This is a genomic window from Glutamicibacter sp. GQ173 (genome assembly GCF_059759215.1).
In genome coordinates this window covers 112,761-170,292 of record NZ_JCAXDT010000002.1, presented here as the reverse complement: position 1 = coordinate 170,292, position 57,532 = coordinate 112,761, and the positions used below count along the sequence as shown (strand labels likewise).

54 protein-coding genes and 1 tRNA gene (2 of these 55 only partly in view) are annotated in these 57,532 nt (G+C 58.2%); 16 read left to right on the top strand and 39 right to left on the bottom strand.

Features of this window, described 5'->3' with window-relative positions; genetic code table 11:
* From AC6CHO_RS04720 to AC6CHO_RS04675, 10 genes are all read right to left on the bottom strand, one after another.
* Positions 1–709, bottom strand: the beginning of a protein-coding gene (locus tag AC6CHO_RS04720) for a helix-turn-helix transcriptional regulator (RefSeq protein WP_498213944.1). The gene continues 1,289 nt to the left of window position 1, outside the view; the window shows 709 of its 1,998 coding nt (coding positions 1–709); its start codon is at positions 707–709; the stop codon falls past the left edge of the window.
* A gap of 93 nt (positions 710–802) precedes the next feature.
* A complete protein-coding gene (locus AC6CHO_RS04715) occupies positions 803–1,198 on the bottom strand; it encodes an FKBP-type peptidyl-prolyl cis-trans isomerase (RefSeq protein ID WP_146275123.1) in 396 nt (131 codons plus the stop codon).
* A gap of 33 nt (positions 1,199–1,231) precedes the next feature.
* The gene (locus AC6CHO_RS04710) at positions 1,232–2,170 is read right to left on the bottom strand and encodes an FKBP-type peptidyl-prolyl cis-trans isomerase (RefSeq protein WP_444663914.1); all 939 of its coding nucleotides are present in this window, start codon (positions 2,168–2,170) and stop codon (positions 1,232–1,234) included.
* A 118-nt stretch (positions 2,171–2,288) separates the two neighbouring features.
* Positions 2,289–3,662, bottom strand: a complete 1,374-nt coding sequence (pafA, locus tag AC6CHO_RS04705) for a Pup--protein ligase (protein WP_498213943.1) — start codon at positions 3,660–3,662, stop codon at positions 2,289–2,291.
* A 76-nt stretch (positions 3,663–3,738) separates the two neighbouring features.
* Positions 3,739–3,924 carry a ubiquitin-like protein Pup gene (locus AC6CHO_RS04700; protein WP_060701591.1) on the bottom strand — a complete coding sequence of 62 codons (186 nt, stop codon included), beginning with the start codon at positions 3,922–3,924 and terminating at the stop codon, positions 3,739–3,741.
* Positions 3,925–3,989: 65 nt separating this feature from the next.
* Positions 3,990–5,606 carry a depupylase/deamidase Dop gene (gene dop / locus AC6CHO_RS04695; RefSeq protein WP_498213942.1) on the bottom strand — a complete coding sequence of 539 codons (1,617 nt, stop codon included), beginning with the start codon at positions 5,604–5,606 and terminating at the stop codon, positions 3,990–3,992.
* Positions 5,603–7,303 carry a proteasome ATPase gene (arc, locus tag AC6CHO_RS04690; RefSeq protein WP_498213941.1) on the bottom strand — a complete coding sequence of 567 codons (1,701 nt, stop codon included), beginning with the start codon at positions 7,301–7,303 and terminating at the stop codon, positions 5,603–5,605. The genes dop and arc overlap by 4 nt, the downstream gene beginning before the upstream one ends.
* Before the next feature lie 159 nt (positions 7,304–7,462).
* On the bottom strand, positions 7,463–8,518 hold the full coding sequence (locus AC6CHO_RS04685; RefSeq protein ID WP_498213940.1) for a tRNA (adenine-N1)-methyltransferase: 1,056 nt from the start codon (positions 8,516–8,518) through the stop codon (positions 7,463–7,465).
* Between the two features lie 43 nt (positions 8,519–8,561).
* On the bottom strand, positions 8,562–9,689 hold the full coding sequence (locus tag AC6CHO_RS04680; protein ID WP_498213939.1) for a site-2 protease family protein: 1,128 nt from the start codon (positions 9,687–9,689) through the stop codon (positions 8,562–8,564).
* Positions 9,686–10,399, bottom strand: coding sequence for an HAD family hydrolase (locus AC6CHO_RS04675; RefSeq protein WP_257746307.1), 714 nt, complete (start codon positions 10,397–10,399; stop codon positions 9,686–9,688). Before AC6CHO_RS04675 ends, AC6CHO_RS04680 begins: the two co-directional genes overlap by 4 nt.
* A gap of 82 nt (positions 10,400–10,481) precedes the next feature.
* On the opposite strand from AC6CHO_RS04675, the gene AC6CHO_RS04670 reads away from it, so the two are divergent.
* On the top strand, positions 10,482–11,390 hold the full coding sequence (locus AC6CHO_RS04670) for a proteasome assembly chaperone family protein (protein WP_498213937.1): 909 nt from the start codon (positions 10,482–10,484) through the stop codon (positions 11,388–11,390).
* Between the two features lie 48 nt (positions 11,391–11,438).
* Here AC6CHO_RS04670 and mshC read toward each other — a convergent pair whose 3' ends face one another.
* The 3 genes from mshC to AC6CHO_RS04655 form a co-directional block, all read right to left on the bottom strand.
* The gene (gene mshC, locus AC6CHO_RS04665; RefSeq protein WP_498213935.1) at positions 11,439–12,701 is read right to left on the bottom strand and encodes a cysteine--1-D-myo-inosityl 2-amino-2-deoxy-alpha-D-glucopyranoside ligase; all 1,263 of its coding nucleotides are present in this window, start codon (positions 12,699–12,701) and stop codon (positions 11,439–11,441) included.
* Between the two features lie 128 nt (positions 12,702–12,829).
* Positions 12,830–13,654: an undecaprenyl-diphosphate phosphatase gene (locus tag AC6CHO_RS04660; RefSeq protein WP_498213934.1), complete on the bottom strand. Its 825-nt coding sequence runs from the start codon at positions 13,652–13,654 to the stop codon at positions 12,830–12,832.
* Between the two features lie 78 nt (positions 13,655–13,732).
* Positions 13,733–13,942, bottom strand: coding sequence for a hypothetical protein (locus AC6CHO_RS04655; RefSeq protein WP_060701582.1), 210 nt, complete (start codon positions 13,940–13,942; stop codon positions 13,733–13,735).
* A gap of 44 nt (positions 13,943–13,986) precedes the next feature.
* On the opposite strand from AC6CHO_RS04655, the gene AC6CHO_RS04650 reads away from it, so the two are divergent.
* Entirely contained in the window at positions 13,987–14,226 is a 240-nt protein-coding gene (locus AC6CHO_RS04650; protein ID WP_498213933.1) for a DUF5703 family protein, read from the top strand.
* 11 nt (positions 14,227–14,237) lie between these two features.
* Here AC6CHO_RS04650 and AC6CHO_RS04645 read toward each other — a convergent pair whose 3' ends face one another.
* The 5 genes from AC6CHO_RS04645 to AC6CHO_RS04625 form a co-directional block, all read right to left on the bottom strand.
* Positions 14,238–15,377 carry an acyl-CoA dehydrogenase family protein gene (locus tag AC6CHO_RS04645; RefSeq protein WP_498213932.1) on the bottom strand — a complete coding sequence of 380 codons (1,140 nt, stop codon included), beginning with the start codon at positions 15,375–15,377 and terminating at the stop codon, positions 14,238–14,240.
* A 41-nt stretch (positions 15,378–15,418) separates the two neighbouring features.
* A complete protein-coding gene (locus tag AC6CHO_RS04640; protein WP_060703382.1) occupies positions 15,419–16,729 on the bottom strand; it encodes a M20/M25/M40 family metallo-hydrolase in 1,311 nt (436 codons plus the stop codon).
* Between the two features lie 88 nt (positions 16,730–16,817).
* A complete protein-coding gene (locus AC6CHO_RS04635; RefSeq protein WP_498213931.1) occupies positions 16,818–17,792 on the bottom strand; it encodes a TAXI family TRAP transporter solute-binding subunit in 975 nt (324 codons plus the stop codon).
* Entirely contained in the window at positions 17,785–19,197 is a 1,413-nt protein-coding gene (locus AC6CHO_RS04630) for a sensor histidine kinase (RefSeq protein WP_498213930.1), read from the bottom strand. Before AC6CHO_RS04630 ends, AC6CHO_RS04635 begins: the two co-directional genes overlap by 8 nt.
* 17 nt (positions 19,198–19,214) lie before the next feature.
* On the bottom strand, positions 19,215–19,883 hold the full coding sequence (locus tag AC6CHO_RS04625) for a response regulator transcription factor (RefSeq protein WP_498213929.1): 669 nt from the start codon (positions 19,881–19,883) through the stop codon (positions 19,215–19,217).
* Positions 19,884–20,124: 241 nt separating this feature from the next.
* Between AC6CHO_RS04625 and AC6CHO_RS04620 the strand changes: the two genes are divergently transcribed.
* From AC6CHO_RS04620 to AC6CHO_RS04600, 5 genes are all read left to right on the top strand, one after another.
* On the top strand, positions 20,125–21,408 hold the full coding sequence (locus tag AC6CHO_RS04620) for an Nramp family divalent metal transporter (RefSeq protein WP_060701578.1): 1,284 nt from the start codon (positions 20,125–20,127) through the stop codon (positions 21,406–21,408).
* Positions 21,409–21,489: 81 nt separating this feature from the next.
* Positions 21,490–22,137: an NADPH-dependent F420 reductase gene (locus tag AC6CHO_RS04615; protein WP_498213928.1), complete on the top strand. Its 648-nt coding sequence runs from the start codon at positions 21,490–21,492 to the stop codon at positions 22,135–22,137.
* Positions 22,138–22,367: 230 nt separating this feature from the next.
* Positions 22,368–22,451: transfer RNA gene (locus tag AC6CHO_RS04610), tRNA-Leu, on the top strand.
* 100 nt (positions 22,452–22,551) lie between these two features.
* Positions 22,552–23,529, top strand: coding sequence for an alpha/beta fold hydrolase (locus AC6CHO_RS04605; protein WP_498213927.1), 978 nt, complete (start codon positions 22,552–22,554; stop codon positions 23,527–23,529).
* Between the two features lie 102 nt (positions 23,530–23,631).
* Positions 23,632–24,786, top strand: a complete 1,155-nt coding sequence (locus AC6CHO_RS04600; RefSeq protein WP_498213926.1) for a glycosyltransferase — start codon at positions 23,632–23,634, stop codon at positions 24,784–24,786.
* A gap of 52 nt (positions 24,787–24,838) precedes the next feature.
* Here the strand turns inward: AC6CHO_RS04600 and AC6CHO_RS04595 are convergent, their stop codons facing one another.
* From AC6CHO_RS04595 to AC6CHO_RS04585, 3 genes are read right to left on the bottom strand one after another with little or no spacing between them, the layout of a single operon-like run.
* Positions 24,839–25,699, bottom strand: coding sequence for a MaoC family dehydratase (locus AC6CHO_RS04595; protein ID WP_498213925.1), 861 nt, complete (start codon positions 25,697–25,699; stop codon positions 24,839–24,841).
* Positions 25,700–27,037 carry a 3-oxoacyl-ACP reductase gene (locus tag AC6CHO_RS04590; protein WP_498213924.1) on the bottom strand — a complete coding sequence of 446 codons (1,338 nt, stop codon included), beginning with the start codon at positions 27,035–27,037 and terminating at the stop codon, positions 25,700–25,702.
* On the bottom strand, positions 27,037–28,332 hold the full coding sequence (locus AC6CHO_RS04585; protein ID WP_498213922.1) for an acetyl-CoA C-acetyltransferase: 1,296 nt from the start codon (positions 28,330–28,332) through the stop codon (positions 27,037–27,039). The genes AC6CHO_RS04590 and AC6CHO_RS04585 overlap by 1 nt, the downstream gene beginning before the upstream one ends.
* A 72-nt stretch (positions 28,333–28,404) precedes the next feature.
* Between AC6CHO_RS04585 and AC6CHO_RS04580 the strand changes: the two genes are divergently transcribed.
* Both AC6CHO_RS04580 and AC6CHO_RS04575 read left to right on the top strand, forming a co-directional pair.
* On the top strand, positions 28,405–29,064 hold the full coding sequence (locus AC6CHO_RS04580; protein ID WP_498213921.1) for a TetR/AcrR family transcriptional regulator: 660 nt from the start codon (positions 28,405–28,407) through the stop codon (positions 29,062–29,064).
* A gap of 47 nt (positions 29,065–29,111) precedes the next feature.
* A complete protein-coding gene (locus tag AC6CHO_RS04575) occupies positions 29,112–31,127 on the top strand; it encodes an acyl-CoA dehydrogenase family protein (protein WP_498213920.1) in 2,016 nt (671 codons plus the stop codon).
* Between the two features lie 66 nt (positions 31,128–31,193).
* On the opposite strand, the gene AC6CHO_RS04570 is transcribed toward AC6CHO_RS04575, so the two are convergent.
* The 3 genes from AC6CHO_RS04570 to AC6CHO_RS04560 all read right to left on the bottom strand — a co-directional run bounded on the left by AC6CHO_RS04570 (position 31,194) and on the right by AC6CHO_RS04560 (position 33,727).
* Positions 31,194–31,634: a VOC family protein gene (locus tag AC6CHO_RS04570; RefSeq protein WP_498213919.1), complete on the bottom strand. Its 441-nt coding sequence runs from the start codon at positions 31,632–31,634 to the stop codon at positions 31,194–31,196.
* 142 nt (positions 31,635–31,776) lie between these two features.
* Positions 31,777–32,712 carry a dihydrodipicolinate synthase family protein gene (locus tag AC6CHO_RS04565; RefSeq protein ID WP_498213918.1) on the bottom strand — a complete coding sequence of 312 codons (936 nt, stop codon included), beginning with the start codon at positions 32,710–32,712 and terminating at the stop codon, positions 31,777–31,779.
* 49 nt (positions 32,713–32,761) lie between these two features.
* Entirely contained in the window at positions 32,762–33,727 is a 966-nt protein-coding gene (locus AC6CHO_RS04560) for a DMT family transporter (protein ID WP_498213917.1), read from the bottom strand.
* Between AC6CHO_RS04560 and AC6CHO_RS04555 the strand changes: the two genes are divergently transcribed.
* Entirely contained in the window at positions 33,726–35,138 is a 1,413-nt protein-coding gene (locus AC6CHO_RS04555) for an aminotransferase-like domain-containing protein (protein WP_444663969.1), read from the top strand. The genes AC6CHO_RS04560 and AC6CHO_RS04555 overlap by 2 nt on opposite strands.
* On the opposite strand, the gene AC6CHO_RS04550 is transcribed toward AC6CHO_RS04555, so the two are convergent.
* On the bottom strand, positions 35,135–35,698 hold the full coding sequence (locus AC6CHO_RS04550) for a hypothetical protein (protein ID WP_498213916.1): 564 nt from the start codon (positions 35,696–35,698) through the stop codon (positions 35,135–35,137). The two genes, AC6CHO_RS04555 and AC6CHO_RS04550, sit on opposite strands and share 4 nt — an antisense overlap.
* A gap of 310 nt (positions 35,699–36,008) precedes the next feature.
* Between AC6CHO_RS04550 and pepN the strand changes: the two genes are divergently transcribed.
* A complete protein-coding gene (gene pepN / locus AC6CHO_RS04545; protein WP_498213915.1) occupies positions 36,009–38,654 on the top strand; it encodes an aminopeptidase N in 2,646 nt (881 codons plus the stop codon).
* Between the two features lie 78 nt (positions 38,655–38,732).
* Here the strand turns inward: pepN and lplAB are convergent, their stop codons facing one another.
* The 5 genes from lplAB to AC6CHO_RS04520 all read right to left on the bottom strand — a co-directional run bounded on the left by lplAB (position 38,733) and on the right by AC6CHO_RS04520 (position 42,776).
* Positions 38,733–39,788 (bottom strand): lipoate-protein ligase LplAB, encoded by a 1,056-nt coding sequence (lplAB, locus tag AC6CHO_RS04540; RefSeq protein ID WP_498213914.1) that lies wholly within the window; start codon positions 39,786–39,788, stop codon positions 38,733–38,735.
* Between the two features lie 134 nt (positions 39,789–39,922).
* Positions 39,923–40,180, bottom strand: coding sequence for a type B 50S ribosomal protein L31 (locus AC6CHO_RS04535; RefSeq protein ID WP_047119068.1), 258 nt, complete (start codon positions 40,178–40,180; stop codon positions 39,923–39,925).
* A gap of 146 nt (positions 40,181–40,326) precedes the next feature.
* Positions 40,327–41,160, bottom strand: a complete 834-nt coding sequence (locus tag AC6CHO_RS04530; RefSeq protein WP_498213913.1) for a TrmH family RNA methyltransferase — start codon at positions 41,158–41,160, stop codon at positions 40,327–40,329.
* Between the two features lie 4 nt (positions 41,161–41,164).
* Positions 41,165–41,962, bottom strand: coding sequence for a sulfite exporter TauE/SafE family protein (locus AC6CHO_RS04525; RefSeq protein ID WP_498213911.1), 798 nt, complete (start codon positions 41,960–41,962; stop codon positions 41,165–41,167).
* A gap of 28 nt (positions 41,963–41,990) precedes the next feature.
* The gene (locus AC6CHO_RS04520) at positions 41,991–42,776 is read right to left on the bottom strand and encodes an ABC transporter ATP-binding protein (protein ID WP_498213910.1); all 786 of its coding nucleotides are present in this window, start codon (positions 42,774–42,776) and stop codon (positions 41,991–41,993) included.
* Positions 42,777–42,899: 123 nt separating this feature from the next.
* On the opposite strand from AC6CHO_RS04520, the gene serB reads away from it, so the two are divergent.
* Together serB and AC6CHO_RS04510 are read left to right on the top strand one after the other, a co-directional pair.
* Complete coding sequence (serB, locus tag AC6CHO_RS04515) at positions 42,900–43,820, top strand: phosphoserine phosphatase SerB (RefSeq protein ID WP_444663982.1); 921 nt, start codon at positions 42,900–42,902, stop codon at positions 43,818–43,820.
* 163 nt (positions 43,821–43,983) lie between these two features.
* Positions 43,984–45,726 (top strand): VanW family protein, encoded by a 1,743-nt coding sequence (locus tag AC6CHO_RS04510; RefSeq protein WP_498213909.1) that lies wholly within the window; start codon positions 43,984–43,986, stop codon positions 45,724–45,726.
* Between the two features lie 146 nt (positions 45,727–45,872).
* On the opposite strand, the gene AC6CHO_RS04505 is transcribed toward AC6CHO_RS04510, so the two are convergent.
* Positions 45,873–46,622 (bottom strand): SDR family oxidoreductase, encoded by a 750-nt coding sequence (locus AC6CHO_RS04505; RefSeq protein WP_498213908.1) that lies wholly within the window; start codon positions 46,620–46,622, stop codon positions 45,873–45,875.
* Positions 46,623–46,692: 70 nt separating this feature from the next.
* Entirely contained in the window at positions 46,693–47,409 is a 717-nt protein-coding gene (locus AC6CHO_RS04500; protein WP_498213907.1) for a beta-ketoacyl-ACP reductase, read from the bottom strand.
* A gap of 220 nt (positions 47,410–47,629) precedes the next feature.
* Here AC6CHO_RS04500 and AC6CHO_RS04495 point away from each other — a divergent pair, with 220 nt between their 5' ends.
* From AC6CHO_RS04495 to AC6CHO_RS04485, 3 genes are read left to right on the top strand one after another with little or no spacing between them, the layout of a single operon-like run.
* The gene (locus AC6CHO_RS04495; protein WP_498213906.1) at positions 47,630–48,028 is read left to right on the top strand and encodes a DUF3099 domain-containing protein; all 399 of its coding nucleotides are present in this window, start codon (positions 47,630–47,632) and stop codon (positions 48,026–48,028) included.
* Positions 48,028–48,273, top strand: a complete 246-nt coding sequence (locus AC6CHO_RS04490) for an acetone carboxylase (RefSeq protein WP_498213904.1) — start codon at positions 48,028–48,030, stop codon at positions 48,271–48,273. The genes AC6CHO_RS04495 and AC6CHO_RS04490 overlap by 1 nt, the downstream gene beginning before the upstream one ends.
* Positions 48,274–49,179: an SURF1 family cytochrome oxidase biogenesis protein gene (locus AC6CHO_RS04485; protein ID WP_498213903.1), complete on the top strand. Its 906-nt coding sequence runs from the start codon at positions 48,274–48,276 to the stop codon at positions 49,177–49,179. It abuts the gene before it with no gap.
* A 20-nt stretch (positions 49,180–49,199) separates the two neighbouring features.
* Here the strand turns inward: AC6CHO_RS04485 and AC6CHO_RS04480 are convergent, their stop codons facing one another.
* The 7 genes from AC6CHO_RS04480 to mptB (AC6CHO_RS04450) form a co-directional block, all read right to left on the bottom strand.
* Entirely contained in the window at positions 49,200–49,637 is a 438-nt protein-coding gene (locus AC6CHO_RS04480; protein ID WP_498213902.1) for a hypothetical protein, read from the bottom strand.
* A 67-nt stretch (positions 49,638–49,704) separates the two neighbouring features.
* Entirely contained in the window at positions 49,705–51,306 is a 1,602-nt protein-coding gene (locus tag AC6CHO_RS04475; RefSeq protein WP_444663994.1) for an ABC-F family ATP-binding cassette domain-containing protein, read from the bottom strand.
* A gap of 133 nt (positions 51,307–51,439) precedes the next feature.
* Entirely contained in the window at positions 51,440–52,537 is a 1,098-nt protein-coding gene (locus AC6CHO_RS04470) for a GTP pyrophosphokinase (protein ID WP_498213901.1), read from the bottom strand.
* Positions 52,538–52,620: 83 nt separating this feature from the next.
* Positions 52,621–53,400, bottom strand: a complete 780-nt coding sequence (locus AC6CHO_RS04465; protein ID WP_498213900.1) for a DUF2637 domain-containing protein — start codon at positions 53,398–53,400, stop codon at positions 52,621–52,623.
* A gap of 116 nt (positions 53,401–53,516) precedes the next feature.
* The gene (locus AC6CHO_RS04460; protein ID WP_498213899.1) at positions 53,517–54,635 is read right to left on the bottom strand and encodes a VanZ family protein; all 1,119 of its coding nucleotides are present in this window, start codon (positions 54,633–54,635) and stop codon (positions 53,517–53,519) included.
* Positions 54,636–54,695: 60 nt separating this feature from the next.
* On the bottom strand, positions 54,696–56,207 hold the full coding sequence (gene mptB, locus AC6CHO_RS04455; RefSeq protein ID WP_498213898.1) for a polyprenol phosphomannose-dependent alpha 1,6 mannosyltransferase MptB: 1,512 nt from the start codon (positions 56,205–56,207) through the stop codon (positions 54,696–54,698).
* A protein-coding gene (gene mptB, locus AC6CHO_RS04450) for a polyprenol phosphomannose-dependent alpha 1,6 mannosyltransferase MptB (RefSeq protein ID WP_498213897.1) crosses the window boundary here: on the bottom strand, positions 56,207–57,532 show its 3' portion. It continues 201 nt past the right edge of the window; only the last 1,326 of its 1,527 coding nucleotides appear in the window; its start codon lies off the right edge, out of view — the gene reads right to left on this strand; it ends in the stop codon at positions 56,207–56,209. The genes mptB (AC6CHO_RS04455) and mptB (AC6CHO_RS04450) overlap by 1 nt, the downstream gene beginning before the upstream one ends.

Sequence of the window (57,532 nt, the reverse complement as noted above, 5' to 3'; positions counted from 1 at the left end):
TCATTTCAAAGCCCTCGGGGCGCGGATGATAGACGCTCCCCGGCCCGTTGTGCCGGTGGTTGCTGAGCTTGCCCTGCACTCGCGAGAGCCGGAAGACCCTCGAGTCGCTGCGGGTGTGGTCGTAGCCTGTGAAATACCAGTTGCCGTAGCGCTGCCCAATCCCCCACACGTCAACGATGCGTTCCGTTTTTGAGCCTCGAGACGAGACATAAGTGAACTTCAGCGTCTTGCGGTTGAAAACTGCCAGCGCGCAGTCGCGGAAATTCGGCTCATCCATGGACAAGCGGGGCACCAGAGATCCTGCCAGCGGTGCCACCGGCGACACGGCATCGGCGTGGCCGGTAACCCGGGCGGCCGCGTTCAAGCCCAGCGACTGGAGCTTGGTGTCTTTCCATAGGCTCGCTGCCAGGGCAACGACACCGGCTTCAGACGGACTGAACGTGACCGGGGGCAGGAACCAGTCGGTCGTATCAATGCTGTAATAGGGAACGCCGTCGATCGTTTCCTTGTCCAGCTGCAGTCCGAAGTCATTGCGGATGTCGTCTTTGAGCCGGTCAAGGGCCTTTTCCCGAGTATCGGCCGAACCGTCAGGAACGAGATATTCCCCAATGCGTTCTGCATTGAACTTCCGGGATTTGGTCGCCAATGCATAGATCAGGCTGGTTAGGCGTTCTGCTTTGCTCGGACCACTGGATTGCTTTATGCTCACTTGTTTAGACTAACCAACTTTTACCTTTAAGCATGACTTTTAAGACAGCCAAGGCCCCGATTGTTATATCGGGGCCTTGACGCCATCAGCTATTTACTTGGTGCCGATGAGATCTACTACGAAGATCAATGCCTCATTTGGGGCGATGGCGCCGGGAGCGCCACGCTCGCCATAGGCAAGGTGGGAGGGGATCTCCAAGCGGCGGCGGCCACCGACCTTCATGCCCAGCAGTCCCTGGTCCCAGCCCTGGATGACCATGCCAACCCCAACTGGGAAGTCCAGGGTCTGTCCACGGTTCCAGGACGAGTCGAATTCTTCACCGGTCGACCAGGCAACACCAACATAGTGCGCCTGAACGGTGGTGCCTGGGGTTACTTCGGCGCCGGTGCCCTCAACCAGGTCGGTGATGACCAGCTCTTCTGGTGCGTCGGTGCCCGGGAAGTCAATCTCAGGCTTGGTGCGGTCGTAGTTGCGTTCTCCGAACGACATGGTCACGGCCTTTCTCAGTCGTGGTTTAGGTGTCTACTTGCTGTCGCCAGCAGTAACAGATTCCAATTCTACGTAGAAGACCAGGGTGCCGGTTGGCGATCCGCTCTGGGAAGAATTTCCATAGGCCTTATCGGCCGGAATGGTCAGCAGTACCTTGGAACCGGCCTTCAGGCCGGTCATGCCTTCGGTCCAGCCCTTGATGACCTGGTTGAGACTGAATTCTGTGGCCTCGTCCTTGTCGAAGTTGCCATCGAATTCTTTGCCATCTGCCCAGGTAACGCCGGAGTACTTGGCCTTGACCTTGGAGGTCGCGGTGGCGGCTTCGCCCTTGCCCTCTTCCAGAACGTCTACTGCAAGATCCTTGGGAGCTTCAGTGTCCTTCGGGATGGTGATGGTTGGCTTGCCATCGGTGACCTTGACAGTTGGAAGCTTGCCTTCCTTCTTCTGCTTGGCCACTTCATCCTTGCTCATGGTTCCGCTGGCAGCGGTGCTGTCTTCAACGTGCAGCACGATGATGCGCTCTGCTTTTGCGCCCTCTTCAGGTTCTGCAATGCTGCCATCAGCCTGCTGGGTGCCTTCGACGCTGGAGTAGGCGATCCAGTCTCCGACCTTTGACTCGACCAAGCGGTCGTAGAGTTCAGGCATCTGCTGCTTCATGCTGTCGTCGACAGTCATCGGGGTAGCTTGGCCGGTGAAGTTCTCGCCGGCGTTCAGCCCATCGATGGCTTTGTAGAGACCCGACTTAATCGAAATGGTATCGCCTGGGTTGATCTCAGCGCCGTCGCCCTGTTCCAAGGTGACTGCCTCGTCCTTGTCGGTGACAAAAGGAGTGTCGAAGGAAACTTCTGGAGCGGTCTTGTCATCTGACGCTGGCTTGACCGAGATCGAAGACAGATCCGAGGATGAACCTGATCCACAAGCTGCCAGGGCTAGAACCGAGGCGGTAGCGCACAATGCCAATACTTTTCGCACGTATCTACTTTCGTTGAAGTCAAAATTGAAAATTTACGCAGATACCCATCATCTGGGTATCAAACTCACTGCTACAACCCTAGGGAAGATAGCTGTGAAAAGTCTTTCCGCCCGCTGGTCAAGATCGCTGACTCATCAGGTCAATGAGCTTGTCAACCTCAGGGTCGCTGGTCGCGAACGGATCCTTGCATAGAACGATGCCACCGGGCTCGTCCTCATATTTCATATGAACCCAGTCTGCACTGTAGCGCCGGCCATGGGCACGCGCGGCACGAATGAATTTGCTCCTGATCGCGGCGCGTGTCGTCGCTGGCGGATTGTTGACAGCCTCGCGAATGTCGGCATCGCTGACCACGCTGGAAGCCAAGCCGCGTCGCTTGAGCACATGGAATAGCCCGCGGGCAGGATCGATATCGTGGTAGGTCAAGTTCAGCTGCGCCAAGCGTGGCGATGACAATGGCAAGGAGTTCTTCTGGGCATACCCGTGAATCAGCTTGTGCTTGATGGCCCAGTCGATGTCCTGGTCGATCAGCGAATAGTTGCCGCTTTCAATCGCAGTCAGTGTCCGTTCCCAAAGTTCAAGCACCCGCTCGACCTGATCGTGATGCGCTCCGTGACGGGCGACGAACTCTTTCACCGATTCAAGGAGAATCCATTGGATCTGCAGCGCGGTCGGTTCGTCGCCGCCCATCAGGCGCACGATTGTTTGGCCGTTGAAGTCGTGGGAAATCTGGCGAATTGAACGGATCGGGTTTTCCAGCCGCAGGTCATGGTAGATCTCGCCGGATTCGATCAGTCGCAGGACAAGATCGGTGGCGCCGATTTTTAGCAGCTGCGTGGTCTCGCTCATGGACGAGTCGCCCACGATGACGTGCAAGCGCCGGTGGTACTCTGCATCGGCGTGTGGCTCATCGCGCGTATTGATGATCGGGCGCGAGCGCGTCGTTGCCGAGGATACGCCTTCCCACATATGGTCCGCGCGCTGGGAAAAGACGAATTTCGTCTGGTCATCCTCGGCGATCAAGTGCCCGGCCCCGCACAACAGCTGCCTGGTGACCAGGAAGGGAATGAGCATGTCGGCAAGCCGCTTGAATTCGATCTTGCGAGGAATCAGATAGTTTTCATGGCAGCCATAGGAATTGCCCGCCGAGTCCACATTGTTTTTGAACATGTAGATCCGGCCCTCGTGACCTTCTTCAAGCAGCTGGTCCTCAGCCTGGTCCACAAGGTCGAGCATGAAGGCCTCGCCGGCACGGTCGTGGGCGATCAACTGCTTGAGCTGGTCGCATTCGGCCGTGGCATATTCGGGGTGGGAGCCGACATCCAAATACAGCCGCGATCCATTCTCCAGGAAGACATTGGAGCTTCTGCCCCAATTGACCACTGGTTTGAACAGATGCCGTGCAGCATCCTCTGGAGTCAGCCGGCGTCCGTCAGACGGGACATAAGTCAGTCCGAATTCGGTTTCTAGCCCGTAAATTCTGCGATCCACGCGTAGTTACTTCCCCTCGCCCGCGGCGTTGCCTAGTCTCATGCCAGTTGGTGGTTGCGTTATGCCCGCAGTGGTTTTACTGACCGCCCTTTTGGACGAATCCGCGGACGAATTCCTCGGCGTTGGACTCAAGGACCGAGTCGATCTCGTCGAGCAGGTCATCTACGCCAGCGGACTGCCCGGTGGTGTTGGCCTGCACCTGCTCGGTTTCAGCTGCCTGGTGCTCGGAGCTGCGGCGGGCTGAGAAGCTTTCCTGGGTCATCATATTCTCCTAAAATTTCTGAATCCCGGAATTAGGTCCCGAGACTCATACCTATTCTGCGCTGTTTACCTGCGCCTCGCCAATTCGTCGATGAATTCCGAAATCTCCAGTTCAGCATCGAACAAGTCGCCAACGCTCTGGCGGGTTCCATGCAAGGGTTCGGGCATGTGGAATCGGCTGATCTTTCGTGCGCCGGGAACAGCGAAAGACAGTGCGTCCCAGTTGGCGGCAACCACGTAGGGTGCGTAGCGTTGCAACGCCATTCCGCGCAGGTATGCGCGGGTGTCCTGGGGAGGAGTGGCAACCGCTTGATTGATTTCTTCCTGGCTGAACAATGTTTGGATCGCGCCGCGCGCAGCGAGCCGATAGTACAGCCCCTTGTCGGTGCGCAGGTCCGCCCATTGCAGGTCCATCATGGCAACGCGCGGGTCAGCCAGCGAGAGCTGATGCCTTTGGGTAAACCCGCTGATGAGCTTGTACTTGGCGATCCAATCAACTTGATCCGCTGCGTCCATCGGGTCTCTTTCGAGAACTTCGAGCATCTGTGCCCACCGGGTCAAAATCTCGGTGGTGTCCGGATCGTCAATGCCTCGTGCGGCACAATATTTTTCGCTGGCTTCCAGATACAGCCTCTGGATTTCTATGGCCGACAGTTCTAGCCCGCCGCGGAATTTCACTCGTGTCTTGAGACTAGGGTCGTGGCTGATTTGCTGCAAAGCCCGGACCGGGTCAGCTAATTCGAGAGCTGGTGCCATATTTGCCTCGATGAGCGAAAGCACCAGGCTGGTGGCTCCAACCCTGAGCAGGGTGGAAATCTGCCCCAGGTTGGCGTCGCCAATGATTACGTGCAAGCGACGGTACTTGTCCCAGTTGGCGTGCGGCTCATCGCGCGTGTTGATGATCGGGCGATTGATCGTCGTTTCCAATCCAACTTCAGCTTCAAAAAAATCAGCACGCTGCGAAATCTGGAATTCCGCTTTCTCGTTGAGCATGCCTTGGCCTACACGCCCAGAACCGCAGTAGATTTGGCGGCTGACAAAGAACGGGGTCAATCCGCTCACGATGGAGGAGAACTCAACGGAGCGCGGAACCAGATAGTTCTCGTGGGCGCCGTACGATACCGACTTGTTGTCAGTATTGTTTTTGTAGAGCAATAACTCGCCGCTGCCCAGCCGCTGCGCTGTTTGAGCGGCGCGGCGCATGACTTCGTCTCCTGCCTGGTCCCATAAAACGGCGGCGCGCGGCGTCAGCGATTCAGGGCTGGAGTATTCGGGGTGGGCATGGTCAACGTACAGGCGTGCACCATTTCCCAGCACCATGTTCATCACGACATCGGTAGCGTCCTTCTCCTGGTACAAGGTGGATCCCAGCCGCGCATCATTGCCATCCAGCGCAATGGACTCGGCAGTCCAGATGCCAGGCTCCTCTAGCCCTGGCTCCACGTCCGTTAGCTGGCTTGGGTGTGCTTGGTCCCGGTCCATTTCAAAACCGCGGGCATCCTGCAAGGGAGACTCGTCGGCGTAGTCCCAGCGCGCTGCGGTCGCAGTGGAACTTTGCTCGGCCACAAGTTGCGCGTAGGCATCAACGATTTGAGCCGAGAGGACCGTGGCGTTGGCATTGGGCATTTGTGGACGAATGATGCCGTACTCGGTTTCCAGCCCGACGAGGCGATGCGCGCTCATGAGGCGGCCTGGCGGTTGACCAAGGAGCGGATATTGCTGATGCGTTCGCCCTTGCGCCCTGAGATTCTGGCCCAGTCATCTGGATTGGTCGTATTGGGCATATCTTCGTGTTCCGCGAATTCCTCTCGTACTGCTCGAAGTAGATACTCCATCTTCAGGCCGCGCTCACCGGTGGTGATCAGTGCCTTGATCGCGTGCTTTTTGGCACGGTCCACGATGTTGTGGATGACGGCGCCAGAGGCGAAGTCCTTGAAGTAGAGGATTTCTGTTTGCCCGGTCACGTAGGTGACTTCCAAGAATTCGTTGATGCGCTCGGTGGAGTACATCTCGGAGACAGTGGAGTCGATCATCCGGCGAATCGTCGCTTCGCCATTGCCTGCGTCGGACGCCAATTCGGATTCGTGCAGCGGGAGGTCGGTTGTCAGGTATTTGCTGAAGATTTCGGTGGCTCCCAGTGCATCTGGCCGGCGAATCTTGATCTTCACATCAAGCCTGCCTGGACGCAGGATGGCGGGATCAATCATGTCCTCGCGGTTCGACGCGCCAATGACGATGACGTTATCCAGTCGTTCCACGCCATCAATTTCGGCCAGCAGCTGGGGAACGATGGTGGTTTCAACGTCGGAGGACACACCCGTTCCACGGGTGCGGAACAGGGCTTCCATCTCGTCGAAGAACACCACAACCGGATCGCCGTGCAAGGCTTTCTCGCGGGCCCGGGCGAAGATCAGGCGGATATGGCGTTCGGTTTCGCCGACGTATTTGTCCAGCAGCTCAGGTCCCTTGATATTCAGGAAGTAGCTACGCGTGCTGGTGCCTTCCTTGCGCTCAACCACACGCTGGGCCAAGGAATGGGCGACGGCCTTGGCAATCAGGGTCTTGCCGCAGCCCGGAGGGCCATAGAGCAAAATGCCCTTGGGCGCACTCAATCCATGCTCTCGGTACAAGTCCGGATGGGTGAAGGGAAGCTCAACCGAATCCTTGATGGCCTCGATCTGCGAGTTCAATCCGCCGATATCGGAGTAGGAGATTTCAGGGACTTCCTCAAGGACCAGCGATTGCATGTCGGTGAGCTGCACGCGGCTCACGGCCATGCCGCTTCGAGAATCAACGGTCAGCTGATCGCCGACTCGCAAGTGCGTCTTACGCAGGGGTTCCGCCAGCTCGATAACACGCTGGTCATCGGCGTGTGCCATGACCACGGCCAAGTTGTTCTCCAGCAGTTCCTTGACGGTGACCAGCTCGCCGGTTTCCTCAAACCCCAGGGCAGCCACCACAACCAGGGCTTCATTCAGCAATACTTGCTGTCCGATGAGGACGGAGTCGAAGTCCATGAGCGGGCTCACCGTTACGCGCATTTTGCGGCCCGAATAGATCACGTCGACAGCCTGTACGCCGGTGGACTCGATGCCTTGCCCGGCTGCCGGGTGCTGGCGCGGGTGCTTGGCCACGACGGTGCCGTAGCTAAATGGCGTGTCGCCGTCCTTTTCCAGGGCTGTTTTCAAATTGATGATTTGTTCGCGCGTGGTTTCAAGCAGCGCGACCAGCCGCTGGTTGTTTCCGCTGAGCCCGGCAAGTTGCTTATCGAGGTTGCGATTTTTATCGCGCAGCACATTGACTTGGCGTTCAGTCATCTGAAGCCGTTCGGCCAATTTCTCTGCCTCGTGATTTTCGTTCACGTTCCAACTCCCCCACATTCAACGTCGCTGGTCAGTGAGGATCCAGCGAGGTTTTGCCGGTGCTCAGCGCACCGCTTTAGTCCCATCCTAAGAACTTCAGGCCCCGAGTGCAGAACACCCGGGGCCTGAAGTCACATACTGAGACAATCTATCTCAGTATTCGGTCATCCAGAATGTTTAGCTCTCAGAGTCCGCATCGGTATTCTGCGCATCGCGCACGCGCACAGCCTGATGTGCATCGCGAGAGGCTCGGCGCAGCTTCTTATCCGAAATGCCCCGCTCCCCCAGAGCTTCTGCAGACCACTGCTGCTCATCGTGGTCACGAGTCCAAGCACTCAAGTCTTCAGTTGAGTAGGAGTGCTCCTTGATTCGCTTGGCCTTCGGGATGCCGTCGGCCGAATCGGCCAGCCGACGGCAGGTGATCAGGAACGCGGTGTGGGCAACCATGCGGTGGTCCGGGCGCACAGCCAAGCCGTCGACATGCCAACCACGCACCAGGGTTTCGAAGCATTCTGGTTCGGTGAACTGGCCCGAGGCGCGAATTGCCTCGACAACACGGGACATCTGGGTCACCGAGGAGACGTAGTTGGTCCACACCCCGCCCGGTGCCAGCACAGTGGCTACCGCATCGAGGCATTCCCAGGGGCTGAGCATATCCAACACCACGCGGTCGATACTTCCGGGCTCTTCGAGCTCCACGACCCGGTCCTGGAAATCGCCGATGGAGATTTGCCAGGACGGGTGTTCCCCGCCGAAGACCGTAGCGATATTGCCACGGGCAATATCGGCGAATTCTTCGCGGCGTTCGAACGAGTGCAGGAATCCTTCATCGCCGACGGCGCGCAGCAACGAAATGGACAGTGCGCCGGAGCCGACACCGGCTTCCACTACGCGGGCACCCGGGAAGATGTCACCGAACTGGACAATCTGGGCTGCGTCCTTCGGGTACACCACGGTGGCGCCACGTGGCATCGAGAGCACAAAGTCCTTGGCCAGCGGGCGAAGGGCCTGGTAGCGGAATCCATCGATGTTCTCGATGACAGAGCCCTCAGGAAGGCCAATGATCGCCTCATGCGGCAAGACGCCCTTGTGGGTGTGGAACTCCCCGCCGTTTTGCAGGGTGATGGTGTTGATCCGGCGCTTTTCGTCGGTCAATTGCACGCGGTCGCCTACGCGGAATGGTCCGCGGCGGGCTGCCGCACCGTGGGGTGCCGTGCTGTTGGCTTCGCTCACTAGTGTGATCCTTTTCTTAATGCTCTATGAATTCTTTGAAAGTCTACTTGCGTCGTCCGGTAACGGCGCTGATGATATCTCGCTGGTGCAGCAGGCCGACAACTTGTCCTTGCCCGTTGATCACTGCATATTCGACTGAGCTGACGCTGGCGAGGTAGTCGATCAGTGCACGCCCATCAGAATCTTCGGCCACAATGGCACCTTGCCCCAGCGCACGCGCGACCGCCAGGGCCGGGACTTCAGCCGCCCGGGCACGGTCAACTCGTACAATGGCCTGCGCGTCAACTACGCCGACGGGCATGCCCTTGCTATCGACAAGGATTATTTCCCCACCGCGTTGGTTCTGCCGCACATAAACGTCGGCAACCGTTACCTGGGACAGCATGGCGGAAGCGGGCTTCATCAAATCAGAGGCAATCACGCTAGGAAGGTTGAGCATCATCTTCGAGTGCGCAATGAGCCCGGTGGTTGCCTGCCACATGAACATCGCCACCATGAGGCCAACGACGGCGGTGATAATTTGAATTTCTTCGCCACGCAGATATGGGTAGGCGACGAAGTAGAAGACTACGCCAATCGCAATGACGCGGCCTACCCAGCTCGATGCGATGGTGCCCTTGAACTGTGATCCGGTCGCTTTCCAAACGATCGACTCAATCAGCCGACCGCCATCTAGTGGAAGCCCCGGCAAAGCATTGAATGCCCCGAGCAGCAGGTTGGCGTAAATAAAGAAGTCCAGCAGCAACTTCGAGTAGATATCTGGTTCAAGATTCTGGAGAATCAGCCAGCCCAGCCCGGCGAGAACAAAGTTGGACACTGGCCCTGAGAGCGCAACCCACAGCGAAGCACCCGGTTTTGCCTTGAAGGAACCGAACTGCGTGTGTCCGCCCATCAGCGTCAGGACAATGTGCGCATCGGGCCATTTGAATACCCGGGCCATCATGGCATGGGCTACTTCGTGGACCAATACCGCAACCGCAATCACCGCAGCGCAGGCAAAACCCATGAGATAGGCGTTGAGCGCCGGAATCCATTGGCTGCGTGAAAGCTGCATTCCCACTGAGACAGTGATGACCGCAGCGATGATGAACCACGAGCTCGAAAGGTAGACCGGAACTCCGCCAATGCGCCCTAGCTTTATTCCGGGGGCTTTTTCTGAAGTATCGCTCACGCGCTAACCTGCACCAACCATCGAGTCATTTCTTTCACGTCTACCCCGTCTAGGCTTTCTATTCGACGCCACTTTCCGTCACCGGGATCAGTGGCATTGGGCACCAGCACGGCATGCAATCCCGCAGCCGATGCTGAGGCAATGCCCGGAACCGAATCTTCAAATCCAATGCACTTTTCAGCGATCAGTTCGTGGCCCACCTCGTCTTGCAGCAATTGCAATCCGGTCAGATAAGGTTCTGGATGTGGTTTGCCATGGCCCACTTCTTCGCCCGTGACCGATGCCTGGAAAGTTCCTTCTGGCAATTGATCCAGAAGCTCATTGACGATGCTGCGCTCAGACATCGTCACCAGGGCCTGCGGAATATTGGCCTCGTGGCAGGCCGCGAGCAGCTCGCGGGCTCCAGGCCTCCACGGAATTTCCTTTCGAATCCCGGCAACTACCTGGGCACTCAGCAGGTCGATGATCTCACGTGCCGACAGCTTGACGCCGGCTTCCTGCAGGATCCGCGCTGAATTGGGAAGCGCACTGCCGACGAGAGAAAGGCCCTGCTCCTCAGTCCAGGTTCCGCCATGTGCTGCAACCAGTTCCGACTCGGCAACAATCCAATAAGGCTCGGTGTCGATCAAGGTGCCATCCATGTCCCACAGTACCGCTTGCGGCGTTCGGGGGTCGGATGCGGAATTAAAGTCAAAACTGGTGCTTGGCATGAGTCCATTCTAGATGGAAGAGTGGGGCTAAGCCGCTTCGGCAAGCCACGCCAACGGCCAGAATGCTGCATAGGAGTTTTCATTGAACAAGGATTTCCACACCCCAACGCTGAATACCTATATCGCCCAGGCCGAGCATGAGATTCGCCCCACTATCGTCGTGGCCGCGTTCGAAGGGTGGAATGACGCTGGCTCAGCGGCAACGGATGCAGTGCGCCTGCTGCTGGAGGAAAACGCCTATGAGCATATTGCCACCATCGGCGAAGACGACTTCTATGACTACCAGTTCTCCCGGCCGAAAACGCGTCGCACCGCCCAGGGACGAATGGTGGACTGGCCCCGCACCGAAATCTACAAGATGGAACTGCCGCAGGCGGCCGCGGATTTGCTGGTGATCCTCGGAGTGGAACCAACGTTCAAATGGCAGAGCTTCTGCGCCCGGATCATCGAAGTGGCCCAGGCACACAACGCGCACGCCGTGTTGACCTTGGGAGCACTATTGGCCGATGTGCCGCATACGCGTCCTGTGCCCACGTCATTATCCAGCGACGATGCCAGGCTCCAGGAACACTTCAAGATCGAGGCCTCGAATTACGAGGGGCCTTCAGGCATCCCTTCGATCCTCGGCATCGAATTTGAACGCCGGGGCATCCCCACCATGTCGCTCTGGGCCCAGCTTTCGCACTATGTTGCCCAGTCGCCGAGCCCACGGGTCCAGCTGGCCTTCGTCGAGATGCTTGAAGAGCTGCTGCCCATCACCATCTCGGATCAGCAACTGCGCGATGACGCCTTGGCGTGGAAGCATGGAGTCGACGAATTAGCGGCCGCTGACCCAGACGTGGCCAAGTATGTGCAGCAACTCGAAGAGGCAACTGATACCAGCGATTTGCCGGAGGCTAGCGGTGAATCCATTGCCCGCGAATTTGAACGGTACCTGCGCCGGCGGGGAAAATTCCGCCCGGACGGCTCAGGGGCCGACTTCGAAATCTGATGTCGGCCCCTGATGGCTTCACCGGTTCACCGGGGTGAAAGACAGAACTCAGAGCTTGAGGCCTAAAAGCGCGTCGAAGCCGTCACGCAGCAATTGCGCGCCGTCACCGCTGCCATCAGCCGGCTGCGCAGCCCACTGGTCGATGGCCGCCAAGGCGCCCGGAGCGTCAAGATCATTGGCCATATGCGAACGGATGCGGGCTAGCAGCGCGGTGGCCTCGGCAAGGCCGGTGCCCTCCAGGCGCTCACGCCACAGGGCAATGCGCTGCTGTGCGGCATCGAGCAGGTCATCGGTCCAGAACCAGTTGGTGCGGTAATGCTGGGAAAGCAATACCGCGCGAATGGCCACAGGCTCGACTCCAGCAGCGCGCAGCTTGGAAACCAGGACCAGGTTGCCCAGCGACTTGCTCATCTTTTCACCGTCTAGGCCCACCATGCCGGTGTGCACGTAGGCCTGGGCAAGCTCATGGTGGTCGCTGGCGGCCGCATGCGCAGCCGAGAATTCATGGTGCGGGAAGATCAAGTCGGATCCGCCGCCTTGGACGGTGAAAGGCGCCGGCAATGTCTTGCGGGCGATCACCGAACATTCAATGTGCCATCCCGGACGACCGGTGCCCAGCTTGCCGCCCTCCCACGACGGTTCACCCTCGCGCGCTGCCCGCCACAGCAAGGGATCCAAGGCGTCACGCTTGCCTTCGCGTTGCGGATCACCACCGCGCTCTGCAAAAAAGCCCAGCATGGTTTCCCGGTCGTAGTTAGACACTGCTCCCAGCTTCCATGCATCGTTCTCGGCGGCATAGGTGTCAAAGTAGATATCGCCTTCAACCCCATCGGCGCCGGCTGGAACGCGGTATGCCAAATCCGCTTCGAGAAGCTGCTCCACCACGGGAACGAGCCACTCGATGGATTCGACGGCACCGATGTAGTGCTGCGGTGGAATCACGTTGAGCGCTTCCATATCGTCGCGGAACAGCTGTACCTGCTGCTCAGCGAGGTCCCGCCAATCCACGCCAGTGGCTTCTGCACGCTCAAGGAGCGGGTCATCGACGTCGGTGATATTTTGCGAGTACGCAACGGGGCGCCCGTTGTCCAGCCACGTGCGATGCACGAGGTCAAAGGTGACGTAGGTGGATGCATGTCCCATATGGGTTGCGTCGTACGGGGTAATCCCGCAGACATACATGCTGGCGGCGTCATTTGCCGCATCCGCAGGTGCGGTGGCCTGCAGGTTACCGGTGGCAGTATTGAAGAGTTCCAAAATTGGTGCTGAACCAGCCACCTGAGGTACCTCAGGGTTTTTCCACGCGTGCACTGATGAACATCCTTTCGCAGATGCGACGATTTTCTTCCTCTAAGTCCAAGTGAAGCAGGACGAGGTTTATTCCCGTTAACGCCGAGATGTCCGTGAAACGCTCCACGGACATCTCGATAAAGATCAAACTATGGGTTAATCAGGCCGAAGCCCAAAGCCACGAAAAGCACGAGGCCCAGCAAAATGCGGTACCAAACGAAGAACCGATACGAGTGGGTGGAAACGAACTTCAGGAACCAGCCGACAATCAAGAACCCGACCACGAAGGCGATCGCGGTCGCCACGCCGGTTTGCGCCAGGGTGTACACCCCCGGCTCATCAAAGGTCTTTGCCAACTTGTACAGGCCGGAGGCATAGACAGCGGGGATGGCGAGCAGGAAAGAGTAGCGCGCGGCGGCTTCACGGGTGTATCCCATGAGCAGGCCTGCGGTGATCGTACCGCCGGAACGCGAAACGCCAGGGATCAAGGCCATGGCCTGGGCCAGGCCATAAATGATGCCGTGCTTGACGGTGAGCTTGTCCAGGCTGCGCTGCTGCTTGCCGTAATGATCAGCGAGGGCGAGAAACAGGCCGAAGACCACCAGGGTGGTCGCCACGATCCACAGGGATCGGAAGTTCGAATCGATGTAGTCCTCTAGCAACAGGCCCAGGATAGCGATCGGAATCGAGCCGACAATAATCAGCCAACCCATTTTTGCGTCGGGATCCGAGTGCGGGATCTTGCCGGCAAGGGCTTTGCCCCAGGCTCCGATTATTCTCACGATGTCACGCCAGAAGAACACGATCACCGCAGTCTCTGTTCCGAGCTGGGTGATGGCCGTAAAGGCCGCTCCGGGGTCCTGGGCATTGGGCAAAAGTTCGCCGACAATACGCAGGTGGGCCGAGGACGAGATCGGGAGGAACTCGGTCAGGCCCTGGATCAATCCAAGGAAAGCTGCTTCAAACCAATTCACCCCTCGACATTACTTCACCGCCAGCAAGGAACGAGGCTCAAAAACACGATTGGGCCAAAAATCACCCCGTGGTCGTACTCACGCGTCATCTGCAGGTATGGTGAAAGGCAAAAGTTCCGAATACTGATCGTAAAGCGCGTCTTCGTAGTCTTCGAAGGCATCTGCCAGGGCTCCAAATGCGGCGTCCACCGATGCCTCGGCAGCACCGCGGCTTTGCGAAACAACGGCCAGGTGCTGTTCGAGCCGGGCAATCAAAGATTGCAGTGCAAAACTTGGATCAGTACTCATGGTCTTAAGCTACAACGCATAGGGTTCATTAGATAGGGGGCAAGATGCTTCAAGAAAGAATTAAACCGCCGTTGCATCACTCCGATGAACAGCGCTTCGAATATTTGGTGATCACCGCCTTCCCCAGCGAGCCCGTTCATCTTGCCCGTGCTGCCCTGCGTGAACATGCTGACAACGGCAAATGGGAACTGATGCGTACCTGCAGATATGAAGGCGGCGTCTACAAATATTGGCTACGGCGACGGGTCATGAGAATCCGCAGCACCCTTCCGCCAACTAACTAGGCAAGCAGCCTCTACGTATCCAATGGCCCGACAAGCCAGGATGCGACGGAGTTTGCTGCCGAGGCAGCGTTCGAGGGGTGGTACCAGCTGGCCTGCACGTCGCGATACAGCCTCTCGAATTCGGAGCCTCGGAAGTATCCGCTACCGCCCAATAGCTGCCCGAGCACCTGGACATTTTCCCGGGCGGCGTCCCCGGCCAGAGTGCGCAGGGTAACAAGTTTCGGGAACCACGCTTCGCGGTGATCCACTGCGGCATCTATATCGGCGGCCACCGACCGCTGGAGAGCGTCCAGCGAAATGAGCCTCATCGCGGCCTCGGCTAGAAGTCCCCTGGCACGGATATCCTGGGAGTACTTGGTCCCGTCGTGATGCACCTTCTTATTCAGCGCCTCTTGGCCCAAGGCCACGGCCCGATCCGCGATGCCCACATAGACGCTGGCCGTCAGAGTCAGGAAAGAAGCGAAGATCCCGAAAATCAACAGATCCGGATTTGGACCTGCCGGAAGCCGGCTGTGCACCCACTCGCGCGGGGAAACTGCATTAACGAGTTTGGTCGTGTGCGACTGGCTGGCCCGCATGCCCAGGGTGTTCCAGTCCCCCATCGATTCGACGCCTTGGCCCTTGGCTACGAACCCGTGAACCAGTTCACCGGTTGTTTCGTCTTTCCCGAAAACGCCGAGTCGAGTGAATGCCGGAGACAGCGAGGTAAAAATCTTTACCCCGTTAAATGTCACAGATCCATCTGGTGCCGTGCTGGCCGAGGTTTTTGAATCAAAAAGCACCGAATCATTGCCTGGCTCCGAAATTCCGAAGGCCATGACCTCGCCCTGGGAAATCCAGTCGCTGACCATTTGCAGACGATGATCGCCTCGCGCTTGCAACACGTTGGCGACCGAAGCCCAAACGTGGTGCATATTCACCGCCAGCGCCGTGGCTGGGGCTGCCGTGGCCAAGCGCCGTTGGGCCAATGCCAGTTGTTCCAGGCTCCAGCCCAGCCCGCCCTGTCCGACAGGGATCAAGGCTTTCAGATATCCCAACGACACCAGCGCATCAAAGTCCTCTGTGGCGAAGGAATTGTCCTCATCGTATTGCGCAGCGCGTTCACGGAATTGCTCTAGAAGTCGATCTGAGAGCACTGACTCGATAGACACTTTTTGCTCCTGCATATTTGAGGCCTCGTTCCAGCTGGCCGCTAGTAGCTGCGCATGAGGTTTTCGAGGACTTTTACCCCGAATTTAATAGCGTCCACCGGGACACGCTCGTCCACGCCATGGAACATGCCGGTGAAGTCGAGCTCTGCCGGCAATTGCAGCGGCGCAAAACCATATCCGGTGATGCCAATGGTGGCCAGCCATTTGTTGTCGGTGCCGCCAGAAAGCATATAAGGCAAGACAATCGCGTCTGGATCCTCATCCAGCAGCGACTTGACCATGGTGTCGACCAGCGCTCCGGCAAAAGGCACTTCCAGCGAATCCTGCTCGTGGACCATGGAAAGCTCAACGCCTTCTCCGGCCAGTTCAGCCAGCTTCTCCAAGGTTGCTTCGTGCTCATCTGGCAGCGTGCGGCAATCAATGAGCGCCTCAGCCTGCCCCGGAATGACATTGTGCTTGTAGCCCGCCTGCAAGGCCGAGGGGTTAGCGGTGTTCTGCAGGGTTGCTCCGACAAAACGGGAAACATTTCCCATGGCTTCAAGTAGCGGCTGCGGATTCTGCTGGTCAAATTCCAGCCCCGTCAACTCGGCAACCTGTTCCAGGAGGGACAGCGTCGTTTTGGTATAGGACAAAGGCCACTGGTATTCGCCAATGCGGTGTACGGCACCGGCCAGTGTGGTGACAGCGTTATCAGAGTTAATTTGGGATCCGTGCCCAGCCATTCCTTGCGCGGTGAGCTTCAGCCACGCGATCCCCTTTTCAGCGGTTTGCAGCATATAAGCCCGGCGCCCGTTGATGTCCACGGAGAATCCGCCGACTTCGCTGATCGCTTCCTCGGCGCCGGCAAAGACCTCCGGATGATTTTGCACCATCCAGCCAGAACCGTAATCGCCGCCAGCTTCTTCGTCAGCGAAGAAAGCAATGATCAAGTCACGCCGTGGCGAGATCTTTTCACGGTGAAGATGCCGGATAGCGGCAATAATCATCGCATCCATATTCTTCATGTCCACCGCGCCCCGGCCCCAGATCATGCCATCGATGACTTCGGCGCCGAACGGGTCAACGCTCCAATCCTCTGCAATGGCTGGAACCACGTCAAGGTGCCCATGCACGATGAGCGCCGGCAAGGATGGATCTGAACCCGGAATTCGCAAGACCACATTGGCACGCCCAGGCGCTGACTCGTAGATCTGCGCGTCCAGGCCAACCTCGTCAAACAGCTCGGCAACATAGCGTGCGGCTTCTAGCTCGCCTGCCCCTTTGTTGCCGCCAAAATTCGTCGTATCAATTCGGATCAGCCCGCGGCAAATTTCAACGGCGTCTTTTTCCATGCGCTCAATGGCGGTGGTCATCAGGGAAATACCTTTCGCAGTGGTGGTCTTGAGTTCCACCATAGTAGGCAATGGGCGATTCGTCGCTTGCTGTGGAGGCTTTTGGCAGCTAGCCGTGCAACTCCAGGTAGGCAGCGCGAGCGCCGGGATGGAGCGGCTGCCCAGCGGTGCTGATAAGCGTTTCAGGTGTCAAATGCTGGATTCCGGCGCTGGATTCGGGAACAAGCTGTTGCGCTTTGGTCGCGAGAAGCAGGACGATCGACTTTGCAGTTCTATCCGGCAAATCAGCGCGGGCCATCAACAAATTGCTGACACCAATCGTGTCAACGCCAGATATTCCTGGATACGTGTTGTCTGGGATGACCACGCGATCATAAAGACCGGGGTAGGCATCGCGCAGTTGAGGCAGCACTTTGGAGATATCCAAGAGATTCAAGTCCAGTTTCTGGGCCAGCTCGGTCAGGGGCCTTACCGGCATCCCGCCAAATAGGAAGAGCGCATCAATGCGGCCCTGGCTGAGCGCGTGAAGTCCTGCGGTGTACCCAAGTTTCCGTTCCTCCGGCGGCTGGCTATGCTCCTTGAGTCCAGCAACCTGCAGTATCCGCTGTCCGGTAACCCACGTTCCCGAACCGGCCGCGCCCGTGCCGATAATGCGGCCAGGGAAATCGGCGAGGGATCGGATGCCGCTGCCGGCTCGGACAATGCAATGAAAATAGTTCTGGTAGACCCTCCCCAACGCCCGTATGCCACTGTGGTCCTTGTTTTCTGAACGAAATTCAGCGACGGTATCGGCAAGGGCCAAGGCCAAATGGGCGCCGCCTTGGACAAGCAGTTCAAGATTCTGCGCACTTGCCTGGGTTTTCAGGGCGCTTGACTGCTCGGCAATCCCTTCGTTGAACAGGGCAGAGGAAAGCAGTTGCGCAAATTCGAAGTACATTCCGCCTTCTTCACCTGAAGCAATGTCAAGGCGCGGTTCTGTGGCACGGCTGCTGCATGCGCCCAGGACAGGCATCGACAGAACGACGGGGGCAGCCATCAGGAATTTGAGGATCGTGCGGCGCTCGGGTGGATTTTTCTCAGTCATCGTTCTTCTCCGCGGCTGATGAGGCACGGGGCAAACTGATAATGGCCGCGAGCCCGGCCTGTGAGTTAGCCGTCACGAGCAGCTGGCCTGAGTTTGCCCGTGCCAGCCGATCCACAATCGCTAATCCCAGTCCCGTGCCCGCAGTGCCTCGGACGCTTTCCGCTCGCCAAAAACGTTCGCCCGCACGTCCGATTTCAGTCTTGTTCATCCCTGGGCCTTGATCGCAGATCATGACATCAACCATCGTCGGAGAACTTTTTACGGACAACGTGATTTGGGTGGCCGGCGCATATTTGATCGCGTTTTCCAGAAGCTCCGCAACCATCTGCTGCAGGTCGAAGAGATTGCACCAAACCGACACGTCTTTTGCTGATTCCGCCGTCCCTTCCAGAATCAATGTATTTCCTGCTGCCTGTGCGGTAGCCGACTGGCGTTCAAACTCTTCGGCGAGGACCTGCAGAACATTTATGGATTCTTTCCCAGCAGTTGAATCAGCAACGCCTTCCTCCGAGTTTTGCTCGGTTAAACGGTGCTCCGCACTAGCCAAGCGCAAAACTCCGTCCAACAGCATTTCCACTCGTGCCAGCTCATTTTCAACTGAACGCAATCCTTCCGCACTCGCCCGATCGGGAAGCCTCATTTTCAACAAATCCACCCGGAGCCTCAACGCGGCCACTGGATTGCGCAGCTGATGGGAAGTTTCTGCAATGAGCTCTTGTTGCTGTTGAAGACTTGTCGCCATGGTTTGCGCCATGGAGCTGACCGAGCGCGACAACGCGCGCAGTTCTGGCGGGCCCTGCTCAACGAGCGGGATGGGACGCTGCGTTTGAGTCAGCAACTGAACTGAGTCATCAAGGCGATGCAAGGGGCGCAAAACCCAGGTTGCCAACCGGTTGGCCAATAACAGGAAGACAGCACCGACGGTGAGGGTCGCGAGAATGACCATGCTCGATGCTTGAAGAACCTTCATGCGCGCGGGTTCCAGATTCACTTTCATGGTGACCGAGCCCAGCACCTGTCCAGTATTACCGAACGGGCGGGCAATCAAGGCCCCGGTGTCAAGGAATGGGTTCACCGCAGGAATGTCCGTGCGTTCGAGGTTTAGCGCGGCTGCACGCAGCGTATCGGCCACATCAGGGTCTTGTGCACTGATGTTCCCGGAAACTAGCTGGTGTCCGTCGGCAACTATCAGCAGCCCTTCGCCATAGAGGCCGGAATACGTATCCATCTCGATTTGAAGCATTTCCAAGTCATCGTCGCTCGCGACATGCGACGCGAGCTGGACGAATCGATTCAGTGCAGAGAGCCGGTTCGAGAGAATCTCAGCCGCGGCATCACGGCTGACCCCCTGCATCAGAACCGTGCTGACGAGAACTACGATCACCAGCAGCGAGGAGCCAAGCACCCCCAAGACCCGGACTCTCACGACGACGGGGCCTCAAGGCGATAGCCGACACCGCGAACGTTGACGATCATCCCGGAGCGGGCAAGCTTCGAGCGAAGTCCGGTCAGGTGCACGTCGAGCGAACGGGACACTGCAAGGAAAGCATCGCCCCATAGCTGATCGAGGATCTGTTCACGGGTCACTACGGATCCTGCATGCCGGGCAAGCAAAGTGAGCAGTTGAAATTCCTTGGCGGTCAGGGCAAGAGCCTTGCCCGCCAGAACCGCTTCATGCTTATCCAGATTAATCACCAGGGCTCCGGCGCTGATCTGGTTTCTGTCTGCTCCGGTGTTCACGTTGGACCGGCGTGCTACGGCATCAATCCTAGCCAGCAAGACGGTGAGCCCGATGGGCTTGACCAGATAGTCGTCAGCGCCTTGGCGCAGACCGCGAACCACGCTGCGCTCATCGTTCCTGGCGCTCAGGATGACCACTGGCACGTCGCTCACTTGCCTGAGCTTGCGAAGGACTTCCAACCCGTCCATGTCCGGCATGCCAAGATCCAACAAGATCAACTCGGCGTCATGGTGGCGCAGCAAGGCATCGGAACCCTTGCCAGCGTGCATGGCCTCGTGGCCAGCAGCGCTAACAGCATCAATGAGCGCATCCGCAACTGCCTGGTCGTCCTCGACGATCAAAAGCCGCACGGCACCATCCTTGGTGTTTGAATTTGGGCGCTCGGCCCGCGATAACTAGGCAATTCTAGCAATTTTCCAGGCACCAAGCGTCGGCGCCGGCTCGTTGTCCTAAGAAAGTGTTAGTACTTCCAACTCAGATTGCAAGTAATCTGAATCACTACCAATATTGATTACGATCTCGCACGCTTGTGGCCCTCATCACCGACGATGAGGGCCGCAGCGAACCGCACTGTGACAAAGGAATGACCCCATGAGTGAAAGCACCCAGGCACCCGATGCCGGCCTTGAGTCCGGCGGGCCACCGCGCTGGAAAATTATCGGCCCCGGATTGGTTGTCGCCGCTACAGGCGTTGGTGCCGCAGATATGGTGGCAACCCTCGTAGCCGGCAGCCAATATGGCTATGCCCTGCTCTGGGCAGTCATCTTGGGCGTCATCCTGAAAATCGTCCTCGTTGAAGGCGCCGGCCGCTATACCCTGGCCACAGGCCAGACGATTTTCGAAGGCTGGAAGTCCCTGGGCAAGTGGACCACTTGGTACTTTGGCCCCTACATCATCATCTGGGGCTTCGTCTACGGCGCGACGGCAATGAGTTCGGCGGCATTGCCCCTGGCAGCATTGATCCCTGGCGTGGACCTGAAGATCTGGGCCATCATCATGGGCCTTTTGGGCTTTGTCATGGTCTGGTTCGGCCGCTACCACTTCTTCGAAAAGGTCACTGCGGTGCTGGTGGGCATCATGTTCATCACCGTGGTGGGCCTGGCAGTGATCGCAGTGCCCAATGTCCCAGAAATGCTCAAGGGCCTGATCCCGATGATCCCCAAGGGCGGCGTGATCTACACCCTGGCCTTGGCGGGCGGCGTGGGTGGCACCATCACCCTGGCAGCCTACGGCTACTGGCTGCGCGAAAAGGGCTGGTACACCCCCAAGTGGATGAGGGTTATGCGCATCGATAATTCCATGGCCTACGTCATGACCGGCATCTTCGTGATCGCCATGCTGATCGTCGGCGCCGAGGTAGTCCGTGCCGCCGGCGTCTCCATCTCCGGTGGCGACAAGGGACTGCTGGAACTGGGCGATGTGCTCAAAGCGGAATACGGCGTGGTGGTCGGCAACGGCTTCCTGATCGGATTCTGGGCAGCTTCCTTCTCCTCGATCATCGGCGTATGGAACGGTGTTTCGCTGATGTTCGCAGACTTCTGGGGCCACATGCGCAAGCGCCCAGCAAATCACCCGGACACCATGACCGGTGGCAAATACTTCAAGTTCTATGTCCTGTGGCTGACCTTCCCGCCAATGGTTCTGTTCTTGCTAGACAAGCCAATCGCGCTGATCCTGGCCTATGGAGTGCTCGGAGCGCTGTTCATGCCATTCCTTGCAGTCACCTTGCTGGGCCTGCTCAACGGCAAGCGAATCCCGAAGCAGTGGGCCAACCGCTGGCACACCAACACCGCCCTGGCCATTACCGCAATCCTCTTCATCATTCTTGGCCTACAGCAGCTCTACAAAGCTCTCTCCCCCCTATGGGCCGGATAGTACTTGGCTAGTTGATTCGAGGCCGCCGGCATCTGTGCAGTTTGCGCAGATGGCGGCGGCCTCGGCGTTTAAGCTGGTTTCATGAGCATTGACAAAATCGGCATTCTCGGGGCAGGCCGTGCCGGAACCGCGTTGGCAAGAGCGGCAGCTTCCGCTGGCATTCACGTGACGATTGCAGGCTCCAGGCCAGCGCGGCTCATGAAATATCATTTGGCGCAGTATGCGCCACAGGCCACCGCCGTGGACGCCACCGACATCGCCAAAGACGTACAGCTGGTAGCCCTTATGGTTCCGCAGGAAGACTTGAACGACATCGACAGCGAATCGCTGGCCGGTTCGCTGCTGATCGACGCAACAAACCGGTGGAACGACGAACCGCTGCCGCGCTGGCTGCAAAGTGCAATTGATCGAGGCCTTACAAGTTCAGAGGCGCTCGCTGAACACTTCAGCCAATCCCGCGTGACCAAAGCCTTGAACCACATCAGCCACTGGGACCTCGATGCGGATCGAGCTTCCAAATCCGCGGCCCGGCGCGCCTTGGGAATCGCGACTGACAGTCCCCAAGATGCCGCATTGGTCGCGTCATTGGTTCGCCAATTAGGTTTCACCCCGGTTCAACTTCCCGATTTGGCCTCTGGCAAAGCGCTAGAACCCACGGGACAAATCTTCAATGAAGTACTCGGCGCAGAAGAATTCATCCGAAGGATTGGCAGTGAAAATCAACTGTGAGTGCCGGCCAAACACGTGCTTCACTAGGACAATCACACAAGTTTCATGTGACCCTTGCCACTGATTGAGGGATTTTTTCCCTTAAGTCACTACTCAACCCTGAATTTACCGCGAATTTACGGGAGTTTTTAGGCATCGAGGCCGAGAACCACCCGATTGGAATTCACTTGAAAGGGATGGTAAAGTTTTACTTCGTTGCCAGCGATAACAACGCGAACAACGAGTAACCTGCGCGGGTGGCGGAATAGGTAGACGCGCTAGCTTGAGGTGCTAGTCCTCGCAAGAGGGTAGGGGTTCAAGTCCCCTTTCGCGCACAGGTGAAATTCCCGGTTGACTTTGGTCAACCGGGAATTTCTTTTTATGCGCTCGACGCAGAAGCCCTTCGCTTCAGTCTTCCTCGCATAAGGTTCAGCTATGGATTCTTCAGTTCACCTTAGTAGCCCCGGCGAGCATGGATTTCTTCCCGTCAGCGATGGACATCGTCTGTTCTGGGAGGAATCAGGCTTTCCCCAAGGCGTCCCGGCCTTGCATCTCCATGGCGGTCCCGGTGGGACCCTGGGGAGTTCAGGTTACCGGCATCGCTGGGATCTGGCTCGCACCCGCCTTATCGGGTTCGAGCAACGCGGTTGCGGGCGCTCGACACCATCGGCTGCCGATCTCAATATCCCTGCAGATCAATTCACGACCCAGAAACTGATCGAGGATATCGAGGCCTTGAGAATCGATCGAGGAATCGACAAGTGGATTATGAATGGAGTGTCCTGGGGATCAACATTGGCGCTGGCGTACGCCCAGGCTCACCCAAGCAGGGTGCTCGGCCTCGTTCTCTTTGCCGTCACGACGACAAGTCGCGAAGAAGTCCAGTGGATAACTGAAACAGTCGGAACCATCTTTCCCGAGGCTTGGGACCGGTTGTCAAAATTTGCCCGGACGCACATCCCTGGTTATGAATCAGGTCGAATGCCTTTGGTCGAGGCCTACGCTCAGATGCTTTCCTCCCCTGTTTCCGATCTTCGAGATGCCGCATCGATGGAATGGGCGCTTTGGGAAGATACCCATATTTCTCTCGGCAGCGAACGGGTCCTTCGCGATCCACGCTGGAAGGAGAAAAAATTCCGCCACGCCATGACCCGCCTAACCACGCATTTCTGGTCTCACTCCGGTTTCTGCCAACCGCCGATTCTGGACCAGGTCGAGCGCATCAGTCACCTTCCGGCAATATTCATCCATGGACGGAACGACGTTTCCAGTCCTGCGGCAACTGCTTGGAATCTCCATCGGTCATGGCCAGGTTCTGAGCTGCAGATCTGTGAAGGGGAAGCGCACGGCGGGGCATCAATGGTGGAGCGCTGGACAGCTGCGAACTTGAAAATGCTGGACCTCGCTTCTTGATAGCATCAACTCTGGGCGTTCAGCCACAGCAGCCCGTCTCCCCCGAATTTTCCTGGAGCCATCAACATGCGCATTGCCATGCTTTCCCTGCACACTTCGCCCATGCAGCTACCGGGTTCAGGTGATGCCGGCGGCATGAATGTCTACATCCAGAACTTGTCCTTTGCGCTGGGCGCCCTGGGCCATGAAGTGCACATGATTACTCGCACCGCGGCTGAATCCCAATCCCTTCAGGTTGGCGAAGGCGTTTGGATGCACGAAGTTCAGGTGGCTGCAAATCAATCATTGTCCAAGGAACAGCTTCCTGAAATCATTGGCCCAGCCGTCCTTGCAGTATCCTCACATCTTCAGGGGCTGAAGTTCGATATCATTCACGCCCATTATTGGCTCTCGGGAATGGCCGGACTCGAACTCGCAGAGCTTTGGTCCGTTCCGCTGCTCGTTTCGATGCACACCTCGGCTTCGGCGAAAGAGCATGAGTCGGGCATCCCCGAGCCGGGCAATCGTAAACAGGCCGAGAAACAATTGCTGTTGGAATGTGCCCGAATCATTGCCAACACGCCGGTTGAAGCCAAGCAGCTCGCGCGCTTCTACCAGGTCGAATCCACCAAATTGGACGTGGTGCTGCCCGGGGTCAATCACCGGATTTTCCACCCTGATCAGGACAAGTTGCGCCGCCCGCTGGGCGAAGATGACTTGCACCTGGTCTACGCGGGCCGCATGCAACCGCTCAAAGGCGCTCACTTATTGCTTAGTGCCATGGGCGCGGCACGCCGCAGCCATCCTGATTTGCGGATCACCGCATCGCTTTTTGGCGCATCTTCTGGATCCGCGGACTACGATCTGAAATCAATGGCCAACGAACAGAACCTGGGCGATGTTGTGCGATTCTATGATCCCTTGGAACCGGCCAAACTGGCTCTGGTTTTTGCCAATGCGGATATTGTCGCGGTTCCGTCGCTTTCCGAAACCTTTGGGCTGGTGGCCGCCGAAGCACAAGCTTGCGGGACACCGGTCTTGGCCAATGCCGTTGGCGGGCTCGCCTATGCGGTGAACGATGGAAAATCGGGTTGGCTTATGCCTGAAGCGGACGCCTCCCTGTGGGCCCAGAAACTTGTTGAGCTGGCCCAGAATCCTGATGCGGTGACAACAGCCGGCCATGGCGCCCTTGAACATTCTGGGCTATTCACCTGGGAGCGTGCCGCAGTGGCGACACTGGCCAGTTACCGAATTGCCCAGTCTGAAGTTCAAAGCTGATTAAAAGCTCTGGTCTTCAATCGTTGCTGATTGAAGACCAGAAGCTTGCCGATTAGGAACCGGCGACAGAGAGTTCCAGCTCGAAATGCGGCTTGCCCTTGCGCGCATGCCACGCGTTCACGCGGTAGCCATGAGCAGTTGGCTCAAAAGCCAAATCAACGGCGGCCGGCAGGACTACTGGGGTCTTGAACTCGATGTTCCATGAGTAGGACCCCCGGCCGGGTTCAATACCGGCCAGCGCTCGTGCTGCCATGTAGATACCGTGTGCGATGGCTCCGGGCATCCCCAGAACTTTGGCGCTCAACGCCGACAAATGGATCGGATTGTAGTCACCGGCGACTTTCGCCCACCGCCGGCCAGTGCCAGCGTCAAGTTTCCAGTGGGCAGTACGAACCGGCACGTCAAAGGCAGTACGCTCACTGCGGCTTGGCTTCTCGCCGGATAGTTTTACGCCTTTGGCAAGGAAGGTACTGCGCAGGAGCATTCGATCCTCGCCGTCGGCTACGATCCGGATTACCAGATCGCATGTTGCCCCTTTTGAGTGGGCACGCAGATTTTCGCTGTGCACCTCGACATCGAAGGCTTCACCCTCGCCCAGGGGCGCAGCGACATCGACGTGATTGCTCAAGTGAATCATGCCCAGAAGTGGCAATGGGAAGTCATCATGCAGCATCAGTGACATAGCCAATGGGAAAGCCAAGGAATGTACATAAAGGCTGGGCAGCACGGCGTTCATCGGCGCTCCCACTGCCCTGCGGTACTCGTTGAGCTTCTCCGGGTCAGCGTGAGCGCCCTGAAAGACCAGTACTGTCTGCGGCAACACCGGATCCTTGGGTTTGCGTCCGAGAGTTTTTGCGGCTTTGGCAAAAACCGAGGCCATGGAAGGGATCTCGGAAACGATCTGCGCACCCATTCAGGCACCAACCAACGATTGTCCGCACACGCGAAGCACTTGCCCGTTAAGACCGGCGGCCGCGTCCGAGCCGAGGAAGCTGATAGCTTCGGCCACGTCTTCTGGCAAACCACCCTGCATCAATGACGGAAGGACCAAGCGCGCCACAGTGCGAGTGCCGACAGGAATCTTTGCCGTCATGTCGGTTTCAATGAACCCTGGAGCAACGGCCGCGATTGTTCCGCCATTTTCTGCAAACAGCTTGGCACTTGAGCGCACCATGCCGATCACGCCGCCCTTGGACGCAGCGTAGTTTGTCTGGCCGCGATTGCCTGCAATGCCAGAGGTGGAGGCCAGCGACACGACACGCAGGTTTGGCAGCTTTGCTGCCAGGAAGGCTTCGTTCATGCGCAATTGGGAGGCAATGTTCACGGCAATGACGGAATCCCAGCGGCCGGCGTCCATGTTGGCAAGCAACTTGTCGCGGGTGATCCCGGCGTTATGAACCACGATGTCCAGCGAGCCGTGGCGTCCGATTGCATGATCCATGATCTGCTGGGCCGCATCTGGCGCGGTAACATCCAGCTGGAGTGTCGTCGCTCCAATGGTATTGGCCACCTTCGCCAATGAGTCGCCAGCTTGCGGCATGTCTACGACGACCACCTGCGCACCGTCGCGGGCCAAGGTGCGGGCAATAGCTGCGCCAATGCCCCGAGCTGCACCAGTGACCACTGCGACTTTGCCCGCCAATGGCTGGCTGAAGTCTTTTGGCAGTGCGCCGTCATCGTTGCGCACCGTCAGGAACTGGCCGTCGATGTAGGCACTGCGACCGGAGAAAAAGAAACGCAGGGCTGCCAAGGCACTGGGGCTGACCGCGGAAGTCGACTCTTCGAGCACGATGCCATTGGTGGTGGAGCCACCGCGCATTTCACGTCCAAGGGAACGGATAGCTCCGTCGATTCCCTGGCGTACTGCACCCAGAGCCGGGTCGTCTTCTGCCGTGGCTATACGCGATATGGAAACAACGCGCGCGCCAGGGCGCAGTTGGCGCAGGGCACGACCAGCACTGAGCATGATTGGCGAGAGCGACTGCGGATGATCCAGCTCTTCAAGCAGCAGCAGGATGCCACCGAGTTTGGCCTCGCCTGCATCATGCCGGCGGACATCCAGCCCCCAAGAAACCAGGATGTCGCTGAGCTCCTGGGCTTGTGCTGATGCACCGAGCACGAGAACTGGCCCAGGCAGCAGTGGGCTATCTGGAGTGTAGCGGCGCAAGCGTGGCGGCCTCGGCAGGCCCAAGAGCTTGGCCAGCTTCTTTGTCGCCCCGGTGTTCACGAGTTCCATGTACTTGTCTGCCATTAGTTGCGTGCCTCCAAAATTGCCACGACACCCTGTCCACCTGCGGCACAGACAGAAATCAATGCGCGTCCTGAACCCTTTTCGTGCAGCATCTTCGCGGTGCTGGCGATGATGCGTCCACCGGTGGCGGCGAATGGGTGGCCCGCGGCCAACGAGGATCCGTTGACGTTCAGCTTGCTCCGGTCGATGGCTCCCAGCGGTGCTTGCAGCCCCAGCTTCTCCCGGCAGAATTCCTCATCTTCCCATGCTTTGAGGGTCGAGAGCACTGTCCCGGCAAAGGCCTCATGGATCTCGTAGAAATCAAAATCCTGCAGGGTGAGATTATTCCGTTCGAGCATTCGGGCGGTCGCATAGGCCGGTGCCATCAGCAATCCTTCAGCACCATGGACAAAGTCCACCGCGGCTGCCTCGAAATCAACAAAGTTGGCCAGCATCGGCAGGTCGTGGCTGCGAGCATATTCCTCGCTCCCCAAAAGCACCACAGAAGCGCCGTCGGTCAGCGGGGTCGAGTTGCCTGCGGTCATGGTTGCTTCGTCGCCAAGATTCTTGCCGAAGGCCGGCTTGAGCTTGCCCAGCTTTTCCAAGGTCGAATCGGCGCGCAAGTTATTGTCCTTGGACAGGCCGTTAAAAGGGGTTATGAGGTCATTGAAGAAGCCACGGTCATAAGCAGCGGCAAGATTTGCGTGGCTGGCCATGGCCAATTCATCTTGTGCTTCGCGGGTAATTTTCCAGGCCTTGGTGGTCAGCGCCTGATGATCGCCCATGGACAGTCCCGTGCGTGGCTCTCCGGTGCCTGGCGCCGAGGGCGCCAGGTGCGATGGGCGGATCTTTGCAAGCGCTGAGAGCTTGGCCTTAGTCGTACGTGCACGAGCCAATTCGAGCAAAATTCCACGCAGTGATTCAGAAACAGCAATCGGCGCATCCGAAGTCGTATCGACGCCACCGCCAATAGCCGACTCGAGCTGTCCAAGCTTGATCTTGTTGGCCAGCGAGCCGATGGCTTCCATTCCGGTGGCGCAGGCCATCTGCACATCGTAGGCGGGAGTTGCCGGATCCAGCGAAGAGCCGAGGACCGATTCACGAATGAGGTTGAAGTCCTTGGAGTGCTTGAGCACTGCGCCACCGCTGACCGCGCCCATGCGCTGGCCTTGCAAGCCGTAACGGGCCACGAGCCCTTCGAGAGCGGCGGTGAACATGTCTTGGTTCGACGCATTGACGTAGGCGGTATTGGAACGAGCAAAGGGGATGCGGTTTCCACCGATAATCACGGCATTGCGCACTGACTGTTGGGCCATGTTCAAAAACTCCTCCATGGATTGTTGTGACTCCTATTACTGTAACCAAGAGTACATGATACTGTGAGTAACGTGAACAAGATCACGGAAGCAATAAACGGTGAAACTGACGGTCGAGCATCGCGCTGGCACGCGCATCGCACCGCCCGCCATGAAGAACTGCTCAAGCTGGCACGCAAAGCCGTGCACAAGCTCGGGCCGCAGGCATCGATGGAGGACATCGCCAGCCTCGCCAAAACGTCCAAACCCGTTTATTACCGATACTTCGGCGACAAGGAAGGACTGCGCCAAGCCCTGAGCGCCAACGTCATCAACGACTTCCGCGAACGGGTCATCGCCGCGGCGCTGGCGAAGGATCAGGAACTGAGTTCCATGCATGCCATGGTCACGGCCTATCTTGAACTGGCCGCCAACAGCCCGAACCTCTATTACTTTGTGACCAGTGCACCACGCTCAGCAGATGACATGTCCGCAGGTGCCCTGAACGATTTTTTCGATGAAGCCTCTGAAATGATCAGTGATCGCTTGCTGAAGCTCTACGACCAAAAAGCAACAGCAGCCGCCCTGGGCTATTGGCCACGCGCTGCCCTTGGCATGGTCCGGGCCGCAGGCGAACAGTGGCTCCGCGAACCGGATTCAAACTCGAAGCCGAGCATCGAAACCATGGCCCGAGAACTGACCAACTGGCTGGCCTATGGCATTGCTTCGACTTCCGGCACAAAAAACCCATGAACAACAAAGCATCAAGCTCCGACTCACCAAAGAATGAAAGGAACGTTATGAGCGAGAACCGCATCAACGTCACCGACCTGGCAGAACAGCTACTTGGCCCCTATGCAGAGATTCGCAAGGCCTCGCGTGCTCGAGCGGCTCGCCCTGAACTCCAGCGAGACCCGCTTCTGGGCATGGACGAACATCGCGATCGCGTCTTGGGCCAGCTCAGCCTCCTAGTGGAAGAAGAAGCAGTTCAGCGCGCCTTCCCAGTAAAATTCAGTGGTTACGATGACCATGGAGGCTCCATCGCTTCCTTTGAGGAGCTCGTTGCCGCCGACCCATCCCTGCAGATCAAGGCCGGCGTCCAGTGGGGCCTCTTCGCCGGTGCCATTCTTCACCTTGGCACGGAAGACCACCATGCCAAGTGGTTGCCCGATGCCATGAGCCTGAAGACCCCGGGCGCTTTCGCCATGACCGAAATCGGCCACGGCTCAGATGTTGCCTCGGTGGCGACTACCGCGACCTACGACGAAGAGTCCGAAGAATTCGTCATTCACACCCCATTCAAGGCGGCATGGAAGGAATTCTTGGGCAACGCCGCATTGCACGGCAAGGCAGCCACGGTCTTTGCCCAGCTGATCACCAAGGGCGTCAATCACGGCGTTCATTGTTTCTACGTTCCAATCCGTGATGACGGCGGAAACTTCCTGCCAGGCATCGGCGGAGAGGACGACGGCCTCAAGGGCGGGCTGAACGGGATCGACAATGGCCGCCTGCACTTCACCAATGTCCGCGTGCCACGCACCAACCTGCTCAACCGCTACGGCAACGTCACTGCCGATGGCAGCTATAGCTCCCCCATTCCTTCTCCAGGTCGCCGCTTCTTCACCATGCTTGGCACACTCGTTCAAGGTCGTGTCTCCCTTGACGGTGCCGCCACCAGTGCTTCGAAGATTGGCCTGCAGATCGCCGTGACCTACGGCAATCAGCGCCGCCAGTTCAATTCCACCTCGGATACCGAAGAGACCACGCTGCTGGACTACCAGCGCCACCAGCGCCGCCTGATCACCCGGTTGGCTCGAACCTACGCATCCTCCTTCGCCCACGACGGACTTCTGGACAAGTTCGATGCCGTCTTCTCCGGACGCGCCGACAGCGACGAAGACCGCCAGGATTTGGAAACCCTCGCTGCCGCCTTGAAACCATTGAGCACCTGGGACGCACTGGATACCCTTCAAGAGTGCCGCGAGGCCTGCGGCGGTTCCGGCTTCATCGCCAAGAACCGTTTCACCCAGCTCTACCAGGACCTCGACGTCTACGTAACCTTCGAAGGCGACAACAACGTTTTGCTGCAGCTAGTGGGCAAGCGCCTGCTCACCGATTACGCGGCGGAATTCCGCAAGCTGGATACCGGTGCCATGGCTCTCTATGCAGCCAAGCAGGTCGGAAATACTGCCTTGCACCGTTCAGGCTTGCGCAGCGTTGGCCAAGCCCTGGCTGATGTTTCCGATGAACGAAAGAGCGCCAATTTCTTCAAGGATCCGGACAACCAACGCGCCCTGCTCACCGATCGGATCAATGCCAAGGTTGCCGAAGTGGCCAATGCCCTCCGCGCAGCTGGCAAGAATCCAGTCAAGGCGGCACAGGCCTTCAATGAAAACCAGGAGCTGCTGATTTCTGCGGCGCGGGACCACGGTCAGCTGCTTCGCTGGGAAGCATTTACCGCAGCGCTAGAGAAGGTCGCGGACCCGGTAACATCCGACGTGCTCACGTGGCTTCGCGATGTTTTCACGCTGAGCCTCATTGAAGAAGACCTTGGCTGGTTCCTGGCCAATGGGCACCTTTCGATGCAGCGTGCGCGGACACTGCCCGGTTACCTCAACCGCCTGCTCGCTCGTTTGCGCCCCCATGCCCAGGATCTCGTTGACGCTTTCGGATATACCCAAGATCATCTGCGTGCCGATATCTCCAATGGCACCGAAGCAGAACGCCAGGACGAGGCCATGGAGTACTTCCGCAAGCTGCGTGCTAGCGACAACGCGCCAATCAGCGAAAAATCGTTGAAGAAGGCTTCGGCATAAACCAGATAAGGTGGCGTCCGATTTCAATCAATTGAAATCGGACGCCTTCTTATAGCCAACGGTGTTCTACAGTCGTTGGGCGAGAGCGACAATCAGCCCTTCAGGCCCTCGGACGTACGCCATGGCCCAGACGCCTTCATATTCGCCGATTCCACCGATCAGCCCGTAGCCTTGGTTCTCCAATTTGGCCACTGTTGCCCGCAAGTCATCAATTTCAAAAGCCAATGATCGAAGCCCCAGTTCGTTTGCCATCGCTTGCGGCTGGCCAGGACCATGGTCGGGTTTTTCAAAGCTGGATAACTCGATTCCCACATCGCTCCCGGGCGCTTTCAGCATGACGATGCTGGTGCGCGAGTCAGGGACACCACTGACGGTTTCCAGAAATTCGCCTTCGATGCCGTCCACCCGCCCATCGATTTTCAGGCCGAGCTCAACAAAAAAATTGGTGACTTCCTCAAGGTTCGCCACCGTAATGCCGATATGATCAAACCTCTTGATGCTGGCCATAATTGCCGCCTTCTGGCTCTAAACTTCGCTTACCCCAGTTGCACTCATGCTACGAGCAGGTCCGCTTTAACACCAGCGTTCCGACATCCCCCCATGAGACGCGAAATCCGGTAAAACATCATGTCAGAGCAAATTTAGAGCATCAGGAAATCTCCCTTGTGAAGTGCTGCCTGGCCGTCTCGTCAAGCCCGAGTTCATTCAATACGCCGATCAATACCTGGCGCTGCTTCGAGCTCAGACCATGAATTGGCAACGGCAGGCAGCCAGGTGCTGCCAACCCAAAGTGCTCAGCGATAGCTGCACTGATTCGCAGGCTTCCGCCGAATTCGGTGATTAAGGACCACAATGGTTCGAGGCGCCGGGAAATTTCCAATGCCTCTTGGTGATCACCGGCTTGAACTGCACGGGTGATCTCCAGCATCGGACCGGGAATCGTGCCGCCAACCGCCGTGTACCAGGCGTCGCATCCAGCGACGAGTCCTGCAGCACCGAAGGCGTCCCCGGAAACACCGATGCCCACATGCTCAGGCAAAATGCTGCGAATCGCAGCAACATGCTTTTTGGCCCTCCCTGCGTGGTCGGGAACCCCGGGGATCTTGATCGAGGCAATCCCAGGCAGACTGGCAATCCGCGCGTAGAGATCGTTGCTGAAGGCAAAGTGCGTTGTTCCAGGATTGTCATAGACAATCACCGGCAGGCTGCTGTGTTCAGTGGACGTCCGATAGAGGTCCAGAACTTCGGATTCTCCCAGCCTTTGATAGCCAACGGGTGCTAGCAGGACGCCATCGGCACCTGCGGCCGCCGCATCATCAATGTGCTCCAAGACGTGAGATGTGCGCATCGCGCCAACACCAATAACCACTGGTACACCCGCAGCATTCGCCACTGCCAATTGAGCGACCCTTGCTCGTTCGGCCCGATTCAAGTACATGTAGGAACCGGTGGAGCCGAGCGCAGTAATCGAATCCACCCCAGCCGAAGATAGCCGTCGGACCAATCCAGAAAACGCGGATTCGTCCACTTTGTCGTCCGCCAAGGGAGTGAGCGGGAACGCGCTCAAGCCAGTAAAGGTCTTCACGGGCACCTCTTTCAGTTTCGGTTTATTTCATCGTGCCAGAGAACTTCGACTAGTTCATTGAATGCGTCCCGATGGCCCTTGCCGCGGGACGCGAAGTTGAGGTTCTGGAACGTATTGCAAACAAGGCGCATAAAATCACGGCGCATCCCCCTGCTACTGTGCTCCAGCCAATATGCTCACCCAAAAGCAATGCCGACCATCCTATAGTCAGCACGGGTTGGGCCAGCTGCACCTGGCTAACGCGGGACATCGGGCCGATAGCTAAGCCGCGGTACCAGGCCACAAAGCCCAAGAACATGCTGACTAGGCCCAAATAGGCGAAGGATCCCCAAGCAGCTATGCCGCCGGTTGGCACCTGATGATTAATGCTCACCACGCTCAGAACCAGCATCAGCGGAAAGGCCAGGACTAATGCCCAGGATATGGTCTGCCAGGAACCCAACTCCCGTGCCAGCAGGCCTCCTTCTGCATATCCAGCAGCACAGACAATCACTGCGACAAAGAGCAGCAGATCCGCCACTTGAATGCCCGATAGTCCCCCACCGCTAATTGCAGCAAAGACCACCGCTGCGAGTGCGCCAAGGGCAGCGGCGCACCAAAACGAAGCACGGGCTCGTTCCTTGGTGCGGATAACAGCTGCCACGGCAGTGGCCGCTGGAAGAATCGCAATGACCACAGCCCCGTGGCTGGCTGGAACGGTGGCCATGGCGAATGAGGTGAGCAGCGGAAATCCTGCCACCACGCCGCACGACACCACGGACAGTCGAATCCATTGTCTGGTACTAGGACGTATTTGCTTGGTGGCCCCAAGTGCAACAGCGGCGACGAGTGCAGCAATAACCGCGCGCCCAGCGCCGATAAAAAGCGGATCCATGCCCTCGTTGGACACGGCGATGCGGGTGACTGGAACCGTCAATGAAAAGGCGCAAACGCCAAGCAGGCCCCAAATCAGACCCGCTGGGGAGTTGAATAGCGGTTGATGCTTTGGATGAGTAGCGGTACTATCATGATACATGATTAACAGTAGCAGTGAAAACTTGGTTTTGATACTGCGCAAATGGATCTCCCAAGCTCCCGCTGGAACCCAGCTGCCATCGACTCGGCAGCTGGTTGCTGAATATTCGCTCAGTCCAGTTACGGTGCAAAAAGCCTTGCGGGCATTAATCGCCCAAGGATTGATCGAGTCCCGCCCGGGCATTGGAACTTTTGTTCGCGGTATGCCCACGGCGCGACCATACGACTACGGCTGGCAGACGGCGGCTCTGGGTACTCCCCGGCAAAAGCTTCCCGAGGTCCACCCCAGCCAACGCACCCTGCCCAACGACTTCATAGCCCTGCAGTCGGGGTATCCGGATCGGGAACTGTTGCCGGAAAGATTGGTGAAATCAGCCTTCGCGCGGGCCGCGCGCAGCGAGTCGGTCCTGCAAAGGACCGAAGCTGCAGGGCTGCCAGAACTTCAATCATGGTTCGCTGCCGAACTGGCCGAACAGATGCTTCCCGGGCTCAGCGCCCCCAGTGCCAGGGACGTCATCATATTGCCCGGAAGCCAGAGCGGATTGGGGTCAATCTTCCGAGCACTGGTTGGCGAGGGGCATCCAATGCTTATCGAGTCGCCAACTTATTGGGGTGCTATTCTCGCTGCTGCACAAGTGGGCGTTACGCTGATCCCCATCCCGGCGGGCCCGCAGGGTCCCGATACCCGAGAACTGGATCGCGCCTTCGAACGCACCGGCGCCCGGGCTTTTTATGCGCATCCGAACTTCGCCAACCCCACCGGGGCCCAGTGGAGTCCAGAAGTTTCGGAACGAGTACTTGAAATCCTGAAAGCACGCGGTGCTTTCCTGGTCGAAGATGACTGGGCCAAGGATTTTGGAATCAGCAGCGATTCATCCCCCTTGGCGGCCCGAGAAGATAACGGGCATGTCGTCTACTTGCGTTCGCTGACCAAGAGCGTGTCCCCGGCGGTGCGCGTCGCAGGACTGATCGCCCGCGGCCCGGCCAGGGACAGGATCCTGGCAGACCATCAAGCGCAATCAATGTATGTCAGCGGACCCCTGCAAGCGGTGGCATTAGACGTGGTCAGCCAGCCAGCATGGCGAACACACCTTCGATCCCTGCGCCAGCAATTGGCTGGCCGGCGCGACCTGCTCATCGATTCGCTCGCCCGGCATGTTCCCGAAGCCCATTTGCAACTGGTTCCACCGGGCGGGTTGAACCTTTGGGTGCAGCTGCCCGATGGGACCGACCTGCGCCGGTTGGAACGAGAGTGCGAGGTTCGCAAACTCGCCATCGCTCCCGGTGCGAGCTGGTTCCCCGCCGAAGAGTCTGGCCAATATCTGCGGCTGAATTATTCTGGGCCGAATCCGGGTGCTTTTGACCAGGCGGGAAGGATCCTGGGCGAGGCCTTGCGCTCCGCGGACCGCTAGGCCAATCCGTCCACTTCCACCAAGCCGCGGCGTGTAGGCACCGGCGCGACGTGGGTTCCATTGCCGGCAACCAGCTGAATGCGCAACAGGCGCGGGGCATTGCCCTGTGCGGTCTGCAGGATCCACGGGCCAACCATGAGGTACGAGCGGTCGTTTTCTGCTTCGGTAACGACGCCGGTGATCACGAAGTCCCCGTACGGTTCCTGGCTAAAGGAAGCAACCACCAGATCGCCATGGGAGAGCTGTGCAACCTCGATGTCCTGGGGCGAGAATTCCCCATCGAACTGCGCCGGGAATGCTCGCACGTCTTTATCCGGTTGCCGTTGTATCACCTCGGAGCCGTCGCTGGCTTTGGCCTTCTTTTTAGCAGCGGCGGCGTTCAGCCCTCCCACCATCACGTCGTCCAGGACGGTGGGATGCGCTGCTCCGGTAACCAGGAAGTTTCCAAAGCGCTCGGTTTTGTACAGGACCGAAATCACCTCGGATTCTTCAATGGCGCCGAAGGCTGCCTTCATGCCGGCGACGTCGCGCTTGGAAGGGCCCTTGATGAAGGCGTCCATTGGCTTTCTCCGATGCTCAAGAGTGCGGGGTGTCGCTTTAACCCTAGGTCAGAATGCCCCGCCAAGGAAAAACGCCGTAGCGCCAATGCCCGCCAGCCCATCAAGGGGCGACGTGAGGATCAGCGGATTCAGCCCACCGGCCTGCTGCGCTCGATGGCGCGCCTGTCCAGCATGGTGACGAGCAGATGCGCGTCCATTCCGGCCTCCGCCGGCAAAAACCGCGCAGGCTCGCCGCGTGGAGTGCCAGGAGAACAGGAATTAAATGGCCGCCCAAGGTCTCAAACATTTATTTCACAGCTAAGCTGGAATGGTGGACACTCTAGAACGCTATGCACCAAATGAAAACCTGAGGCGCGATGAAGCGGCTTGGCGCGCTGAAAACATCTCCTGGCACTTCGCGGACGTGCAACTGGACCTGGGCAACGCCCCCGAGCCATCGGCCACCAGCTATGCATCGACGACGACGCTAAACTTTTCATCCTTGCGCCCCGACACCTTCATCGACTTCATCCACGAATCCGTGGAGGAAATTCTGGTCAACGGCACCGCCATTGACCTGTCGACGGCCGTACTGGACTCACGCATCTATCTCGATAACCTGCGCACGGATGTGCCAAACACCGTGAAGGTCACCGGTCGAGCGCTCTACTCGCGCTCCGGCGAAGGCCTGCACCGCTTCGTTGATCCGCAAGACGGCGAGACCTATCTTTACACGCAATTCGAGCCATCCGAGGCCCGCCGTGTTTTCGCCTGCTTTGAACAGCCGGACCTGAAAACCAGCTTCCGCTTCACCCTCACTGGCCCCGCAGGGTGGCACCTGGCCAGCAACCAGCCGATCGTGGACGAGGTCTTCCACGATGACGGCACCAAAACTGTCGCCTGCTCCCCCACCCCGCCAATCTCCAGCTACATCACCGCGGTCCTTGCCGGCCCGTACCATGTGGAGCGTGGCGAGCATGTGCAAGAACTGCCAGACGGTGAAGAGCTTGTTATTGAATTGGCGGCGACTTGTCGCGCCTCGCTGGCCGAGCACTTCGACGGCCAGGAGATTTTGGAGCTGACCAGCCGCGGGCTGAGCTATTTCCACGAGCTTTTCGACTACCCCTATCCATGGGGCAAATACGATTCGGCCTTCGTTCCCGAATACAATCTCGGCGCCATGGAGAACCCGGGCCTGGTCACCTTCACCGAACGCTACGTCTTCACCTCGCACGCCACCGAGGGCCAGTACGAGCAGCGCGGCAACACCATCATGCACGAAATGGCACATATGTGGTTCGGCGACCTGGTCACCATGAAATGGTGGGACGACTTGTGGCTCAAGGAGTCCTTCGCCGACTACATCGGCACCCTGGCCAACGACGAGGCCACTGACTTCACCACCGCGTGGACGACCTTCGCAGCTCGGCGCAAGGCCTGGGCCTACGTCGCCGACCAGATGCCCACTACGCACCCCATTGTTGCCGATATCCCCGACCTGCTGGCGGCAGACCAGAACTTCGATGGCATTACCTACGCCAAGGGCGCTAGCGTGCTCAAGCAGCTCGCGGCCTTTGTGGGCGCAGACGCGTTCCGCGACGCGGCGCGCTCCTACTTCCGCAAGCACGCCTACTCGAATACTTCGCTGGAAGACTTCTTGCAGGCTTTGGAAACTGCCAGCGGCCGGGATATGCGCCAGTGGGCCGATGCATGGTTGAAAACCAGCGGTGTCCCCAAGCTGAAGGTTGACCTCAAGACCGATAGCCAAGGCGTCATTACCCACGCTCAACTCAATCAGTTCGGCTCGGATCCGGTGACCGGCCAGCCGATCGTTCGTCCCCATGTCCTGACTGTCGGCGCCTATGAACTTCGCGATGGGCAGCTGGTGCGCACCGACACCGTGCCGGTAGAACTTGTGGGCCAATCCGTGGCACTTGATTTCCTGGTAGGACGAAACGTCCCTGATCTCATCCTGCCTAACGACGGCGATGAAACTTATGCCTTGATTGAATTTGATGAAGCTTCACGCGCTACCCTGCTGGAAAACCTGTCAGGTTTGGCTGATTCCTTGCCGCGCGCTACCTGCTGGGCTTCGCTGTGGGACGCCGTTCGTTCAGCAACCTTGGATGCGCAAAGTTATGTCGATGCGGTGCTGGCTCACGCCTACACCGTAACCGACGCTGGAGTTTTTGGAGTCCTCACGGATCAGCTGGTGAGCTCGATTTCCAAATACGCCGCACCGGAACTGCGGGCAGAATTACGCACTCGCGCCGCTGGGATCCTCACCGGCTGGCTCGGCAAATTCGAGCCGGGCAGCGATCAGCAAACCACGACTGCTCGAACCTTGACCCGTTTGGCACGAGCCGGTGTTGCCGGCGAAGTCATTGACGCGTTCCTCGGCGAGCAGCCTAACGCCTACCAGGTCACGGTCGATGAGCAGTTGCTTTGGAATTCCTACATTGCACTCGCCGCTGCTGGCAAACTCGACGCAACCGCTGAAGCTGCAATGCACGAATCCGCCAAGCAGAACCCGACGAGCGTTGCGCTCAATGCGGTGAGAACTGCATTGGCTGCCCGCCCCGATCCCGAGGCGAAGATGAACGCCTTCGACACCGTCTTGATGGCTCGCGATGAAAAGGGCCAGCTGTCCAACGATGCACTTTCCGCAACGGCCTTGGGCTTTTCCATGGGTTCAGCGGCCCTTCTAGCGCCTTTTGAGGAGCGCTTCTGGGCCGCTGTCCTCCCAGTCTTCGAATCCATGAGCATGGAGTTCTCTACTCGAGTAATCGAAGGACTCTACCCGGCTCATCAAGACTTGGATGGCTCGGTCGAACAGAACCAGGCATTGTCGGCAGCGACCGCCTGGCTAGAGGAAAATGCGCAGGCACCGAGTGCATTGAAGCGCATCCTTCTGGAAGAGCGCGCGGAACTGGAACGCTCACTGAACGCTCAAGCTTTCAGCCGAACCAGCCGCTAGCTGCCACTCAGAAACCAGCGGGCCTGCGCAATGCTTGATGCATTGCGCAGGCCCGCTGGCCTATTCCCCTTGACGTGGCTAGGAAACGCGAGCGGTCCACTGCTCGGTGGCAAATTTGGTTTCAGCGAGCTCTTGAGCCGCCTGACGGGTAGCATCATCAAGTTGTGCTTGCTGGGCACCGGTACGCTGCGCGAAGGTGTCCATCATGACCCGAATGATTTCCATGCGCTCCAGATCGGTCTGCGACTTCAACGGATCCACTCGCTTCACCGCCGAGGTGATTCCCTTGTCTGAAATTTTCTCCCGGCCGATGCGCAAGACCTGAGTCATCTTCTGGGCATCAATGTCATAGCTCATCGTGACGTGATGAAGCATGGCGCCATTGGCGAACCGCTTTTGCGCCGCACCGCCAATTTTCCCTGCTTCCGTGGCAATGTCGTTCAAAGGCTTGTAGTGAGCCTTGAGGCCGATGTTCTGCAGCGCCTCCATGACCCAAGCATCCAAGAACGGGTAGGAATCGGCAAAACTCATGCCGTCGACCAGCGACTCGGGCGCATACAGGGAATAGGTGATGCAGTTGCCAGCTTCCATGAACATGGCACCGCCGCCGGAAATGCGGCGAACCACTTGAATGCCGTACTTGTCGGCCTGTTCCATATCAACTTCATTCTTGAGCGACTGGAAGGAACCGATGACAACCGCGCCTTCGTTCCAGTCCCAGAATCGAATGGCTGGTTTGCGAACGCCTTTGGCGATCTGGCGGGTCAAAACCTCATCCAGCGCCACTTGTTCAGTGATGGGGATGATTTCCGGTCCGAGTATTTCCCACTCGTGGTCTTCCCACTTAGTTGCATGCCCGAGGGCGCGCCGCACCACGCGGGCGACTGCGTCCGCATCAAATCCGAACATCACTGCGTCTTCGCGCAGGTTGTTGGTTACGGCATCGCGGATGGTGCCATGGCTGGCGTCAGTCGGCAATCCCCGCACCGACTCGTTGAGATCTTCCAGTGCCTCGTCCGGTTCCAGGAAGAAGTCTCCGTTGAGTGATACATCCGTGATTGTCCCGTTGCTTGTTTCAAGATCAACTACGACTAATTTGCCACCGACTACCTTGTATTCACCATGATGCATCATGTTCTCATTCTATCCCCGGGCACCTGCGCCTCGAACTCCTTCCACGGCTGCCAGTGCAGGGCCGTTAAAGCAGCAGCGGCGCGCTTCCAGGGAAACTGGAAGCGCGCCGCGTAAAGCTTGCGAGGGGCGAAGTATTACTTCTTGCCGCCGAAGCCCTTGAAGCGGGCGTTGAAGCGCTCGACACGACCAGCGGTGTCCATGATGCGCTGCTTACCGGTGTAGAACGGGTGCGAAGCAGCCGAGATTTCAACGTCAATCACTGGGTAAGTGTTGCCGTCTTCCCACTCGATGGTCTTGTTCGAAGTTGCGGTCGAACGGGTCAGGATCTTTTCGCCGGATGCCAGGTCGTTGAAGACAACTGGGCCGTACTGTGGATGGATATCAGCCTTCATAGCTATACACCTTTTTGTTTATGGCCACTGGATTTTGCCAGCAGCTAATTGCTCGGAAATTCGCCATGCAGTACAACGTTCATTAAAGAACCTGCAACACACAGACATTACATCCTATCGCACATTTACGGCCGAGGAGAACCGCCTCAACGTGGGGCAGAACACAGATGCCAGAAGGCAATTGCGCTGGCCGCGCCGACGTTGAGCGAATCCACTTCCCGATGCATCGGAATGATGACCGTATGGTCCACGGCAGCCAGCGCTTCTTGCGTTACTCCCCTGCCTTCATTGCCCAGGATCATCGCTATTTTCTGGCCTGGAGCAATCTGGATGTCGTTGAGCGCAATCGCGTCGTCAGTCAATTCCATGGCCAGCAGGTCATAGCCGTGTTTCTTGAGCTTGTCCATGTCATCCGGCCAGTTTTCCAAGCGAACCCACGGAAGATCAAAAACGGTCCCCATGGAGACCCGAGCACTGCGGCGATACCAGGGATCAACGCACTTAGGCGTCAGCAATACAGCATCAATTCCGAGCCCTGAGGCCGACCGGATGATGGCACCCAAGTTGGTATGGTCAGCAATATCTTCGAGAATGGCGATTCGGGAACCGGTTTCCAGCACCTTGTCCAGATCCAGAGGTTCTGGGCGGTTCATGGCCGCCATGGCGCCTCGGTGCAGGTGGAAACCAACAAGGTCTTCCAACTGGCGGTCATCACCAATAAAAATGGGCGCTGTTGGGAAGCGGTTGAATTCATCGGTTAGCTGTCCCAGATGCTTTTCAGCAAGAAGGAAGCTGCGAGGCACATGCCCTGCATTGATCGCGCGCTGGACAACCTTGGTGCTTTCCGCGATATAGAGACCATTCTCCACGTCGGTGCGCATCCGTAGATGCGCCTCAGAAAGCCTCAGATATTCGTCAAGACGCGAGTCCTGGAGATCTTCAACGTGCAGGATCCGCTCCGGATTAAGAATTTCGGCCACCGGGCTAAACCAACTTCAATAGCATGTTGACCAGTGCAATAACACCGAGGACGACGATAATTCCGCGGAGCCAGCCTGGAGAGAGTTTCCGGCCAATTTTCGCTCCGATGAATCCGCCAATCAGAGATCCCACGGCAATCAAAAGGACGATCAACCAGTTGATACGTTCCGGAGCAATGATGAGGTACATCGCGGCGGCCATAAGATTCACGATCAGCGACAAGATGACCTTGATGGCGTTGGACTGCTGCAGCGAAGCCTGCAGGAAGACACCGAAAACCGCCATGAGCAAGACACCCTGTGCCGCGGTGAAATATCCTCCGTAGATGCCGATAACAAATACCAGCACATACAGGATCGTCGGCACCTTGGTTCGGTCCGCCTCATCCGGATCCGTCCCGCCCCGAGCTGCCTGGCGGGTTTTAGCCCACTTGGCCAACCTCGGTTGGAAGATCACCAGGATCAAGGCACAGACCAAGAGGACCGGCGCGACCACGCCAAATACTGATTCGGGCAAGTTCAGCAGCAGCAACGATCCGATCAGGCCGCCGATGAGGGATACCGGAACCAGCTTGAGCAGCGTCCTCTTCACGCTTGCTGCTTCTTTGCGATAGCCCCAGGCACCAGAGAATCCGCCAGCGACCAGGCCCATCGCATTAGAAACTACCGCGTTGACCGGCGCAGTCCCCAAAGCGACAAGAATCGGGAACGTAACCAGAGAACCGGACCCGACCACAGTGTTAATCGTTCCAGCCCACAGGCCGCCAATGAAGATGAGGGCTTCACGCCAAAACTCAACCACGCAGAAGCTTCCCCTCTAGAGTGTTCAATTACGCGCCAGCAAATGCCGAATAGCGTCCACCTTCACGGCGAAGCTTCAATTTCATTCCGTAGGTCTTTTCCAGATTCTCTTCGGTGAGTGTGGAATCAATCTCGCCAGCGGCGACCACCTGTGCATCACGCATCATCAAGATGTGGGTAAAGCCGGCAGGAACTTCTTCGAGGTGGTGTGTCACCAACACAAGCGCGGGAGCATCCTCATCGGTAGCCAGCTCCGCCATTTGGGCGACGAGTTCTTCTCGTCCGGCAAGATCCAGGCCCGCAGCTGGCTCATCCAGGATCAGGAGTTCAGGATCCGTCATCAGCGCACGGGCAATCAGCACCCGCTTGCGCTCGCCTTCAGACAGGTTGCCGAACGGCTGGTTCATGAACGTCGACATGCCCCATTCATGGAGCAAACGGAAGGCACGGCGTTCATCAAGTTTTTCGTACTTCTCGCGCCAGCGGCCAGTCATGCCGTACGCCGCGGTCAGAACTACGTTTAATGCCTTTTCGTTGGCTGGAATAGAGTTGGCGACCAACGCCGAGCTCAAGCCAATCAGGGGACGAAGATCAAACACTGATACTCGTCCCAAGCGTTCGCCAAGAATATCGGCGGTGCCTCGGGTGGGGTGCAACCGAGTGGCTGCGATATTCATCAAGGTAGATTTGCCGGCACCATTGGGGCCGATAACAATCCACCGCTGTCCTTCTTTAACTTCCCAAGACACGTCCTTGAGCAGTTCTTTTCGCCCGCGTACCACGCTGACATCTTTGAAAGTTAGCACTTCGCTCATGGTATTCAAGACTAGACTTTTCGTTGCTGTTTCACTAATTGAATCACCTGCAATCCCCCGATTATTCGCCGTTCGCCTCTGTCATGTTTGGTCGTAATTGCTGAATCATTGAAAAATGGAGGCATGGCTTCTTCACTGGTTTTTGTCTCCCGCCCGTCCTTCCCGCGCCAACAGTTCCTGGCTTTGCTGGACCTCGCGGCCGCAGAACAGCTGATTCCACAAGGGCTGGAGCTCTCGATCAAAACCAGCGAAGAACGACTGGTAGCCAAGGTACACTACGCTGCCGGATCACCTGATCGGCTTCAACAGCTCGCGACTGAATTCATTGACCGGCACGTCACAGCCGGGACACTGGCGTATGCCGATATGTGCCTGGCCGTAGTGCCAGAGGAGGTCGCTTCGGCCCCGCAACTGCTGCTGCTCATGGATGTGGACTCCACGCTGATCAAGCAGGAAGTCATCGAGTTGCTAGCAGCCCATGCCGGGCGGGAAAAAGAGGTCGCGGAAGTTACCGAAGCTGCCATGCGCGGTGAACTGGATTTTGCCCAATCACTGATCCAGCGTGTCGCAACCCTCAAGGACCTGCCGGACTCGGTTCTGGCGGAAGTCGGAGAACGCATCATCTTCTCCGACGGCGCGCCTTCATTGGTTCGCCGTTTCCATGCCGCGGGCCACAAGGTTGCTGTCGTTTCGGGTGGATTCCAGCAAATCCTCGACCCGCTGGCCTCAACGCTCAACCTGGACCATGCCTTGGCCAACACGCTGGGTATCACCGACGGAGTGCTTGACGGCACGGTTCACGGGGAAATTGTTGATCGCCAGATGAAGGAGACGAAGCTTCGCGCTTGGTCCGAAGAGCATAAGATCCCATTGAATGCGACGATCGCTGCCGGTGACGGTGCCAATGACCTGGACATGGTGGCGGCAGCGGGCTTGGGGATCGCGTTCAACGCCAAGCCAGCACTGCGTGACAAGGCAGATGTCCGCCTGGATTTCGGGCGACTCGACGTGATCGCTGATCTCGTACTGGATGACTTGAACTAAAAGATTCCAACAACTCGATAACAATTGAGGTGAATAGAGTCTCTCTGCGCGTCTATCGGTTGTTCCAGCGGTTAGTATTTTCACTAGACGCCCCAATGGCCTGTGGTAGATACCTCGACCAAGCGGCTAAATCCTAACGCTTTTCGAAAGAACACTAAAACCAGTGCAGACCCCTCCTCAGGACAGTACCCCCACTACGTCTACGAATCCCTCACACAATAAGAAGAAGCCCAAGAGCAAGGCCAAGCCTTGGATCATTGGCGGTTCTTGTGCGGTGGCCGTAGTCGCGGCGTACTTCGGCGCAGCTGCTTTTGTCAGCTCGCAAGTTCCAGCCAACGCCACGATTGCCGGCGTCAATATCGGGTCGATGAACAGTGACGAGGCGCGTGCTGAAATTGAGCGAGTGGTCTCGCCCTTGGCACAGGAGCCCATCGAAGTCAAGGTTAATGGCAAGGACTACACTGTTGACCCTGCCGAGGCAGGGCTTAGCCTCAACGTCGACGACACAGTCAAGGACTTGACGTCCTATGTCGTCAATCCCGTGAAGCTCTACGAGCGCCTGGCTGGTGACTATGAAGTCATCCCGGAGTTGAATGTTGATCAGCAGAAGCTGTCCGAACAGATTGAGGCTTTGGCGAAAAAGGCCGACGCTGAGGTCACCGAAGGCAAAATCGAATTTGTCGATGGTGCGGCAAAGCTTTCCAAGCCTGTCGACGGGGTGGTCTTGGACAACGAAGCTGCAATTGAAAAATTCAGTGAAGACTGGTCGGTTGCCGGTCCCCCGATCGAGCTGCCCGCAGAAGTAGTCAAGCCCCAGATTTCATCGGATACGTTGCAGAAGTTCTACGACGATCAAGTGAAGTCGTTGCTCAAGGGCGACGTGGAACTTGTTTCCGGGGACAAGAAGGCCACCCTCTCACCAGCATCGATTGCGGCAGCTGCGTCCTACGCACCGAAGGATGGGGCTCCTGCCCTCACCCTTGACGACAAAAAGCTGTATAAAGCTGCCACCAGCAATTCGGATCTTTCCAGCACCGCGAAAGACGCAAAGATCGTCCTGAAGGGCGGAAAGCCTTCGATCCAGGCGTCCACCAAGGGCATCTCGCTGGAAACGGAAGGCCTAGGCGCCAAGGTGCTTGCCGCCAGCGCGACCGAGAACCGCACTGCCGAAGTCAAGATGACTGAAAAGGAAGCGGATTTCACCACTGCCGAGGCAAAGAAGCTGGGCATCAAGGAACCTATCGTCGATTTCTCGACCCCCTATCCTGCTTCGGACACCGTGCGCACCAAGAACCTCAAGGCTGGCGCGGCACGCGTCACCGGCGTCGTGGTGAAGCCCGGAGAGCGGTTCTCGCTGCTTGATACCCTGGGCCCGATTACCGTGGCCAACGGATACTTCAGCTCCGGCGTTGTTGAGAACGGCTTCAGCGCCGAAGCAGTCGGTGGAGGACTCTCGCAGATTTCCACGATGATGTACAACGTCGGGTTCCTGGCCGGCTACGACGACATTACCCATAAGCCGCACTCCCGCTGGTTCGACCGCTATCCAGCCGGTCGCGAAGCCACCCTGTGGGAAGGGCAGATCGATATGATCTGGGAGAACAACACCCCTTACGGCGTGCTGGTGCAGGCATGGGTATCAGATGATGCCGTACACACTCGACTGTGGTCGACCAAGTACTGGGATGTGTCGCAGAAGAGCTCTGGAAAGTACAACCAGACGGACCCCGAGACCAAATACAATACTGCCGAGAAGTGCGTGTCCGAGTCCGGTGGCAAGAAGGGCTTCACCATCGATATCACTCGCTACCGCGAAACCTTCGACGGTTCCAAGAAACTCCCCGCCGAGACCAAGAGCTGGACTTACAGCCCTTGGCACAAGATCGTGTGCGGCGAAAAGCCATAGCGGTTCAGATTGGCCAATGCCGGGCATCTTCCATGGAAGGTGCCCGGCATTGATCTTTAATTACCGCGCAAAAACAGCTGGCGCCCAGCTCCCTGAACGGGAGGAAGGCACCAGCTGTTTGCTGTTGCTGACGAATCAGGCCTGGACTACTTGCCGGACTGCTTCAGGAAGTCTCCTGCGCCACCGACCAGCTCGGTGTAGCCGGTCTCGACGTCGGCAAATACCATCTTGGCTACTTCGGCGCCGAATTCCTCAACGGAGTAGAGCTTGCCAGCGGCCTCACGGCGGGCATCAATAGCACCTGGCTCCATGCGGTTCAACAACGTAGCGGTGATGGTTCCCTCGATCATGTCGCCGGAGACAACAACAAAGCTGATGTTCTTTTCGGCCAGCTGGGGGATCATTTCGCGCAGTGCATCTTCACCGGCACGCTTGGACTTCGCCACGGCGTCATAGGCATCCATAGTGGAAACGTCGTTGATGAAGTGTGCCTGGTGGCTGGTCACGAAGACCACGCGTCCGCCATCAGACATTTTTGGCAATGCTGCTTCCAGCATGGCCACCTGTGCGTCCCGGTTCAGGCGCAGGGCGTAGTTCTCCCCCATCGAGGTTTCCATGCCGCCGGAAGCATTCAGAACAACTACGTCCAGGGATCCGAAGTTCTCCACGGCGGCATCAACCAAGGCCACCGGACCTTCCGGGGTGGTCAAATCGGCGCCAACGGCTACTGCCTTGCCGCCCTTTTCCTCGATAGCGGCAACGATCTTGTTAGCGCGCGGTGCCTTGGCACGGTAATTCACCACAACACCGATGCCCTGTTCAGCCAGCAGCTGCGCGGTGACCGCGCCAATTCCACGGGAGGAACCGGTAACTACGGCACCTTTAAATTCGCTCATCTTGAATGTTCTCCTTGGATCTTAGGGAAAATTGAATCTCATGCAGCATTCCGCGCTGCAGGAAAGCTCTTTAGTGGCCCATTCCCAGGCCGCCATCGACAGGAATCACGGCGCCCGAAATGTAGGCTGCCTCATCGCTGGCGATCCAGCGAACCACGTTGGCAACCTCTTCAGGCTCGGCGAAACGGTTGGCCGGGATATTAGACAGGTAGTCTTTCTGGGTTTCTTCAGGCAGCACGGCGGTCATCTCCGTGTTGATGAAGCCCGGCGCCACCACGTTGGCCGTAATGCCACGCGAGCCAAGCTCACGGGTAAGCGAACGGGCGATGCCCACCAGGCCGGCCTTGGATGCGGCATAGTTGATCTGCCCCGGGGAGCCGTAGAGGCCGACCACCGAAGAAATCAGGACAACGCGGCCCCGCTTCAGGCGCATCATGCCCTTGGTGGCTCGCTTGATGACGCGGAAGGCGCCGGTGAGGTTGGTATCGATCACCGAGGTGAAGTCGTCTTCGCTCATGCGCAGCAGCAAGGTGTCCTTGGTGACACCTGCGTTAGCGACCAGCACTTCAACCGGGCCGTGGGCCGATTCGACCTCTTTGAAAGCCTCATCGATGGAGGCGCTGTCGGTGACGTCTGCCTTAACGCCCAGCAGGCCGGCGGGAACCTCGCCGCTGCGGTAGGTGATGGCTACCTTGTCGCCGTTGGCCTCGAAGGCACGGGCAATGGCAAGTCCGATGCCGCGATTGCCGCCGGTGACGAGTACGCTGCGGCCAGTGGTTGGTTCCATAGTCAATGTATTTCTCCATTCATGCGTTGGCGCGAGCACGACAAATCGTGTGACTGAGGCCTCGACTAACGCACTTTGCCTAGTTAAGTAGCTTCTCCGTGATCAATCCTATTAGTTACTGCCCAGTTTTACCGCTTCGACAGCGCGTAGAAATTACACTCTCGGTGCCACAAGTGAGACAATGGAAGCAGTTTCTGTACAGCAAAGCGAAGTCTTCTACATGTCATCTCAACCCACGAATCACGATTCGCGTGAACCTGAAGTTCACCGCATCACTGAAGCCCGGGAATCCCATACTTCCGAGCGCGATAGCCGTGTGCGCAAATACACGATTTCGATGACTGTCCGAATGATCTGCTTCATTCTCGCGTTCTTCTTTGACGGTTGGCTTCGCTGGGTATTTATCGCTGGCGCCGTCATCCTGCCGTATATCGCTGTGGTCGTTGCCAACGGCGGCGCGGATTTGACCAAGCGCGAGCCGCCAGCCGAATTTTACACGGACCCGGAACCGGGACAACTGCCAGCTCCACCGGCCTCCGCAGAACCATCGGAAACGGAAGCTGAAGTCATTGAGGGCACCTTTGCTGATCAGCCAAACAACCCACCCAAGGAGGACTAGTGGATTTATTAGGTTCATTGGGACAGGCGCAAGCCAGCACCGAGGTTCAGTGCTCGCGCAAGGGCTGCCGCAACCGTGCCGAGCACCAGCTGCTTTGGAACAACCCAAAAATCCACACCCCCGAACGCCGCAAAATCTGGCTGGCTTGCCCTGAGCATCTGGACTGGCTGGAGACGTATCTAAAAGAACGCCTGCTTTACCGGCAAACCCTGCCGTTGCCAGGAACTACTGGAGGTACCGAGTAAATGTACCGGTTTCTAGCAAGCACCCGCTGGGTAGGCTGGTTGATTTTGGTAGCCATTTTCGCCACCGCCTGCGTCAGCCTGGGCAACTGGCAGGCCAACCGCAGGGAACAGGTCCTCACGGGCATTGAACGGGTCAACCGCAATTATTTCGCCGACCCGGTCTCAGGCGGACAGGCTCTTGAGAAATTCAACCAGCTTCCCGAAGAGAAAACCTGGATGACGGCCAAGCTCACCGGAAGCTACCTGCCCGGCGATACCTTGATCGTGAGGAATCGCATCAAGGCTGGACGCCCGGGCTACGAAGTGCTGGTGCCCTTCAAGACCACGCAGGGCGAAGTTGTCATCATTGACCGCGGCTACCTGCCGATTGGCGATGAACAGAGCGGACACCCCGACTCCATCCCGGCACCGCCTTCGGGAGAAGTGACGGTGCTCGCTCGGCTGAAGCCCGGTGAAGTGCGGTTGGACCGAGGCGCCCCAGAAGGGCAGATCGCATCAATCCAGCTAGAGGATTATGCGCAGCAGGTCGACTATGGCATCGCCCAGGGCGCTTACGGCATCATGTACCAGGAAGATCCTGCCCCGTCCATCACGCCTCAGCCGCTGGATGCGCCGGATATGGACGAGGGTCCCCACCTCTCCTACGAATTCCAGTGGTACGCCTTCGGCGTGCTCGCTTTTGTCGGTTTCTGGTATGCCGCCAGGCAGCAAAAGAAGTTGAACGCCGAGGACGCAGCCGAGCTGGCTGAAGCACGGGCTTTGGGCTTTGACGAACCGGTGCACAAGGTGCGCAAGGTGCGGGCCAAAGCGGAGAAGAAGTACCGGCGCGACGGTTCCTTGACCGATGAAGCTATCGAAGATGCACTGCTCGATGAGGCGCCAGAAGCCCGCAGCGATCTTCGCTAATCGGCTCTAGGAGCCCGGGCTCATGGCGCCCAACGAATGCCTTCCTGGCCGCAGCCCCCAGTTTCATCCTGGGGAGTATCCGCCGCAGCACAAGAAGCATCAATCAGCGTGCGCTGCCCTACCGGCTCTTCGAGCTCCAGCGTGTAGGGAACTGTCTCATTGGACTGGCAGGTTTGAGGTTCGCCAGTCAGCGGTTCCACCACCATGCCGATGGTGATATTTTCCTGGCCGTAATCAACTTGGGCGCCGGTAATCCCACCGGTCACCCCTGAGCCGCAGGCAATGCGCATCACCCCGAGATCGAGGCTTGTGCTCTTGAAGGTCACCGCCGAGGAATCCATCAGGCTCCATTGCGCGTTCACCGCGTCGGATGTTTTCTGCACGCATCCAGTGGCCGCAAGCGCGGCCAGCAAAAGGCCTGCGGCGAGAACATCCATTCGGCGTCCAGATAAACTCATGGCTTGGCACAACCCCTTCTAGCGGTGTCATGCCAAGCCTATGAGTTTTCTTGTTGGGCTGCTAGACCTAGGTCAGCGACACTAGCTCAAGGTAGTCTTCGTTGAACAAGTCCTCGTCGCCATCGGGCAGGATCACGACGCGCTCTGGCTTCAAGGACATCACTGCGCCTTCATCGTGGCTGACCATTACCACGGCGCCTGGGAAGGTCGACAAAGCGCCAAGGACTTCCGCGCGCGAGGCTGGGTCCAGGTTGTTGGTAGGCTCATCGAGCAGCAGCACGTTGGCGCTGGATGCCACGATAGTTGCCAGTGCCAGGCGGGTCTTCTCGCCGCCGGAGAGCACCCCGGCCGGCTTGGAGACGTCATCGCCAACAAACAGGAACGAACCGAGGATCGAGCGCACATCGGCATCGTTGAGGTGATCCGGGGCGTTGCGGCGCATATTTTCCAGCACCGTGGCCTCGGGATCCAGGGTGTCGTGCTCCTGGGCGAAGTAGCCGATCTTCAAGCCATGGCCAGGAACAATCTTTCCGGTATCGGGCTCGGCCACGCCTGCGAGCATGCGCAGCAAGGTGGTCTTACCGGCACCGTTCAGGCCCAGGATGACGACCTTGGAACCGCGGTCGATAGCCAGCGACACGTCGTTGAAGATCTCCAGCGAACCATAGGCCTTGGACAATCCTTCGGCCATCAATGGGGTCTTGCCGCAGGGAGCCGGATCCGGGAAGCGCAGGGCGGCGACCTTGTCCGAAGCGCGTTCTTCCTGCAAGCCCGAGAGCATGCGGTCAACACGCTTGAGCATGGACTGCGCCGCCGAGGCACCCGAGGCACGGGCCTTCATGCGGGTTGCCTGGGTCAGCAGCACGGAGGCCTTCTTTTCGATGTTGGCACGCTCGCGCTTGCGGGCACGCTCATCGGTTTCACGCTGGATCTTGTAGCGCTTCCAGTTCATGTTGTAGACATCAACAACACCGCGGTTGGCATCAAGGTTCAGGACCTTGTTGACGGTTTCTTCCATCAAGCCGGTGTCGTGGCTGATCATCAGCACACCGCCTGGGTAGTTCTTGATGAAGTCACGCAGCCAGTTGATCGAGTCGACGTCCAAGTGGTTGGTCGGCTCGTCGAGCAGCAGGGTTTCAGCGTCCGAGTAGAGAATCCGGGCCAATTCCACACGGCGGCGCTGGCCACCGGAAAGGGTGCGCAGCGGCTGCTCCAGAATGCGGTCCGGCAAGTCCAGGTTGGCGCAGATCGCCGCGGCTTCAGACTCCGCGGCGTAGCCGCCGGCAGCAATGAATTCTGCTTCCAGTCGGTCATAGCGGCGCATGGCCTTGGCCGAAACGGCAGGGTCGTCGCTGGCCATTTCATCGCGGTTCTGGGCCAGCTTGCCCAGAACAACGTCCAGGCCGCGGGCGCCGAGAATGCGGTCGCGGGCCAGCTGCTCCATATCCGGGGTCTTCGGATCCTGGGGCAGGTAGCCGATGGAGCCCTTATGGGTCACATCTCCGCTGGTTGGCTGGGTCTCGCCGGCGAGGACCTTGGTCATCGTCGTCTTGCCGGCACCGTTGCGTCCCACCAGTCCGATCTTGTCGCCCTTGTCGATGCGGAAGTTCACTTCGTCCATCAGCAAGCGGGCGCCGACGCGTAGCTCAAGGTTGGCTACGGAAATCATATGGTGTGGACCTTTCACGCGGTGGCACAAATCTATGCCCATTAATTGGGCAACTTAACTAGTCTACCGGTCAAAGGCCCAGGCACTAGCGGAAAGTGCATAAACTAACAGTCCAGTGCGCATTTTTGACCGGCTACTGCCCCGGTTGGGAGCGGTAATCCTTCATTTGAATCAACCGGCGGCGCAGCGAACCTTCTCGGCGAAGGTCCCCTCCGCTGGTCTTGTCGATGTGTTCCTTGCCGAAACGCCACAACAGGACGTCATCCAGCAGGCGGTCTGGGCCTGGCGAATAGCGGTGGTCCAATGCCGCGCGAACGTCGGTGACCACGTTGGCGTCCAGCAACTGCGCCAATTGCCAGGTCTGGTTGATTTCGTGCGCATCGAGCAGTTCGGAGGCCCAAGACCAATCGTCGTCGCGTTTGCGGTCAACGTGCGGCAACAGGGTCTGCCAGATTTCACCAATCTTTTCGCCTGACAACGGCTCGGCTCCGGCACCTTGCTGGTCGTGGTAGCCGTTGAGCCGGTGGTACAGCTCATTGATATCGGTGAAGTAGTCTTCAACCGTTTCAAGCATGGCCGCGGTGGCAGTGAAGTGCCGGTCAATCTGCGGGTTCCAGGCGGCCTCGCCGGGATGCTTGAAGCGGATGTCGTGTTCCATCTCGCTCCAAGCGTGCTGGAGCACCGTGCGGATCTGCACTTCAAAGACGAAGTTTCCGCTGGCAACCACCGGCTTTCCCAGGGCTTCCTGGAATTTCCGCACGGTTGGTTCGCTGCGGGTTTTGAGAAGCAGGTGCCGCGAAGAGTACCCGTAGGTCCCCGACTCGACTGAACCAATATCCTTCTCGCGATCGCTGCGGCAGTCGAAGGAGTCCCGATGGGATTTGATCAGGCTTGCAACCTGCTGGATTTCATGAGGCAGCATCACGATGATGCGGATGCCGACCATGTCGTGGATTTCGCGCAGCGGGTTGGGGAATTCGAGCACCGGAGCGCTCTCGCTGGTTTCCTGCAGCCGGCGCGAAGCCTTTGCACGGAAGGACTGCGCAGATTTGACCCGGCCGGTGATGAACAAGGGCTGGACTTCGCTTTGCGCAAAGAGCCTGCGGATCTTCGCCTTCATGGCAGACATGACGGTATTCAGCTCGCCGGTGACAGACTTGTACTGTTCAACGGAGTTCTCGATGTGCTCGGAGAACTCATCGTTCGTTGGCTCATGCTGGGATTCCGTCATAACTGCCTCCTCGTTACTGATTTGCTCGTTGCTTTGCAGTCCTCATGCTCCGTATTGCGCCGGCCGGGTGATTCTGGAAGAAACTAGGGACGGCTCAGGCGCTTGGCCATGTCGTCAAACAGTGGAGCCTTGTCGTCAGCTGTCTTCTTCTGCTCGGCCACCGGCTCGGCAGCGGTCTTGGCGTTCTGGGCATTCTGCTTGATGGGGGTGACCTTGGCATCCGCGCGTGCGCTGGCGATGCCTTCGGCGCGAGCACGAGCCAGGGCATCCTGGTGTTCCTGCTCGATCTCGGCCATGCGCTCGTCTTCAGCGGTTTTGGCGTCGTTCAACGCAGCACCATAGCCATCGTCATAAGCCACGCCGTACTTCTGGGCGTTTTCCTGCTCTTCGTCGTACTCAAGATCGGCACGGAGCTTGGCTGCTTCAGACTTCTTCTGGTACATGTGCACGGTCAAGTGGGTAATGGCCAAAAGAACAATTGGCGGCATCGCGGCGACCAGAGCCGAAACCAGGGCCGGCACACCGTTCTCAATCGAGTCAACGGTCAAGATGGCGTGCGTGGAGTTCGCGGCGGTGGAAACAATGGCGCCGAAGAACAACAGCGACCAAGGGTAGATCATGGCCTTGCGGCTGAATCCGTTCAAGGCGACGATGGCCACCGTGGCGGCGACGATCATGCCGTCGATGATGATTGGCCAGATCCAGGCCAGCCGCGGGCTGATGCCCGAGCGCTCGGCCAAGTCGGTAAGTGCGGCGAAAGAGAGCACGAATGCGCCGATGGCGATCAGGACCGTCGCGCCGACGGCCGTGCCTAGGACTGCCTTGTGCGGTTCGTTCGGGACCTCAAGCTTATTTTCTTCCATGCTGCTGGGCAGACCTAACTTCTCAGTATTCGGATGTGTCGTCGAAGGCGAGTGTGATGACCCCAGCGCATAGGTCCAAAGCCACCAGATTCTATTTTAGCCCCTAATGATTAGTGCTAATTCTCTCGGATTGATATGGCCCGGCGATCAATAAAACCGGTTCTGGTAGCCTTCCCGGCGAGCCCGCGGTGACGAGAATCAGCGAGGAAGAAGACCACGCTCACTGCGATGTAGGCGGTGACCAGCATGTTCAAAATCGGGTATGGGCTGACATCCGTGAGGCTGGTGGAAATTTGGAACAGGAAAGTGATTCCACCAAATCCAAGGATGCTGCGGATCAGCGCCCGGGGTGCCGAGGCGGGGACAGAGCCGGGACCAGCAACCATCAACCACGCGCAGCGCTGTCCCAGCGAGGCCCGGCCAGGGGCCATGCTGGGAAGCAGGAAGACGAAGAACACGACCACCAGCGGAATCCAGAAATTCATCAAGCGTTCATTGGTGGCTGGTCCGCCCAGTCTTTCGATCAGCGACAGGGCACCGGTGATCGCAAAGACGGCCCCAGTGGTGATGGCCGCGTCAAAGACGTTGGCCAATGCCCGCCGGGCGCGGGTAACACTGCGGGCAGCCGCGTAGCGTGCATCGCCTTCCTTGGGACCGGTGAGGAAACTGAAGATCGGCAGATAGGCGAGGATGGCACCAAGGAGTGCCCCTGCGGTATTCATGATCAGGTCGTCGACATCGGCTACCCGGTAGGCGCAGTTGTACAGGCCCCAAATTCCGGTGTACTGGGTAAGCTCGATCGCCAGCGAAGCGGCAAAGCCCAGCACCATGCCGGTGAAGACGTTCCCGCGCAACCAGCGCACGGCCAGGATGCCCAGCGGCATGAACAAGATGATATTGAACAAAACCTGCCACAGCACGAAGCTCGTAGCGAATCCGCGGAGCCCCAGTTCAGCGATCGCTGAACTGAATTCATAGAGGAAATGCCCGGGATCCGTTTGGGTGATCCCCATCCCGCTGTAGCAAGCCGCTTGGCGGGTCGCGGGCAACGGCAGCATGGTGTAGCTGAACAGGCCGAACCCGTAGATTGCAGCCATAGCTGTGGTGATGGTGCGACGCCAAGACAGCCGGCCGTGGCGCCGGTATTGAACGGCCAGCAGGAAGACTCCCGCGGCACCGAGAAACAGGGCGGCACCGAGAACTGCTATGGCCGCAGGCCAAATCATCGTTTGCATAGTTCTATCTAAGCCGACGGTTCGAAGAAGAACCTGTGCTGGGGCATGTGATTTTGGCTATTACATTTTGCCTTGATGCGAAGATCCGGCTGGCCCGGCGGGACCTGCAAGGATGCGCCGGGTTTTGGCATCAAAGCGGAACAGGCCGGCAAATAGCAGCACCGCCAATACTCCGGCGAAGGAGCGCATCATCCACGCCGAGTGCCATTGCTCGATGGAGAGCTGGTCGACAAATACCGCCACCAGAATGAGGCTGGAGACGTAGATCATCAATTTTTCCGAAGACCAGGACACCCGATGTGAAATCACGAACAGTGCCATCAGCCACAAGATGTACCACGGCTGAATTATCGGCGCGAGAAGAACCACAGCCGACAGCGACCAGGCGGCCAATCGCACCGGATTCGAGATGTCTTTGGACAATGCCAGCCGCGCAACAATGATCAGCGCCAGTGCCTGGAACGCGGCCACCACCAAGCCATTGACGAATCCGATGTCTCCCCCGAGGATTCCCGCCAGGTTGCTCACGCTCCACCCGATCAACCCCACCGGAGCATATGGAAACGCAGCGCTTCCAGCACTGAACATCGCAGGCAGCCACCCAAACCACAGGTTGGTCAGTGCTCCAACGATGCTGAGCCAAATGAGAGTCAGTACAAGGACTTTGGCCCACATGGACCAGCGGGCGCGCTTGGATGGGTTCTTCCCGAGAATAATCAAGCCAAGGAATGGCAGAACAAGCAATACGATCGGCTTGACTGAAATGGCGATCGATAAAGCCAATGTAGAGGCCACGGGTCGGCGATCGTAGGCGTAGGCCATGGCGCAGAATACTCCGGCAATCATCAGCGCGTCATTGTGAACGCCACCGATCATGGTCAGCAGGAACAGGGGGTTGCCCACGATGGCCCAGTTGGCCCAGATCGGGTTCTGGCCCATTTTATTGGCCAGTTTTGCCGTGAAGTGAAAGCAGCCAATCACGCCGAGCATTGCGACAATGCGCAAAAGCCCCACGCCGATTTCTGGAACTCCATTGGAGGCGAAAAAGATGATGCGGGCCAGCACCAGAAAGAACGGGCCATATGGCGAAGGCGATTGTGCCCAGAGGCCGTCGGAGCCTCCATCAAACCAGCCGGGCAGGGCCGAGATGCCTTCGGCATACGGTGATTTGTCTGCGTGCAGCATCCGCCCTTGGGCAAGATAGGAATACACATCGCGGCTGAGAATCGGGAAGCTGAACATCAACGGCGCCGCCCACATCCCCAGCAGCCGCCCCAGTTCCTTGTGGGTGACCCCCGTGGCACTTTGCACACGTGGCCTGGTGACAATCCACGTTCGGGTCAACCACACCATGCCCAAGGCCATCAAGATAATACACGTGATGACGCCGCTGGCATCGGTCCGGAACTCGATGAAGAATCCACTGCGGGCCAATGGTGAAAGCTGGTTGCGCGGGAACCAGCCAATCCCCCAGGAAGCCACGGTGATCATCGCTGAGGCGGCAAAACCCTGCCATCCCAGTGAGCGCAGACTCTCCCCCAAGAGCATCCGGTTAATTGCCAACACCGCCACTAGGCCTTCTTCGACTTCTTCAGCCAGTTGGTGGAGCTCAGAAGGTCAGAGCAGATGGTCTTTGTTTTTGGATCGAAGAAGACCAGGTATACGGCGCAGGCAATTGAAATGCCCCACGAAATCATCTGGACACGTGGCACCAGGGAATCCTGGAGGAACTGCCAAACGAAGATCTGGTCGGCTGCCTGATAGGCCAGGAAGAAGATCGTGGTCAGGTGGAGCCATAGCATTTGCCAGTCATCGCGCAGGCCCGTGGCGGCAAAGAACGGCAGGAGCCACAGCAGGTACCAGGGCTGGATTACCGGCGAGAGGACAACGATCGCGGAGAACGCGATGGCCATGCGCTGCACCAGGTGGGAATATTTGCCGCGGAACATCAGCACGATCGCCATCAGGACGCCGATAAGCCGTCCCGCGGTCTTGATGACCGATAGCACGCCATCCGATTCCCACCCGAAGGATTGGAAAATGCTTGAAATGGCGACGGTCATCAGGCCCAGCGGGGCAAAGATCGAGAAGCCGGCCCCGGTGTAGTTGAGCATGACGTCCAGCCAGCCGAACCAGTATCCGTTGAGCCACCCGACAGCGGTCATGAGGGCCAGGAAGATCATGCCGGAGTAGAACCAATACAGGATGCGGCGGGGCCACGTGGCGTTCGGACCAGCCCAGAGCAGGCCGATGAAAGGCAGCAGGACCAGGGTGATGGGCTTGACGCCGATGGAAGCAGCCAGGACAACAATCGCCCAGAACCCGTGCCGCTTGCACGCAAGATAAACCGCCCACACGGACAGGCCGGTCATCAGCGCGTCGTTGTGGGCGCTGGCAACAAAATTCACCAGGAACAGCGGATTCGCAACGGTCATCCAAGCAGCTTTTGCTCCCGGAACAGAATGCAGTTCGGCGAGCTTCGGCACAAAGTGCAGGCAGAGCAATACCCCGATGAACGCGATCGCCCTGAATGCGAGAACCGCAGCATCGGTCGAACCGCCAACAACGTTGACCACTAGGTATTCGATGGACAAGTACAAGGGCCCGTAGGGGGTTCCATCCTGGGCCCACATGGTGTCGGTGCCCAGCTGGAACCAGTTGTTCAGGCTGGAAATCCCATCGACATACGGATCCTGCCCTGCGTCAACCAATCGCCCCTGTCCGATATAGGCGAAGACGTCGCGGCTCATAATCGGCAGCGCGACAAACATCGGTATGCTCCACAGCCAGACCGCCCGGCGAACGATCTTCAGGGATCCTTCACCCCAGTCACCCAGTTTTTGGCCTAGCCGCCACCAAGAGCGGAAAAGCAGCCAGCATCCAATGGCCAGCAGGAT

Bases quoted from the DNA above. Each gene is read 5' to 3' on its own strand.
- lplAB (WP_498213914.1), bottom strand. From the start codon at position 39,788: ATGATGCATCATGGTGAATACAAGGTAGTCGGTGGCAAATTAGTCGTA.
- AC6CHO_RS04520 (WP_498213910.1), bottom strand. From the start codon at position 42,776: ATGAGCGAAGTGCTAACTTTCAAAGATGTCAGCGTGGTACGCGGGCGA.
- AC6CHO_RS04650 (WP_498213933.1), top strand. From the start codon at position 13,987: ATGCTTCAAGAAAGAATTAAACCGCCGTTGCATCACTCCGATGAACAG.
- AC6CHO_RS04590 (WP_498213924.1), bottom strand. From the start codon at position 27,037: ATGGCAGACAAGTACATGGAACTCGTGAACACCGGGGCGACAAAGAAG.
- AC6CHO_RS04575 (WP_498213920.1), top strand. From the start codon at position 29,112: ATGAGCGAGAACCGCATCAACGTCACCGACCTGGCAGAACAGCTACTT.
- AC6CHO_RS04460 (WP_498213899.1), bottom strand. From the start codon at position 54,635: ATGCAAACGATGATTTGGCCTGCGGCCATAGCAGTTCTCGGTGCCGCC.
- AC6CHO_RS04595 (WP_498213925.1), bottom strand. From the start codon at position 25,699: ATGGGTGCGCAGATCGTTTCCGAGATCCCTTCCATGGCCTCGGTTTTT.
- AC6CHO_RS04485 (WP_498213903.1), top strand. From the start codon at position 48,274: ATGTACCGGTTTCTAGCAAGCACCCGCTGGGTAGGCTGGTTGATTTTG.
- AC6CHO_RS04620 (WP_060701578.1), top strand. From the start codon at position 20,125: ATGAGTGAAAGCACCCAGGCACCCGATGCCGGCCTTGAGTCCGGCGGG.
- AC6CHO_RS04615 (WP_498213928.1), top strand. From the start codon at position 21,490: ATGAGCATTGACAAAATCGGCATTCTCGGGGCAGGCCGTGCCGGAACC.
- AC6CHO_RS04715 (WP_146275123.1), bottom strand. From the start codon at position 1,198: ATGTCGTTCGGAGAACGCAACTACGACCGCACCAAGCCTGAGATTGAC.
- AC6CHO_RS04635 (WP_498213931.1), bottom strand. From the start codon at position 17,792: ATGACTGAGAAAAATCCACCCGAGCGCCGCACGATCCTCAAATTCCTG.
- AC6CHO_RS04570 (WP_498213919.1), bottom strand. From the start codon at position 31,634: ATGGCCAGCATCAAGAGGTTTGATCATATCGGCATTACGGTGGCGAAC.
- AC6CHO_RS04465 (WP_498213900.1), bottom strand. From the start codon at position 53,400: ATGGAAGAAAATAAGCTTGAGGTCCCGAACGAACCGCACAAGGCAGTC.
- AC6CHO_RS04550 (WP_498213916.1), bottom strand. From the start codon at position 35,698: ATGGACGCCTTCATCAAGGGCCCTTCCAAGCGCGACGTCGCCGGCATG.
- AC6CHO_RS04675 (WP_257746307.1), bottom strand. From the start codon at position 10,399: ATGCCAAGCACCAGTTTTGACTTTAATTCCGCATCCGACCCCCGAACG.
- AC6CHO_RS04655 (WP_060701582.1), bottom strand. From the start codon at position 13,942: ATGAGTACTGATCCAAGTTTTGCACTGCAATCTTTGATTGCCCGGCTC.
- serB (WP_444663982.1), top strand. From the start codon at position 42,900: ATGGCTTCTTCACTGGTTTTTGTCTCCCGCCCGTCCTTCCCGCGCCAA.
- AC6CHO_RS04605 (WP_498213927.1), top strand. From the start codon at position 22,552: ATGGATTCTTCAGTTCACCTTAGTAGCCCCGGCGAGCATGGATTTCTT.
- AC6CHO_RS04585 (WP_498213922.1), bottom strand. From the start codon at position 28,332: ATGGCCCAACAGTCAGTGCGCAATGCCGTGATTATCGGTGGAAACCGC.
- AC6CHO_RS04505 (WP_498213908.1), bottom strand. From the start codon at position 46,622: ATGAGCGAATTTAAAGGTGCCGTAGTTACCGGTTCCTCCCGTGGAATT.
- AC6CHO_RS04495 (WP_498213906.1), top strand. From the start codon at position 47,630: ATGTCATCTCAACCCACGAATCACGATTCGCGTGAACCTGAAGTTCAC.
- dop (WP_498213942.1), bottom strand. From the start codon at position 5,606: ATGAGCGCGCATCGCCTCGTCGGGCTGGAAACCGAGTACGGCATCATT.
- AC6CHO_RS04475 (WP_444663994.1), bottom strand. From the start codon at position 51,306: ATGATTTCCGTAGCCAACCTTGAGCTACGCGTCGGCGCCCGCTTGCTG.
- AC6CHO_RS04470 (WP_498213901.1), bottom strand. From the start codon at position 52,537: ATGACGGAATCCCAGCATGAGCCAACGAACGATGAGTTCTCCGAGCAC.
- AC6CHO_RS04600 (WP_498213926.1), top strand. From the start codon at position 23,632: ATGCAGCTACCGGGTTCAGGTGATGCCGGCGGCATGAATGTCTACATC.
- arc (WP_498213941.1), bottom strand. From the start codon at position 7,303: ATGTGGGGGAGTTGGAACGTGAACGAAAATCACGAGGCAGAGAAATTG.
- AC6CHO_RS04480 (WP_498213902.1), bottom strand. From the start codon at position 49,637: ATGAGTTTATCTGGACGCCGAATGGATGTTCTCGCCGCAGGCCTTTTG.
- AC6CHO_RS04560 (WP_498213917.1), bottom strand. From the start codon at position 33,727: ATGTATCATGATAGTACCGCTACTCATCCAAAGCATCAACCGCTATTC.
- AC6CHO_RS04640 (WP_060703382.1), bottom strand. From the start codon at position 16,729: ATGACCACCGCCATTGAGCGCATGGAAAAAGACGCCGTTGAAATTTGC.
- AC6CHO_RS04700 (WP_060701591.1), bottom strand. From the start codon at position 3,924: ATGACCCAGGAAAGCTTCTCAGCCCGCCGCAGCTCCGAGCACCAGGCA.
- AC6CHO_RS04535 (WP_047119068.1), bottom strand. From the start codon at position 40,180: ATGAAGGCTGATATCCATCCACAGTACGGCCCAGTTGTCTTCAACGAC.
- AC6CHO_RS04500 (WP_498213907.1), bottom strand. From the start codon at position 47,409: ATGGAACCAACCACTGGCCGCAGCGTACTCGTCACCGGCGGCAATCGC.
- AC6CHO_RS04555 (WP_444663969.1), top strand. From the start codon at position 33,726: ATGATTAACAGTAGCAGTGAAAACTTGGTTTTGATACTGCGCAAATGG.